At 32.8% G+C, this 57,671-nt stretch carries 53 protein-coding genes (2 of these 53 running past the window's edge); 43 read left to right on the top strand and 10 right to left on the bottom strand.

Going from position 1 to position 57,671, the window contains the following annotated elements:
- Positions 1–1,978, bottom strand: the 5' portion of a protein-coding gene (locus DWZ69_RS04435) for a YfhO family protein (RefSeq protein WP_158561041.1). It extends 749 nt beyond the left edge of the window; the window shows 1,978 of its 2,727 coding nt (coding positions 1–1,978); it begins with the start codon at positions 1,976–1,978; its stop codon lies off the left edge, out of view.
- Positions 1,956–2,456 (bottom strand): GtrA family protein, encoded by a 501-nt coding sequence (locus DWZ69_RS04430; RefSeq protein ID WP_022164792.1) that lies wholly within the window; start codon positions 2,454–2,456, stop codon positions 1,956–1,958. The genes DWZ69_RS04435 and DWZ69_RS04430 overlap by 23 nt, the downstream gene beginning before the upstream one ends.
- Positions 2,457–2,755: 299 nt before the next feature.
- Between DWZ69_RS04430 and DWZ69_RS04425 the strand changes: the two genes are divergently transcribed.
- The 4 genes from DWZ69_RS04425 to DWZ69_RS04410 all read left to right on the top strand — a co-directional run bounded on the left by DWZ69_RS04425 (position 2,756) and on the right by DWZ69_RS04410 (position 7,281).
- On the top strand, positions 2,756–4,420 hold the full coding sequence (locus DWZ69_RS04425) for an alpha-glucosidase (RefSeq protein WP_117998859.1): 1,665 nt from the start codon (positions 2,756–2,758) through the stop codon (positions 4,418–4,420).
- Between the two features lie 422 nt (positions 4,421–4,842).
- Positions 4,843–6,123, top strand: coding sequence for a hypothetical protein (locus DWZ69_RS04420; protein ID WP_118436235.1), 1,281 nt, complete (start codon positions 4,843–4,845; stop codon positions 6,121–6,123).
- A 10-nt stretch (positions 6,124–6,133) separates the two neighbouring features.
- The gene (locus tag DWZ69_RS04415) at positions 6,134–6,328 is read left to right on the top strand and encodes a hypothetical protein (RefSeq protein WP_117998861.1); all 195 of its coding nucleotides are present in this window, start codon (positions 6,134–6,136) and stop codon (positions 6,326–6,328) included.
- 359 nt (positions 6,329–6,687) lie between these two features.
- Positions 6,688–7,281: a hypothetical protein gene (locus DWZ69_RS04410; protein WP_117998862.1), complete on the top strand. Its 594-nt coding sequence runs from the start codon at positions 6,688–6,690 to the stop codon at positions 7,279–7,281.
- A gap of 77 nt (positions 7,282–7,358) precedes the next feature.
- Here the strand turns inward: DWZ69_RS04410 and DWZ69_RS04405 are convergent, their stop codons facing one another.
- A complete protein-coding gene (locus DWZ69_RS04405) occupies positions 7,359–8,582 on the bottom strand; it encodes an argininosuccinate synthase (RefSeq protein WP_022164794.1) in 1,224 nt (407 codons plus the stop codon).
- Between the two features lie 360 nt (positions 8,583–8,942).
- Between DWZ69_RS04405 and argC the strand changes: the two genes are divergently transcribed.
- From argC to holA, 14 genes are all read left to right on the top strand, one after another.
- Positions 8,943–9,983 (top strand): N-acetyl-gamma-glutamyl-phosphate reductase, encoded by a 1,041-nt coding sequence (gene argC, locus DWZ69_RS04400; protein WP_117998863.1) that lies wholly within the window; start codon positions 8,943–8,945, stop codon positions 9,981–9,983.
- Between the two features lie 255 nt (positions 9,984–10,238).
- On the top strand, positions 10,239–11,468 hold the full coding sequence (argJ, locus tag DWZ69_RS04395; RefSeq protein WP_117998864.1) for a bifunctional glutamate N-acetyltransferase/amino-acid acetyltransferase ArgJ: 1,230 nt from the start codon (positions 10,239–10,241) through the stop codon (positions 11,466–11,468).
- A gap of 132 nt (positions 11,469–11,600) precedes the next feature.
- The gene (gene argB / locus DWZ69_RS04390) at positions 11,601–12,515 is read left to right on the top strand and encodes an acetylglutamate kinase (protein WP_117998865.1); all 915 of its coding nucleotides are present in this window, start codon (positions 11,601–11,603) and stop codon (positions 12,513–12,515) included.
- A gap of 32 nt (positions 12,516–12,547) precedes the next feature.
- On the top strand, positions 12,548–13,729 hold the full coding sequence (locus DWZ69_RS04385; RefSeq protein ID WP_118436233.1) for an aspartate aminotransferase family protein: 1,182 nt from the start codon (positions 12,548–12,550) through the stop codon (positions 13,727–13,729).
- Positions 13,730–13,977: 248 nt separating this feature from the next.
- On the top strand, positions 13,978–15,633 hold the full coding sequence (locus DWZ69_RS04380; RefSeq protein WP_117998867.1) for a Na/Pi cotransporter family protein: 1,656 nt from the start codon (positions 13,978–13,980) through the stop codon (positions 15,631–15,633).
- A gap of 62 nt (positions 15,634–15,695) precedes the next feature.
- The gene (locus DWZ69_RS04375; RefSeq protein WP_117998868.1) at positions 15,696–16,379 is read left to right on the top strand and encodes a response regulator transcription factor; all 684 of its coding nucleotides are present in this window, start codon (positions 15,696–15,698) and stop codon (positions 16,377–16,379) included.
- Between the two features lie 109 nt (positions 16,380–16,488).
- The gene (locus DWZ69_RS04370; RefSeq protein ID WP_243002558.1) at positions 16,489–17,808 is read left to right on the top strand and encodes an ATP-binding protein; all 1,320 of its coding nucleotides are present in this window, start codon (positions 16,489–16,491) and stop codon (positions 17,806–17,808) included.
- A 138-nt stretch (positions 17,809–17,946) separates the two neighbouring features.
- On the top strand, positions 17,947–18,375 hold the full coding sequence (locus tag DWZ69_RS04365; RefSeq protein ID WP_117998869.1) for a DMT family transporter: 429 nt from the start codon (positions 17,947–17,949) through the stop codon (positions 18,373–18,375).
- 97 nt (positions 18,376–18,472) lie between these two features.
- Positions 18,473–19,084 carry a helix-hairpin-helix domain-containing protein gene (locus tag DWZ69_RS04360; RefSeq protein ID WP_117998870.1) on the top strand — a complete coding sequence of 204 codons (612 nt, stop codon included), beginning with the start codon at positions 18,473–18,475 and terminating at the stop codon, positions 19,082–19,084.
- 26 nt (positions 19,085–19,110) lie between these two features.
- Positions 19,111–19,797 carry a response regulator transcription factor gene (locus tag DWZ69_RS04355; protein ID WP_117998871.1) on the top strand — a complete coding sequence of 229 codons (687 nt, stop codon included), beginning with the start codon at positions 19,111–19,113 and terminating at the stop codon, positions 19,795–19,797.
- Between the two features lie 4 nt (positions 19,798–19,801).
- On the top strand, positions 19,802–21,265 hold the full coding sequence (locus DWZ69_RS04350) for a HAMP domain-containing sensor histidine kinase (RefSeq protein WP_158561042.1): 1,464 nt from the start codon (positions 19,802–19,804) through the stop codon (positions 21,263–21,265).
- Between the two features lie 10 nt (positions 21,266–21,275).
- Positions 21,276–22,190, top strand: a complete 915-nt coding sequence (locus tag DWZ69_RS04345; RefSeq protein WP_118436231.1) for a GerMN domain-containing protein — start codon at positions 21,276–21,278, stop codon at positions 22,188–22,190.
- Between the two features lie 3 nt (positions 22,191–22,193).
- The gene (locus tag DWZ69_RS04340) at positions 22,194–24,758 is read left to right on the top strand and encodes a DNA internalization-related competence protein ComEC/Rec2 (protein ID WP_117998874.1); all 2,565 of its coding nucleotides are present in this window, start codon (positions 22,194–22,196) and stop codon (positions 24,756–24,758) included.
- Between the two features lie 85 nt (positions 24,759–24,843).
- Positions 24,844–25,824, top strand: coding sequence for a DNA polymerase III subunit delta (gene holA, locus DWZ69_RS04335; RefSeq protein WP_022164807.1), 981 nt, complete (start codon positions 24,844–24,846; stop codon positions 25,822–25,824).
- A gap of 147 nt (positions 25,825–25,971) precedes the next feature.
- Here the strand turns inward: holA and rpsT are convergent, their stop codons facing one another.
- Positions 25,972–26,235 carry a 30S ribosomal protein S20 gene (rpsT, locus tag DWZ69_RS04330; protein WP_117998875.1) on the bottom strand — a complete coding sequence of 88 codons (264 nt, stop codon included), beginning with the start codon at positions 26,233–26,235 and terminating at the stop codon, positions 25,972–25,974.
- A 231-nt stretch (positions 26,236–26,466) separates the two neighbouring features.
- Between rpsT and gpr the strand changes: the two genes are divergently transcribed.
- Both gpr and spoIIP read left to right on the top strand, forming a co-directional pair.
- Entirely contained in the window at positions 26,467–27,363 is an 897-nt protein-coding gene (gpr, locus tag DWZ69_RS04325; RefSeq protein WP_117998876.1) for a GPR endopeptidase, read from the top strand.
- A 138-nt stretch (positions 27,364–27,501) separates the two neighbouring features.
- A complete protein-coding gene (gene spoIIP, locus DWZ69_RS04320; RefSeq protein ID WP_158561044.1) occupies positions 27,502–28,683 on the top strand; it encodes a stage II sporulation protein P in 1,182 nt (393 codons plus the stop codon).
- 132 nt (positions 28,684–28,815) lie between these two features.
- On the opposite strand, the gene dut is transcribed toward spoIIP, so the two are convergent.
- The 3 genes from dut to DWZ69_RS04305 are packed head-to-tail and all read right to left on the bottom strand — an operon-like array spanning position 28,816 to position 30,987.
- Positions 28,816–29,247: a dUTP diphosphatase gene (gene dut, locus DWZ69_RS04315; RefSeq protein WP_117998878.1), complete on the bottom strand. Its 432-nt coding sequence runs from the start codon at positions 29,245–29,247 to the stop codon at positions 28,816–28,818.
- A gap of 52 nt (positions 29,248–29,299) precedes the next feature.
- Positions 29,300–29,827 carry an anaerobic ribonucleoside-triphosphate reductase activating protein gene (gene nrdG / locus DWZ69_RS04310; protein ID WP_117998879.1) on the bottom strand — a complete coding sequence of 176 codons (528 nt, stop codon included), beginning with the start codon at positions 29,825–29,827 and terminating at the stop codon, positions 29,300–29,302.
- An 11-nt stretch (positions 29,828–29,838) separates the two neighbouring features.
- Positions 29,839–30,987, bottom strand: coding sequence for an NADP-dependent malic enzyme (locus DWZ69_RS04305; RefSeq protein WP_117998880.1), 1,149 nt, complete (start codon positions 30,985–30,987; stop codon positions 29,839–29,841).
- Positions 30,988–31,258: 271 nt separating this feature from the next.
- On the opposite strand from DWZ69_RS04305, the gene rho reads away from it, so the two are divergent.
- The 5 genes from rho (at position 31,259) to prfA (ending at position 36,294) form a co-directional block, all read left to right on the top strand.
- Complete coding sequence (gene rho, locus DWZ69_RS04300; RefSeq protein ID WP_117998881.1) at positions 31,259–32,761, top strand: transcription termination factor Rho; 1,503 nt, start codon at positions 31,259–31,261, stop codon at positions 32,759–32,761.
- A 140-nt stretch (positions 32,762–32,901) separates the two neighbouring features.
- Entirely contained in the window at positions 32,902–33,102 is a 201-nt protein-coding gene (gene rpmE, locus DWZ69_RS04295) for a 50S ribosomal protein L31 (RefSeq protein WP_022165814.1), read from the top strand.
- Positions 33,103–33,185: 83 nt separating this feature from the next.
- Positions 33,186–34,391, top strand: a complete 1,206-nt coding sequence (locus DWZ69_RS04290; protein WP_117998882.1) for a DUF1385 domain-containing protein — start codon at positions 33,186–33,188, stop codon at positions 34,389–34,391.
- The gene (prmC, locus tag DWZ69_RS04285) at positions 34,379–35,218 is read left to right on the top strand and encodes a peptide chain release factor N(5)-glutamine methyltransferase (RefSeq protein ID WP_243002559.1); all 840 of its coding nucleotides are present in this window, start codon (positions 34,379–34,381) and stop codon (positions 35,216–35,218) included. The genes DWZ69_RS04290 and prmC overlap by 13 nt, the downstream gene beginning before the upstream one ends.
- Before the next feature lie 2 nt (positions 35,219–35,220).
- A complete protein-coding gene (prfA, locus tag DWZ69_RS04280) occupies positions 35,221–36,294 on the top strand; it encodes a peptide chain release factor 1 (protein ID WP_117998883.1) in 1,074 nt (357 codons plus the stop codon).
- 107 nt (positions 36,295–36,401) lie between these two features.
- Here the strand turns inward: prfA and DWZ69_RS04275 are convergent, their stop codons facing one another.
- Positions 36,402–36,869 carry an HD domain-containing protein gene (locus DWZ69_RS04275; RefSeq protein ID WP_117998884.1) on the bottom strand — a complete coding sequence of 156 codons (468 nt, stop codon included), beginning with the start codon at positions 36,867–36,869 and terminating at the stop codon, positions 36,402–36,404.
- Between the two features lie 248 nt (positions 36,870–37,117).
- Between DWZ69_RS04275 and DWZ69_RS04270 the strand changes: the two genes are divergently transcribed.
- Genes DWZ69_RS04270 through DWZ69_RS04250 form a run of 4 tightly spaced genes read left to right on the top strand, consistent with a single transcriptional unit; the run spans position 37,118 to position 41,171 of the window.
- Positions 37,118–37,933 carry an RNA methyltransferase gene (locus DWZ69_RS04270; protein ID WP_117998885.1) on the top strand — a complete coding sequence of 272 codons (816 nt, stop codon included), beginning with the start codon at positions 37,118–37,120 and terminating at the stop codon, positions 37,931–37,933.
- Between the two features lie 17 nt (positions 37,934–37,950).
- Complete coding sequence (locus tag DWZ69_RS12235; RefSeq protein ID WP_243002560.1) at positions 37,951–38,973, top strand: PqqD family peptide modification chaperone; 1,023 nt, start codon at positions 37,951–37,953, stop codon at positions 38,971–38,973.
- Positions 38,966–39,439 carry a S24/S26 family peptidase gene (locus DWZ69_RS04255; RefSeq protein ID WP_117998886.1) on the top strand — a complete coding sequence of 158 codons (474 nt, stop codon included), beginning with the start codon at positions 38,966–38,968 and terminating at the stop codon, positions 39,437–39,439. Before DWZ69_RS12235 ends, DWZ69_RS04255 begins: the two co-directional genes overlap by 8 nt.
- Before the next feature lie 31 nt (positions 39,440–39,470).
- Positions 39,471–41,171, top strand: coding sequence for an ABC transporter ATP-binding protein (locus tag DWZ69_RS04250; protein WP_158561045.1), 1,701 nt, complete (start codon positions 39,471–39,473; stop codon positions 41,169–41,171).
- Positions 41,172–41,217: 46 nt separating this feature from the next.
- On the opposite strand, the gene DWZ69_RS04245 is transcribed toward DWZ69_RS04250, so the two are convergent.
- The gene (locus DWZ69_RS04245; RefSeq protein ID WP_117998888.1) at positions 41,218–41,409 is read right to left on the bottom strand and encodes a hypothetical protein; all 192 of its coding nucleotides are present in this window, start codon (positions 41,407–41,409) and stop codon (positions 41,218–41,220) included.
- 207 nt (positions 41,410–41,616) lie between these two features.
- On the opposite strand from DWZ69_RS04245, the gene glmM reads away from it, so the two are divergent.
- The 12 genes from glmM (at position 41,617) to DWZ69_RS04185 (ending at position 53,063) form a co-directional block, all read left to right on the top strand.
- Positions 41,617–42,960 carry a phosphoglucosamine mutase gene (gene glmM / locus DWZ69_RS04240; protein WP_117998889.1) on the top strand — a complete coding sequence of 448 codons (1,344 nt, stop codon included), beginning with the start codon at positions 41,617–41,619 and terminating at the stop codon, positions 42,958–42,960.
- Positions 42,961–43,482 (top strand): VanZ family protein, encoded by a 522-nt coding sequence (locus DWZ69_RS04235; protein ID WP_117998890.1) that lies wholly within the window; start codon positions 42,961–42,963, stop codon positions 43,480–43,482. It begins immediately after the preceding gene.
- Entirely contained in the window at positions 43,457–44,512 is a 1,056-nt protein-coding gene (gene hisC / locus DWZ69_RS04230) for a histidinol-phosphate transaminase (RefSeq protein ID WP_117998891.1), read from the top strand. The genes DWZ69_RS04235 and hisC overlap by 26 nt, the downstream gene beginning before the upstream one ends.
- A gap of 21 nt (positions 44,513–44,533) precedes the next feature.
- Positions 44,534–45,106, top strand: a complete 573-nt coding sequence (locus tag DWZ69_RS04225) for a manganese efflux pump MntP family protein (protein WP_117998892.1) — start codon at positions 44,534–44,536, stop codon at positions 45,104–45,106.
- Between the two features lie 20 nt (positions 45,107–45,126).
- Positions 45,127–45,327: a hypothetical protein gene (locus tag DWZ69_RS04220; RefSeq protein ID WP_117998893.1), complete on the top strand. Its 201-nt coding sequence runs from the start codon at positions 45,127–45,129 to the stop codon at positions 45,325–45,327.
- A gap of 213 nt (positions 45,328–45,540) precedes the next feature.
- The gene (clpB, locus tag DWZ69_RS04215) at positions 45,541–48,117 is read left to right on the top strand and encodes an ATP-dependent chaperone ClpB (RefSeq protein ID WP_117998894.1); all 2,577 of its coding nucleotides are present in this window, start codon (positions 45,541–45,543) and stop codon (positions 48,115–48,117) included.
- A 310-nt stretch (positions 48,118–48,427) separates the two neighbouring features.
- Entirely contained in the window at positions 48,428–48,811 is a 384-nt protein-coding gene (locus DWZ69_RS04210; RefSeq protein WP_117998895.1) for a metalloregulator ArsR/SmtB family transcription factor, read from the top strand.
- A gap of 153 nt (positions 48,812–48,964) precedes the next feature.
- A complete protein-coding gene (locus DWZ69_RS04205) occupies positions 48,965–51,040 on the top strand; it encodes a heavy metal translocating P-type ATPase (protein WP_243002561.1) in 2,076 nt (691 codons plus the stop codon).
- A 61-nt stretch (positions 51,041–51,101) separates the two neighbouring features.
- Positions 51,102–51,866, top strand: coding sequence for a polysaccharide deacetylase family protein (locus tag DWZ69_RS04200; protein WP_158561046.1), 765 nt, complete (start codon positions 51,102–51,104; stop codon positions 51,864–51,866).
- Positions 51,867–51,935: 69 nt separating this feature from the next.
- Entirely contained in the window at positions 51,936–52,409 is a 474-nt protein-coding gene (locus tag DWZ69_RS04195) for a small multi-drug export protein (protein ID WP_117998897.1), read from the top strand.
- 60 nt (positions 52,410–52,469) lie between these two features.
- A complete protein-coding gene (locus DWZ69_RS04190; protein WP_117998898.1) occupies positions 52,470–52,865 on the top strand; it encodes a hypothetical protein in 396 nt (131 codons plus the stop codon).
- Positions 52,866–52,883: 18 nt separating this feature from the next.
- Entirely contained in the window at positions 52,884–53,063 is a 180-nt protein-coding gene (locus DWZ69_RS04185) for a DUF4250 domain-containing protein (RefSeq protein WP_117998899.1), read from the top strand.
- An 81-nt stretch (positions 53,064–53,144) separates the two neighbouring features.
- On the opposite strand, the gene DWZ69_RS04180 is transcribed toward DWZ69_RS04185, so the two are convergent.
- The gene (locus DWZ69_RS04180) at positions 53,145–54,530 is read right to left on the bottom strand and encodes a citrate/2-methylcitrate synthase (protein ID WP_117998900.1); all 1,386 of its coding nucleotides are present in this window, start codon (positions 54,528–54,530) and stop codon (positions 53,145–53,147) included.
- Positions 54,531–54,883: 353 nt separating this feature from the next.
- Between DWZ69_RS04180 and DWZ69_RS04175 the strand changes: the two genes are divergently transcribed.
- Together DWZ69_RS04175 and DWZ69_RS04170 are read left to right on the top strand one after the other, a co-directional pair.
- Positions 54,884–56,200: a replication-associated recombination protein A gene (locus DWZ69_RS04175; RefSeq protein WP_117998901.1), complete on the top strand. Its 1,317-nt coding sequence runs from the start codon at positions 54,884–54,886 to the stop codon at positions 56,198–56,200.
- Positions 56,201–56,217: 17 nt separating this feature from the next.
- On the top strand, positions 56,218–57,671 hold the 5' portion of the coding sequence (locus DWZ69_RS04170) for a DUF5717 family protein (RefSeq protein ID WP_147337630.1). Its footprint extends 2,083 nt past the window's final position; 1,454 of the gene's 3,537 nt are visible here — the first part of the coding sequence; its start codon is at positions 56,218–56,220; its stop codon lies off the right edge, out of view.

Raw genomic sequence — 57,671 nt, 5'->3', positions numbered from 1 at the left:
TATTCTTACCATCATTTACAGCAGACTTAATGAAATTATTCTGTGTAGCAAATGGATTGCCTGTATTCTTTTTCCAACTAGCTTCTGTATTTAGATTCATCATAAATCCAAGTGGAAGAGTCTGATTATATTTGTATAATTTAAGTGAACTCTGTCCGTTAACAGTTTTATATGACTGCTGACTTAGTAAAGTCATATAATTTGGCAAAGTAGGATTTCCTGTTGTATATTCATATTTCACTGCAGATAAAGCAGCAGTAAGAGGAGTATGACCATAATATGAATATGCGTTAAATGATGTCTGTAATCCAATCTCATCATAATAATCCTGCATAGCTGCTGATGCTACAGAAGAGAATGTTGAAATACTGTTGTACCCAAATCTTGCACCATCATTTCTTGTTGCATGGTATTCGCCTTCTGTTCTAAAGAAGTTGTAATTATCTTTCTTTGCATCGCTTTTGGCTACTTCGTTAAGTTTATCATAAGCTTCTGTTGCTTCATAGTAGCCGCTTCTAGAAGAAGTACTTGGAATACTTGTAACAGTCATGTTAAGAGTCAATTCACAGAATACAAGTAGAATAAGTAAATATGTGAAAAACGCTTTCATGTCACGATATTTTCTGAAACAGAAGAAGATTACAAGGTATGCACCAATAAACAAAATGCTTAAGTAAGCAATTTGTGTCATGTTTGTACTAATATCTAAATCTGTAAATAATTCTGAACTTTTGAAAATTTCTTCAAAAAGTAAAATTAAACCAACAGATACTCCTGCCGAACCGATAATGTGTGCCGGCTTAAATTCCCTAATATGAGTAAATGCTTCATATCCCATAGTTACAATTAAGAAAATATATAAGAATGATTCTCTACAAGGTAAACTATTTGGAAAATGTAAACCATGCCAAATATAGTTTGGAATATTGAAACTAAAACTTAATAACATAATAACAGCAATAACTGTTTTTCCGATACGTTCTTTTTTACTAATTTTTTTGCATAACCAAAATAGTGGTATTAAAATAAACATTGCAACACCACAATAGATGTTAGGATCATGTGGGTATTTCAAATCAGCTATTGGAACACAAATAAGTGATCTAAATAGCATATACATCATTGAAAAATATTCTTCCAAAGCTTCAGGGAATGATGTGTCTGCTGACTTAGTAATAAGCATGTTAAAATACTCAGGAAGAATAATGCAAGCAGCAAGCCCACCACCTAAAACTGAATATATTGCAAAATCCTTAAAAGCTAAAAGTCTTGCTTTTAAAGCACCGATTTCACTGTCAAAATCAGATACACAAAGAAGATATACAAAATATATTACACTGTAAAGACAAAGCATAATACCAATGTAGTAGTTAGAAAAAATACCAAAGGCGAGAGCTAAACAGTACATCTTGTATCTTTTTTGTGTTACTAATCTTTCAAGACCTAATATAATAAATGGAAGAATCCACATACAGTCAAGCCACATAATATTCCAGCTAAATGCTGCAAAATATGCTGACAATGCGTAAAACATACCAAAGATTACAGTGTTAATGTTTTTTGACTTAAATCTTTTTGAAAGATAATAAGTTGTAGCAAAGCCTGCAAGTCCCATTTTCAAAATAATTGAAAAGTTTACAAAATCAGCCATGTTTGTAGGCCAGAGAATTGTAAGTAAGTTAAATGGGCTGGATAAATAGTAGGCTGCAATTGCCACAAAGTTCATACCGGCACCAATTTCCCATGTGTAGAATAGGCTGCCACCACTTTGAAGTTTCTTTTGAAGTATTTCCAAATAAGGTGTGTACTGATGATAGCAGTCGCTTCGTAAGTACATTTCATCACCAAATGGGAAAACTCCCTTCACTGCGTAAACGACAAGCATTGATACTACCGGAATAAGAAATGCCAGTAAGTATAATCGGTTGTTGTCAAACCATGTTTTTAATGAAAAATTATGCTGTTTTTTGGATTTCATTATGAGTCCCCTTTCTGTTGTTAAAAATAAATAATATACTAAACACATAATTTAATATTATCGTAATAATCATTGCGATTAGTTTTGCTAAATATTTGTTACCGTTAATTAGCTTTTCGTTAATCAGCAGAATAATTTCAGTCATAATTAAAGTAGCAAATCTAACATAAGCAAATCGCATAAATTCTGCAAATACTTCAGTAAATCCGTGAGTTTTACTTTTAAAAACCCAGAGTTTGTTAGTAGTATAAGCAAAAACAATGGCACAAATGGTAGAGATTATATTTGAAATCAGTGCAGTACATCCATAGGAAGTTATTAATGAAAAAATACCTATATCAATAATGAAAGTACCAGCACCAAAAAAAATATAGTATACCATTTCGTAGCTTAACAAGCCTATAATTAAAGACTGTAATTTTTTGTTACTAACATGTGCCAACAAAAATTCCCTTAACCTAATTATAGTTTCTTTCATTTGTCTGTTGTCCTTTTAAATTATAAATGGTTTTCAATAGTTTAATTTGTTTATATTTTTAGACTTTTATGGGCTAGGGTAAATTAGTCCATAATCCTATATATTTTACTATAAATTGCCATTAGTGTAAATAAAAACAAAGATAATAGACAAAAATGCAAAATGTATGGATATAAAAATAATATAATTGACCCAGTTTTAAAAATATTTTATAATATATAGTAATTATGGAAACGTTTCCAAGGAAGAAATAATATTACTATACAAATTAAAATTATAAATGTACGGAGGTTAATATAATGGAAAGAAAGTGGTGGCACAACAAAGTTGCATATCAGATTTATCCTAAGAGTTTTAATGACACAAATGGTGATGGAATTGGTGATATTAAAGGCATAATTGACAAGCTGGATTATTTAAAGGAATTAGGCATTGATATTATATGGATTTCTCCAATATATCAGTCTCCTTTTGTAGATCAGGGCTATGATATTTCGGATTATTACAGAATAGATGAAAAGTTTGGCACAATGGAAGATTTTGACACATTGCTTGAAGAAGCAAAAAGCAGGGATATGCACATTGTTATGGACTTGGTTATTAATCATTGTTCAGATAAACATGAATGGTTTAAGAAGGCATTAGAGAATCCAGCAGGAAAATATGGAGATTATTTTTATTTTAGAAAAGGAAAAGACGGTAATCCGCCAAGCAACTATCGCTCATACTTTGGTGGAAGTGCCTGGGAAAAGGTTGAAGGTACGGATTTATATTATTTACATATGTTTGCAAAAGAACAGCCGGACTTAAACTGGTACAACAAAGAAGTTTTAGATGAACTTTATAAAATGATAAACTGGTGGCTTGATAAGGGTGTTTCAGGCTTTAGAATTGATGCCATTATTAACATTGCAAAAGATTTGAATTTTGAAAATCTTGAGCCTGACGGTGAAGACGGACTGGTACATGCCGGCAAGGTGGCAGAGCACGCAACAGGCATTGGTAGCATGCTTGAAAATTTAAAGAAAAATACTTTTGAAAAACATGATGCGTTTACAGTAGGTGAAGTGTTTAACATGAAAAAAGATGAACTGGGAGAATTTATCGGAGAAAACGGTCACTTCTCATCTATGTTTGATTTTTCAGCTCAGTGTTTGTCTTTTGGTGAACATGGCTGGTATGATGCACCTGATTTTACATTTAAACAATATAGAAATGCTATTTTTAATGCTCAAAAAGAAAGTGAAAATGTTGGCTTTTTGTCAAACATAATTGAAAACCATGACGAGCCAAGAGGGGCAAGCAGATATCTTCCTGAACATGCAAGAAATGCCCAAGGCACCAAAATGCTTGGGACAATTATTGTTTTGTTACGTGGAATTCCTTTCATATATCAGGGACAGGAAATAGGCATGACTAATACAAGATTTGAAGACATATCTGAATATGATGATATTAACACAATAAATGAATATAATTTGGCAATTGAAGCAGGCAAAACAAAAGAAGAGGCAATGGATATTTGTTACAAACACAGTAGGGATAATGGAAGAACTCCTATGCAGTGGTCAGATGAAAAAAATGCAGGATTTACAACAGGTACACCATGGCTTAAAGTTAATCCGCTGTATAAACATTGCAATGTAGCTGCTCAGTTAGAAGATGAAAATTCTGTTCTGAGTTATTATAAAAAATTGATTGCTCTAAGAAAACATTCTGAATATTCAGATTTGTTTGTGTATGGTAAAACAGTACCTGTTTTTACAGACAAAGATTATGTGTTTGCCTACAAACGAATTCTTAAAGATAAGGTAATATTAGTAATTGCTAATTTTGGCAAAGAGGAAATAACACTAAATATGGAAAAGGAAAAATGGAAAGTATTACTTAATAATATGAAAGAATATGAGATACTAGGAAAACAGCTTGTAATAAAAAGCTGTCAGGCATTGGTGATGGAATAGAAATGTTTACAAAAAATATTGTGCTAAATGTTGTTTTGCTAAAATGGAACATTTATGAAATATAATAGTTATAGCTATATAGTATAAGGCTGTCAGAAAATGTTTTTGATAGAAATTTTTTTAGAAAAAATTAAAACATTATTTTGACAGCCTTATTTTGCATATAAAAAGAAGTTTCTGTATTTTATTACAAAAATGTATGTGATATAATTTTAATTTGTTGAGACATATTCATAGAATAATTAAAAAGTTGAAAAGCTAATTATAGTCTATATTTGTTCCAACTCATAAAAGAAATACTTATAAAATATTACTTTTGTTTGACAACAGTAAAACAATAAAAGACATGTGTTGTTTACAAACAAAGGTTTTAAATAAATAAACTAACTAATTTTTATTAAAAGAAAGAGAGGAAAAATATTATGAAGAGAATTTTAAGTTTTGTATTGGCAATGATAATTGCTATTTGTGGTATTAGTTTTGGTGACTATAAAGAAGTAAAAGCAACAGAGTTAAAAAATATTTATGAAATAGGGACTTATGATAATAGTAACATTTATCTAGGTGGAAATCTAGAAGTTAAAATGATATTTTTAGATGAAAATATGGAATTAATCAAAAATCCTGATTTATCTAATTATACAATATTATGGGAAAAATATAATAAAAATAAAAAAAGTTGGGAATATTATTCAAATAATAAAAATTTAATAATTAAAAATGCTAAAAAAGATGATTTTACAAATTATAAAATAACATTAACAAATAAAAATACAGATGGATATAGTCCTTCATTAACATTAGAAATAAAAGAAATATCAAAAAATCAGTATGAAAAAGAAAATCCAACTGAAGAACCAACTACAGAACACAAATCAGAATTAAAAGATTTTAATTATAATTGTAGAATTTCTGGATTAAAAAATAACTATAATTATATAGGAAAAGAAATTAAGCCTTCAATACATGTTTATTCAGAAAATTTAAATGGAACAAAAGCAGAAACTAAACTTGATCCTAAATATTATACAGTAACTTATAAAAATAACATTAAATCTGGTAAAGCAAGTATAACAATTAAAGGAAAAACTCCATATTATGGATCAAAAACTATTACATTTAAAATTAAGGCTATAAGTCCTAAATTATCAAAAGTTAAAGTTAAAAATAAGAAAATTAAAGTTACTTGCAAAAAAGTTAAATGTGATGGATATGAATTTAGATACAAAAAATCAACTCTTAAATGGGGTAAATCAGCATCTAAAAAAGGATGGAAAACAAAAACTCAAAAAAGTAATAAATTTACATCAAAGAAACTTAAAAGTGGTAATTATTTTGTTCAAGTAAGAAGTTATGTAAAGAATGGTAATAGTAAAAAATATTCTTCTTGGACATCAAGAGATCAGATGACAGTTGTTGGTAAATCAACAAAAATTGAAAAAGGCAGATTTAAAGAAAAATTTGAATGGGATGGTCAGAAATGTAAATTTTATGCTCCAAAATATGTATCAAAACGTTGGGGAAAATCAAGAGATTGGAGTTGCACTTGGGGTGATAGATCATTATATGGAGTTAAAGAATATAATTATGTTCCTGTAGTAAAATGGATTATATCATATAAAAGAAATACTGGATACATTTGTATGGCTGACAAAAATGGGGTTATAGTTGAAGAAGGTCGTATTGAAAAGATTTATAAATAAGGAGAACTATATGAAATTTTATACTGATGGATCAAGGATCAATGGTAAAGAAGATTTCATTATAGGATGGAGTGCTGTTTGTGAATTAGGAGTTCTTGCTTCTAGTTCACAAATTGGTGGTTCCAATATTAATGCTGAAATTTTTGCCATTAGAGATCTATTAAAATATTTAACAAATAAAAGAGTTAAAATATTTAACAAATAAAAGAGTTAAAATTTTAGATAACGAAATAGAAGTTGAAATAGTAACTGATAGTTTAACATCTATTCAGATTATTAATGGTTATTTAAAAGATCCTCTAAGTTTTAATCTATCTGAAAGTATCAATTATGTAACAGCTGATAAAATTTCTGATTATATAAAAGAATTAAATGAAAGAAATATAGAAGTTAAATTTAAACATGTTAGAGGTCATGGAAAAGATAGTTCTATGGAAAAAGAAGATGTTTGGGGAAATTTATTCGCTGATTATGTAGCTACTTATGAATCTCAGAAATTAAGAGATTCTTTATCTTAAATTTTGTTTAATATTATGGATATAATATTAATAAGGAGGAGTGCAAATGAACACTAAAGAAAACAGTTATATGGAGGTATTAGATAAGCAAATAGATTTATTAAACGAAGCCCGAAAAAAAATAGTTGATAAACTAAAAGGTTACAATTCAAGGTACATGAGTGTAGAAAAGAAAGGGGGGAGAGGATGTGGCTTGAACTCAAGGAGCGATAATGACAGAAGAATGTATATGTGGATACAGACCAATTACAATGGAAAAGAGTACATAATTAATTTGTTCAAGAGTGAAATTGATTATAAAAGTGGTAATTGTCATTCACAAATTGGAAGAATATCGTTTACAAAAGGATATGTTACAAATAATAGCAAAACAACATCTCCAAATGTTATACTTAAAGATATTAAGGGAAGATGTCAAACAAATGCTGATAGAACTGCGTTGATTTTTAATTCACGTAATTGGTTTGATCCTATTGAGTATTTTGAAAATAAAGATAAAAATAAAATTAAAGAACAATTGGCAAATAAGCATTGGATATCAATAGATGATATTTTAAATAATGAAGAAATATCAGAAAAATTAGTAGTGGCTTTCGAGAAATTTATAAAGGAAGATCAAACTGCTGAAGAAAATGAATAAATATAATAAATGGTCTCTTATGAAATTTCATAGGAGACCATTTATTATGTTAAATATTTTAATCAAATAAAATTCAATTATTTCTGAAGTCCGTTTTCTTTCTTCATCATAGCTCTAACCTTTAGTGGTAAGCCAAATAATGTGATGAATCCTTCAGCATCATGGTGGTCATATAAATCACCTGTTGTAAATGATGCAAGGCTTTCACTGTATAATGAATATGGAGAAGTAGTTCCGGCTTTGATGATGTTTCCTTTGTAAAGTTTGAATTTAACTTCACCTGTAACGTATTCCTGTGTTGATTCAACAAATGCCTGTATAGCTTCACGAAGTGGTGTAAACCATTTACCCTCGTAAACAATCTGAGCTAATTTGTTGCCCATATCTTTCTTTGTTTCCATTGTGGCACGATCAAGAACTAATTCTTCAAGCTGTCTGTGAGCTTCCATAAGAATTGTTCCACCTGGAGTTTCATAAACACCACGAGACTTCATACCAACAACACGGTTTTCAACAATATCAATAATACCAATACCATGTTTTCCACCAAGTCTGTTTAATTCACGAACAATGTCAGATACTTTCATTTTTTTACCATTAACAGATGTTGGAACACCCTTTTCAAATGTCATTGTTACATATTCACCTTCGTCAGGAGCCTTTTCTGGAGAAACACCTAACATTAAAAGATGTTCATAGTTTGGTTCGTTTGCAGGATTTTCTAATTCTAATCCTTCATGACTAATGTGCCATAAGTTTCTGTCACGGCTGTAGCTCTGGTCTGTACCAAATGGAAGATCAATTCCATGAGCCTTACAATATTCAATTTCAGCTTCTCTTGAATCCATGTTCCATTTGTCATCTCTCCAAGGAGCGATAATCTTAATGTCAGGAGCAAGAGCCTTAATTCCAAGTTCGAAACGAATCTGGTCATTACCTTTTCCTGTAGCACCATGACAAATTGCAACAGCATCTTCTTTTCTTGCAATTTCAACTAATTTCTTAGCAATACCAGGTCTAGCCATAGCAGTACCAAGTAAATATTTATTTTCATAAACTGCATCTGCCTGTACACAAGGTACAATGTAGTCATCACAAAACTCATCTGTAATGTCTTCAATGTATAATTTTGCAGCACCTGAATATTTAGCTCTTTCTTCAAGACCATCTAATTCTTCGCCCTGTCCACAGTTGATGCAACAGCAAACAACATCATAATTATAATTTTCTTTTAGCCAAGGGATGATAGCAGTTGTATCAAGACCACCTGAATAAGCTAAAATAACTTTTTCCTTTGCCATAATATTAATCCTCCATATAATATATATTCTTTCCACGAGTTACTATACATCAATAATGCATAAAATGCAAGAAAAAATATAAATTTATGTATAATTATGCATAAAACTTAAAGAAAACTTGCATATTATACATAATAGGTGTATAATTTCTACATTGCAGTAAAATCCCTTGTATTTTATGTAATATGATTATAAAATTAAACAGGTCCATAAATACCATATTTTATGGCTGAAAAACACTATTAACACATAATGAAATGAAGAGCTTCATTATTATAAAATGAATAGGTTCAATATTATATTTCATTATTATAATAGGTTAGATTAATAGATTTGACTGCTTATATATAGGAGGAAATTATGATCAAGGTTGGAATTATTGGCGCTACAGGATATGCAGGAGTAGAAATTGTAAGATTAATTATGCAGCATAAAGAAGCTGAAGTTGTATGGTTTGGCTCAAGAAGTTATGTTGATCAGGATTACGCATCAGTATTTAGAAATATGTTTCAGATTGTTGATGCAAAATGTTTAGAAGATAATATGGAAGAATTAGCAGAAGCTGTAGATGTTATTTTTACAGCAACACCACAGGGCTTATGTGGTTCATTAGTTAATGAAGAAATATTAAATAAGGTAAAAATTATAGATTTAAGTGCAGACTTTAGAATTAAAGATGTTGCAACTTACGAAAAATGGTATGGCATCAAACACCAAAGCCCACAGTTTATAGAAGAAGCTGTATATGGACTTTGCGAAATTAATAGAGACAAAGTAAAAGGTGCAAGAATTATTGCAAATCCGGGTTGCTATACAACATGCAGTATCCTTTCAATTTACCCAATGGTAAAAGAAGGCTTAATTGATCCTAAGTCAATTATTGTTGATGCAAAGTCAGGAACTTCAGGAGCAGGCCGTGGAGCAAAAGTTCCAAACTTATTCTGCGAAGTAAATGAAAACATCAAAGCATACGGTGTAACAACACACAGACACACACCTGAAATTGAAGAACAGTTAAGCTATGCAGCAGGTGAGGAAGTAATGATTAACTTTACTCCACATTTAGTACCAATGCAAAGAGGAATATTAGTAACTGCATATGCTAATTTAAAGAAGCCTGTTTCTTATGAAGAAGTAAAGGCAGCCTACGACAAATACTACGGAGACGAATTCTTCATCAGAGTATTAAATAAAGACGAAACACCTGAAACACGTTGGGTTGAAGGCAGTAACTTCGTTGATGTAGGCTTCAAGATTGATGAAAGAACAAACAGAATTGTAATGATGGGAGCTCTTGATAACTTAATCAAAGGAGCAGCCGGTCAGGCAGTTCAAAACATGAACATACTATTTGGATTACCGGAAAGCGAAGGCTTACAACAAGTACCAATGTTCCCATAGAACATAATTCTACCAGGCATAAGAAAAAAGGTGTTGCAAGCTCGCTTGCAAACAACTGAAAGGAAACTTAATAACATTAAAAAGAAAGCGCTGGTAGCCCGTCGGTTCATCAAGGCAGCAAAGTCGGCTTGATAGAACCGCTACGAGGCGGACGCAGCGGGAGCGGGCTTTCGATAATGTTATTAAGTTCCCTTTCAGATGGATAACATCTTGTTGTAGAAGGAATTGAAGTTGAAAATTTTTAGGAGGAAAACAATGAAAGTAATAGATGGCGGCGTTACAGCTGCAAAAGGCTTTAGTGCATATGGTCTTAGAGTCGGCATTAAAGAAGGTAATACAGAAAAGAAAGACATGGCTATGATTTATAGTAAAGAACCATGCGTTGCAGCAGGTACTTTTACAACAAATCAGGTTAAAGCTGCCCCTGTAAAATGGGACAATAATATAGTAGAAAACAGTGATTTTGTACATGCCGTAGTTTGCAACAGCGGAGTGGCAAATGCATGCACAGGGGCTGAGGGAATGAAATATTGCGAAGACATGGCAGAAGCTACAGCTACAGCTTTAAATGTAGGTAAAGATGAAGTATTAGTTGCGTCAACAGGTGTAATTGGTGCCCAGCTTCCTATGGAGAAAATCACAAAAGGCATTGAAATGCTTGTGCCTGAATTAAATGACACAGTTGACGGAGGTCATAATGCAGCATTAGCCATTATGACAACAGATACAGTTCCAAAGGAAATTGCCTACGAAGTAGAAATCGGTGGTAAGAAATGTACTATTGGTGGCATGTGCAAAGGTTCAGGAATGATTCATCCTAATATGTGTACAATGTTAGGTTTTATTACTACAGATATTAATATTTCAAAGGAACTTTTAACAGAGGCTTTGAAAGAAGACATTAAGGATACATTTAACATGATTTCTGTTGATGGAGATACTTCAACAAACGACACTGTTTTATTGTTAGCAAACGGTTTATCAGGTAATGACAAAATTACAGAAAAAAATGACGATTACTATAAATTTGTAGAAGCATTACATAATGTTAATGTATTTTTGTCAAAGAAAATTGCTGGTGATGGCGAAGGGGCAACAGCTTTATTTGAAGTGAAAATCGTTAACGGAAGTTCTAAAGAACAGGCAGTTACACTTGCAAAATCAGTTATTACATCAAGTTTAACAAAGGCTGCTATTTACGGACATGATGCTAACTGGGGAAGAATTTTATGTGCTCTTGGTTATTCAAGTGCAAAAATTAATCCTGACACAGTAGATATTTATTTTGAAAGTAAAGCAGGTAAGTTAAAGATAGTTGAAAATGGAATGGCAACAGATTACAGCGAAGAAAAAGCTACAGAAATTTTGTCAGAAAACTATGTTACAGCTATATGTGACATGAAAATGGGAGAGGCAGAAGCTACAGCCTGGGGCTGTGATTTAACACATGAATATGTAAGCATTAACGCTGACTACAGAAGTTAAAAATAATAAATATAATTATAGTGTCAAAATGTTTTATCAACTTGTGCTTATACAATATTGAAAAAAGACATTGAGCCACAACAGGACTGATAATAAATATGCAGATTAGGTAAAGAAAAGGAGAGAGAAGCTATGATAATGAAGGGACAGCAGCAACTTGATATGGATAAATGGATTGAAAAAGGAGATGTTCTTATTGAAGCATTACCTTATATTCAAAGATTTAACAGAAAAATTATTGTTGTAAAATATGGCGGTAGTGCAATGTTTGATGAAAACTTTATGAAGAGTGTTATTCAGGATATTACACTTCTTAAATTAGTAGGTTTTAAACCTATTATTGTTCATGGAGGCGGTAAGGCAATCAGCCGTCATATTGACAGACTTGGAATGGACACTAAGTTTATTAACGGACTTAGAGTAACAGATGAGGACACATTAGAAGCTGCTGAAATGGTTCTTAACAGTGTAAATAAGAAATTAGTTCAGATAGTAGAACAGTTAGGCGTTCGTGCCATTGGTATTAGTGGTAAAGACGGTAGACTTCTCACTGTAAAGAAAAAATTATCAGAGGGCGAAGATATTGGATATGTAGGTGAAGTTACACACGTTAATGAAGATATACTTCTTGAATTACTTGAAGATGATTTCTTACCAATTGTATGTCCTATTGGTTTAGATGAAGATTTCCATGGCTATAACATTAACGCTGATGATGCTGCAAGTGCTATTGCAGAGGCAGTAAAGGCTGAAAAACTTGCGTTTTTAACAGACACTGAAGGTGTTTATATGGATAAAGATGACAGCAGTACGGTAATTTCTGAAATGACAGTTTCAGAAGCAGAAAAGTTAATTGAAGACGGTATAATCGTAGGTGGTATGTTACCAAAGATTAGAAACTGTATGGATGCAATAAAAAATGGTGTCTCAAGAGTTCATATCCTTGACGGAAGAATCCCTCATAGTATTCTTTTGGAAATCTTTACAAACAAGGGTGTTGGAACAGCAATTTTAGGCGATGAACAGACAAAATTCTTTAATAAATAATTTAGATTAAAAGAAAGGTTTTGGGTGAAAATATGAAAGATACAGAGTATATGGACAAGGCAGAACAATATTTTGTACATACTTATAATAGATTTAAAGTAGTTATTGATAAAGCAGAAGGGGCTTATATTTATGATGTAAATGGAAAGAAATATTTAGATTTTGCATCAGGAATTGGCGTATGTAGTTTAGGCTATGGCAATGAAGTTTACAAAGAAGCCTTAAAGAATCAGATTGACAAAATAACTCATACATCTAATTTATTTTACAATATACCATCTATAGAAGCTGCTGAAAAAATTGTTAAGGCAGCAGGGCTTGAAAAAGTGTTCTTTACAAACAGTGGTGCAGAAGCTATTGAAGGTGCTTTAAAAATGGCAAAACGATATGCTTATGACAGAGACGGTCATGCAAATCATGAAGTGATTGCAATGAATCATTCTTTCCATGGTAGAACAATGGGTTCATTGGCACTTACAGGAAATGAACATTATCAGAAACCTTTTGGGCCTATGATTGGTGGCATTAAATTTGCAGAATATAATAATTTAGACAGTGTAAAAGAATTAGTAAATGATAAAACCTGTGCAATTATTTTGGAACCACTACAGGGTGAAGGTGGAATTTATCCTGCAACAAAAGAATTTATTGAAGGCATAAGAGAGTTATGTACAGAAAAAGACATAATTATGATTTGTGACGAAGTGCAGTGTGGTATGGGTAGAACCGGAAAAATGTTTGCTTTCCAAAATTATGATGTAGTACCGGATATTATTGCTTCAGCAAAAGGACTTGGCTGTGGTGTACCTGTAGGTGCATTTATTGCCGGCAAGAAATGCTGTAACTCTTTAGTTCCGGGCGACCATGGAACAACGTATGGTGGCAATCCATTAGCAACACAGGCTGTATCAACAGTCCTTGATATTTATGAAAAAGAAAATGTTTTAGATAACGTAAAAGTTGTTGGTGCATATTTAGAAGAGCAGTTAGACAAAATTGTAGAAGATTTCGACAACGTAAAAGGAAGACGTGGAAAAGGCATGATGCAGGGACTTGTTCTTGAGACACCTGTAGGCGATACAATTGCAAAAGCAATTGAAAACGGACTTTTTGTTATATCAGCAGGGGGAAATGTTCTTAGAATGTTGCCACCGCTTATTATAACAAAAGAGCAGGTTGACGAAATGATTACTATTTTACGTAAATGTTTATAAAATTATAATTTGACTGATTTAGCAATTTGGTGGCAGGTTTGTGTCATCGGATTGCTTTTTCTTTGTTAAATTGAATTGTTTTTACAAAAATTGCAATATTGTAAAAAAAGTTTTGTTTTTTGTAAAAACTGTGATAAAATTTTACATAGACTTTACATTAGATTGTTAAGGTGGTTTACGGAAAACTTATAAATTTATATGATTAAAATGAACTATGTTCAGATAATAAAATTTATGGGAGAAAGAAAATGTATGTATTAATTACACAATTGCTTAGTGGATTGGCACTATTCCTTTTTGGAATGAAGTATATGAGCGACAGCTTACAGCAGGCGGCAGGTGGTAGGTTAAGAACCATTTTGGACCGTTGTACAAGAAATAAATATATAGCTGTTGTATGTGGTGCTTTATTCACAGCGTTTATCCAGTCATCCGGTGCAACAACCGTTATGGAAGTTGGTTTTGTTAATGCCGGTATCATGACTTTGGAACAATCTGTAGGAATTACATTTGGTGCGAATATTGGTACAACAATTACATCACAGCTTGTTTCATTGAAACTTACAGCAGTGGCACCATTTATTATTTTCATTGGTGCGGCAATATTATCATTTTGTAAGAAACCAATGTTAAAGAAAATCGCAGCCGTTATTTTTGGTTTCGGTTCATTATTTTTAGGAATTAATTTTATGACAGAAGCACTTCATGGAATTAAGGAAATACCTGAATTAATGAATGTGTTTGGATATTTAACTAACCCAATAATATCAGTGCTTGTAGGATTGATTTTTACATCAATTCTTCAGAGTTCATCAGTAACAGTCAGTGTGCTTGTATTGTTGGCAGGTTCAAATATTATTATTGATCCGGTAACAGGTGGAACAGATTATCTTGCATGTTTATATTTTATTTTAGGTGCAAATATTGGTTCATGTATGCCAGCGGTTATGGCAGCAATGAATGCAAACCGAAAAGCAAAAAGAACAGCTTTTATCCATGTAATGTTTAATGTTGTAGGATTAGTTGTAATTGGTGCTATTTTAATCTTTGCTTCAGAACCAATTGTTAATTTGATTAATTCAATTAGTGGAACAGATAAGCGTTTTGTAGCAAATGCAGATACAATATTTAAGGTATTCCAGTGTATTATTTTATTACCATGTTCTAACTTACTTGTTAAGTTATCCAAGAAGGTTATTCATTCTAGATCTGGTGAAGAGCAGGATGAAGACGAGATGGTATTAAAGTATATTGGAAAATCAGGTCTTACAAACCCAACTACTGTTGTGGTTGAAGTTGTTCAGGAAATTCAGCGTATGGCTGACATGGTTAAGATTAACTTAGAAGAATCATCAAAAGCCTTAATTGACAAGGAATTTTCAACATATAAGGAAGTATATGCCAGAGAAAAATATATAGACTTTTTAAGTCATGGTATTACTGAATACATGGTTGATGCTAACAGATACGGTTTACCACTTAAGGATAAAGAAAGATTAGGTGGACTTTTCCATGTAGTAATTGACGTTGAAAGAATCGGCGACCATGCAGTTAATATTATGGATGATGCCTTGAAAGAGAAGAATCAGAAAATCGAGTTCTCTAAAGAAGGCAGAGACGAAATGCTTACTATGTATGAGAAAGTTATGGAAATATACGAGAAGGCAGTTGAAATCTTTGTAAATGAAGATAAATCAAAATTTGATGAAGTTGACCGTTTAGAAGATGTTATAGATCAGATGAAAATTGATTGTCAGGAAGGTCATGTTAAGAGAATGGCAGGCGGAAAATGCTCAATTGAATCAGGACTTGTGTTTACTGATTTAGTAATTGGTTACGAAAGAATTGCAGATCATGCTGTAAATATTGCATTTTCTATTTTATCTGAAAAGAAAATAAACTAGAAAAGATACTAACGAAAATGGGCATGGAAACGTGCCCATTTTTTTCGATAAGGAGAAAATACATGCAGAAAATATATATAGTTGAAGATGACAAGAATATAGCTGAAATCGAAGAGTTTGCATTGAAAAATTCAGGCTTTGAAGTTTATACATTTTCAAATGCCAAGGATTTCGATAAAAAAATGGAAAATAAATATCCGGATTTAATTATTATGGATATTATGCTTCCTGACAGAGATGGCTTATCCCTTGTAAAAGATTTAAGGGAACATCCTGAAACAGCTTCCATACCGGTTATTATGGTTACTGCCAAATCATCTGAAATGGACAAAGTAAAAGGTCTTGACCAGGGAGCGGATGACTACATGACAAAGCCTTTTGGTGTAATGGAGCTTATTTCAAGAGTAAAGGCAATGCTTAGAAGAGCTAATCTTTCTGTTGAAACATCACTGGAATTTGAGGGGATTGTTCTTAATGATGCAAAACATAAGGTAACTGTAGATGGTAAGCAGTGTGATTTAACATATAAGGAGTTTGAATTATTAAAATACCTTATGCAAAATTGGGGTATTGTCCTTCAAAGAGGCAGAATCCTTGACAGAGTATGGGGAATTGATTACGAAGGAGAATCAAGAACTTTAGACATGCACATTAAGACTTTAAGAAAGAAATTAGGTGACAAGGGTGCATTAGTTCAAACTGTTAGAAATGTTGGTTACACTTTAAATTATAAAAAGGAAAAGTAGATATACCTGTAATAATTAAAGTGGTAGAATGTGAACAGGTGAAAAATTAGTTCTATCCGGAATCATAAACAATATTTAATTACAACAGTGTATAGAAAAAGAGGATAAGATGAAAAGAAAAATCTATATTAGAATGACGTTAGTATCAGTAATAATGATGCTTTTTACAATGAGTGTTACAGTGTTTACCTTTTATAATTTGTTTAGTGAACAGGTTATGGAAGATTTGAAAACACACGTCCATATTCTTAATACAACAGAAGCTGTTTTGCAGTATGTTGAAAAAGATTTTGATCCCAGGATTGATAATTTAAGAATAACGGTTATTGATACAAAGGGCGACGTTTTATACGACAGTAATGCAGATATTGGAACTATGGATAACCATGTAAACCGACCTGAAATTAAAGAGGCATTAGAGCATGGACATGGTGAGGCAACAAGAAAGTCTGATACCTTAGACAAGACAACCTACTACTATGCCGAGAAGCTGGAGAATGGTCAGATTCTTCGTGTGGCAAAAGAAGTAGTAAGTGTCTGGCAGTTTATTTTTAAGATTTTACCAATATTAATAATGGAACTTTTATTGGTAGCAATAATCTGTTTTATCGTATCAAAGCTTCTTGCAAAGAGATTGGTAGAACCCATAGAACAGCTTGCTCAAAATATGGATGAGGAAGAAGTAACAGAAACTTACGAGGAAATTAAGCCGTTTTTAAATAAGATACACAGTCAGCATAAAGCCTTGAAAAAGAGTGCTAATATGAGACAGGATTTTACGGCAAACGTTTCTCATGAATTAAAAACACCTTTGGCATCAATTTCGGGCTACGCAGAGTTGATTGAAACAGGTATGGCAAAGGAAGAGGATATATGTAGATTTGCCGGTGAAATTCATAAGAGCTCATTAAGACTGTTGTCTTTGATTAATGATATTATTGAACTTTCAGAACTTGATGTTATGAATGGTCAAATGTCAAAAACTAAAGTAAGTCTTACAGATGAAGTGGTTAATTGTGTGGAAATACTTCAAATGAATGCAGAAAAGCATAATGTTAATATTTCATTGGATAAGTGTGAAGATGGCTGTGTAATTGATGCAAATCAGGATATGATACAGGAAATTATTTATAATCTTTGTGATAATGCTATTAGATACAACAAGCCGGAAGGAAATGTTTGGGTATCAGTATTTAGAGAGAAAGACAACATTATTCTTCAGGTTAGGGATAACGGTATTGGTATACCTGAAAAAGAGCAACAGCACATATTTGAAAGATTTTATCGTGTTGACAAGGCAAGGTCAAAGAAAACAGGTGGTACAGGTCTTGGACTTGCAATAGTAAAACATATAGCAGAACAACACAACGCAGAAATAAAAATAGAAAGTTATATAAATGAAGGAACTACAATTTCTGTGATTTTTTAACTGAAAAGAAAAAGTGATGTCGCCCCATTCCTGCATTGCGTTAAGAATAGGTCCCATGGTCTTTGAAGAAGATTTTTTAAATTGCATAAAAGTTACATATTTGGAAATCCTAAAGAAAAAGTTTTTTAGGAGGAAGTTATGTGGGGATTTATTATTGCATTAATATCAGGTGCGTTAATGAGTATACAAGGGGTTTTTAATACGGGAATAACAAAAAGCAGTAGTATGTGGGCAGCAAATTCGTGGGTTCAGCTAACTGCTTTTTTAGTTTGCGTAATTGCATGGTTTGTTACAGGAAAACAAAATGTAATGGGGATGTTTCATGTTGAAAATAAGTACATGCTTTTAGGAGGCGTTATAGGTGCTTTTATAACAATGACAGTTATAAAAGGTATGAACAGTTTAGGTCCGGCAAAAGCTGTGCTTATTATTGTTATATCTCAGATAATTGTTGCATATTTAATTGAGCTGTTCGGTCTGTTTGGCGTAGACAAAGTACCTTTCCAGTGGAGCAAATTGGTTGGTGCCTTAGTTGCAATTGTGGGAATTTTTATTTTTCACAGGTAATTCAATTTTAAAATTGTTAAAAAAGTCAGTTGATAAGTATTGTTTATTTTTGTACAATTAGAGTAGCGTTCGTAGGGAAGCTCCGAAAGGAGAATGAATGGCAAATAAAATAATTATTATGATAACAGTTGTACTTGCAACATGTTCTTTTTTTGTTGGCTGTGGAAAGGATAATTCGGTGCAATTATCCGGTGAAAGTTCTAACGAAAGTGTGTTAGAATCAGGTAGCAAAAAACAGGAAACAAAAAATGATAATATATACGTATATGTTAACGGACAGGTTAAGTATCCGGGTGTGTATAAATTGAAGAATGGTGACAGAGCTTATAAGGCAATTAAGAAAGCCGGCGGTTTAACGAAGAATGCTAAGAAAAACAACATTAATTTAGCAGAAACAGTTGTAGATGCTCAAAATATTTATGTAATGTCTAAGAAAGAATACAAAAAGAGTCTTTCAAAGAAAAGCATATCTGGTGAAACTAATGATAGTTTAAGCGAAAATCAGGATATAAATAGCAGTCTGATTAACATAAATACGGCAAGGGAAAGTGAATTAACCAAGTTGCCTGGAATTGGAAACTCAAAGGCGGCAGCAATTATAAAATATAGAGAAGAGAATGGTAGTTTTTCTTCAAAAGAAGACATTAAAAATGTATCAGGTATAGGCGACTCAACCTATTCCAATATTGAAGATTTAATTACCGTATAGGATATAGATAGTAGGAGAGAAATAAAATGAAGGCTTTAGTGGTAGATGATGAAAAGTTAATTGTTAAAGGACTGAAATTTAGTCTTGAGCAGGACGGATATGAAGTGGATTGTGCCTATGACGGACAGGAAGCCATAGATAAGGCAAGAGATAAAGAATATGACATTATGCTTTTAGATCTAATGTTACCTGTATTTGACGGATATCAGGTTTGTCAGCAGGTTAGGGAATTTTCAGATGTTCCAATAATTATGCTTACAGCAAAAGGCGAGGATATGGATAAGATTTTAGGACTTGAATATGGAGCAGATGATTATATCACTAAGCCTTTTAACATTCTTGAAGTGAAAGCAAGAATTAAAGCGATTATAAGACGTAATCGCAGAAAAACTCCTACAGTACAGGAAGAACCAAAAGTAATTGTGTCAGGTAGCATGAAATTAGATATAGATGCAAAACGTCTGTACATAGATGAAAAGGAAATAAGACTTACTGTAAAAGAGTTTGATATTTTAAAACTTTTAGCTGAAAATCCCGGCAAGATTTATTCAAGAGAACAGTTGCTTACTTTAATTTGGGGTACAAAGTATCCGGGAGATGCGAGAACTGTAGATGTTAATGTAAGAAGATTAAGAGAAAAAATAGAAGAAAACCCTGCAAAACCAGAGTATGTTCATACAAAGTGGGGCATGGGTTATTACTTCCAGGGATAGAACAATGGAAAAAAAGTGGTTAAAAAAAATAATTAATTTATTAAGAAGCTTAAGATTTAAGATATTTATATCGGTGTCTTTACTAATAATGATACCAACAATAATTGTTAGTATTGTATTGGTAAATTTATCGGTAGACTCTTATAGTGATAAGAAGATAGAACGATTTAAAATAAACAACTCCATGCTAAAAAATAGCATAGTAAGTGAGGGTTATTTAGAAAAAAATAACCAGTCTAAGGTTATAGAAACTCAAATAGCACAGCTTGCAGGGGAACATAACTGTAGAGTACAGATTATTAACAGCCAGTATGTTATTGTTGAAGATACAGACAACAGTGCAGTTGGAAAAACAAGTGTTGCTGAGAATGTAATCAAGGCAATGGAGGGAAAAAGCATATTTATTAACAGCAAAAAAGGTAAATATGTTGAATTTGCCCAGCCTTTGATTATAAGCGTTAATGTTTCAAATAATATAGTTAATAACAAGTCAAGCATTATAGGTGTTTTGTATATCAGATATTCTATGGAGGATGTACAAAGCTATAGAAAAACAGTTGACAGATTTGCAGCAATTGCAGATTCGTTAGTTGCTGTTTTTGCACTTATTATGGCATGGATTTGTTCGGTAGCGTTTAACAGACCGATTAAGGAAATGTACGGTTCAATTAAGAGAATTACACATGGTCATACACATGATGAAAATAAGAGTAAATATCCTGAAATAACGAAAATAACAGAAGATTTCTCTCATTATGTAGATAGAATGAAAGCACAAAATAAAACAAGACAGGAATTTGTTTCAAATGTTTCCCATGAGTTAAAGACACCGATTACATCAATGAAGGTGTTGGCAGAATCCTTAATTGGAAATCAGGGGATGCCTGAAGAATTATATCAGGAATTTTTAGGTGATATTTGTAAGGAAATTGACAGGGAAAATGACATTATAACCGATTTGTTAAGTTTGGTTAAAATGGAAAAGCCGGATGTAGAACTTAATATTTCAACTGTAAATATCAATGAAATATTAGAGACTGTATTAAAACGACTAAAACCTATTGCTGAAAATAAAAACATCGAGCTTGTATTTGAAAGTTTCAGACCAGTTATTGCCGATGTAGATGAGATAAAATTTGCAAGCGTTGCAACTAACTTAGTTGAAAATGCAATAAAATATAACAATACGGATGGGACGGTTACAGTTTCACTTAATTCAGACCATCAGTATTTTTACCTAAAGGTAATTGATACAGGTATTGGTATTGCAGAGGAAGATCAGGAAAGAGTTTTTGAAAGATTCTTTAGAGTGGATAAGGCAAGAGCCAGAGAGACCGGTGGAACAGGTTTAGGTTTGGCTATTACAAAAGATATTGTTCTCAAGCATCATGGATCAATTAAGATTCATAGTAAAGAAGGAGAGGGAACAACATTTATTGTAAGAATTCCGCTTAAATATATTGTATAAGGGTGTAAAAATGAAAACTACAAGAATTTTAATTATTACCGTAATGTTAAGTATGGTTGCATCTTTGTTTGTTGCCTGTGGCAATAATGAAGAAAAGAAAAAATCAGGTTTGTCGGTTTACTACGTTTCAAAAAGTGAAAATACAGTTGCAACTGAACAACATAACCTGAAAAATAAAAGTACAATTCAAAGTATTGGTGAAATACTTGATTGCTTAACTACTCAGGGAAAAGAGCAGAATTATAAAAGTGCAATACCAAAAAGTGTAAAGGTAAACGGCTATGACTTTTTAGACGGAGTAGTGAAAATAGATTTTAGTAAGAAATATTATGACTTAAGTTCTAAAAGAGAACTGCTGCTTAGGTCTTCAGTTGTTTTAAGTCTTATACAGTTAAAGTCAGTTGAGTACGTTGCATTTACTGTAGAAGGAAAACCATGTACAGGAAAAGACGGAAAGTATTTAAATGCAATGAATGCTTCTGATTTTGTATCAGATTTAGGAAACAATAAGCAGGATAAACAGGATTTTATTTTATATTTTTCTAATGAAAAAGGGACAGCATTAAAAGAATATAAATTAAAAAATGTTAAATATGGAAATAAAACAAAGGAAAGATACATTGTTGAACAGCTGATTAAAGGTCCTTCCAGAAAAGGATTTGTAGGAACTTTGTCTTCCCAAATTAAGATATTAAGCGTTGTTACAGCGAACAGTATCTGTTATGTAGACTTTGACAGTAATTTCTTAACAGAACGAAATCAGGTGGCACCTAAAGTTGTTATTTATTCTATTGTTAATTCACTATCGGAACTTGATAAAGTTCATAAGGTTCAGATAAGTGTTAGAGGTGAAACTTCAATTAAGTACAATGAGGAAATTTCTTTAGAGCAGCCATTTATAAGAAATTTAGATTTAATTAAATAGAAGGTGAAAAGCATTAAACGACCAATTTTTATATCATTTTTGGCTTTTGTATTTGGAGAGTTTATTGCTGAAACTAATTTATATAGTGGAATAAGGATTGGGATTATAATTACTTCCATTGTATTTATAGTAGGTTATACAATCATCACTAAACAACAGGTAAGTTTTTTAGTGGTGATTTTTTTGTTTTTGGTTATGGGTTTAGTTATTACGAAATCAGAACAGGCTACCAGAGATGAGATATATTCCATTGAAGACGGTAATGTTAAAGTAAGTGGGATAGTTGCAAAAATAACAGAAACGAAAATGGGGTACGGAATTTATTTAAGGAAATCCAAATTTGACGCTGGAAAAAATGAAAATATAATTGTATATGCAGAGGATGTTTCTAAAATAAAAATAGGCAATGTAATAGAAGTGCGGGGAGATTTTGAACAATTTGAAAATACACGTAATCAGGGCAATTTTGACAGCAGGAAATATTACGAAAGTCTTGGTATATACGGGACGCTTAGTGCTAATAAGATTGTTGTAATCGATAAAAGAGTCAACATTTTTAAAGAAAATATACGCCAGTTAAAAAGCTTTATTGAAAAAAGACTTGATGATATATGCAATAAAAATAAATGGAATTTGGAAATATTAAAAAATAAAGATTCCATGTATGAGGCAATACTGTTAGGTGATAAAAATAATCTGGATACTGAAATAAAAGACTTGTACGCTTTTTCGGGAATTGCTCATGTGCTTGCTATTAGTGGGTTGCATATAAGCATCATTGGCATATTTATTTACAATAGCCTTAGAAGGAAATTTAAGTTTTTTGTATCAGCATTTTTTTCAATAATAGTGGTGTTTTTATTTGGCTTTCTGTCAGGCATGGCTGTGGCAACAATTAGGGCAATGGTTATGTTTGCATTAAGATTAATAGGTGATGCCATAGGAAGAAATTATGATGGTCTTACGTCTATGTCCCTTGCAGGAATACTGTTACTTATCAACAATCCTTTTATTATTTACAATTCGGGCTTTCAGATGTCCTTTGCAGCAATTTTTTCCATAATAATAGTATGGAAAAAAATAGAGTATGTTTTTCAGTTTAAAGAAAAAATTAGAAATTTAGACAAAAACAAAGAGAACGATAACGTTATATCTAAAAAAGATAGAAGAATAAATAAATTAAAAAAAGCAAAGTACAAATGTGAAAGCTCCTTAATGTTTAGTGCAGTAGTGTCAATATTTATGAGCCCTATAGTAGCATATAATTATTATTCATTGCCAACCTACGGGTTCTTACTTAATCTTATAATTATTCCGCTAATGAATATTGTTGTTATATCAGGAATTGTTGGAATTATGTTGTCTTTAATAACAACAACGTTAGGAGTAGTAGGCATAATGCCGGGAGCGTTGGTTTTAGAATTTTATGAGAAATTATGTGATTTAATGGCTGATGTACCCTTATCAAATATAACTGTGGGAAAGCCTGAAGTATGGCTGATAGTGTGTATTTATATATTATTTCTAATAGGAGTGTGTTGGTTAGAAAAAAGAAGAAAACAATTTGAAAGGGAAGAAAAAGTATTACGGAAAACTGTTCCTTTAGGCGGGATAACAATGATTGAAAAATTAAATATAGAAAGAAATAGAAGAGTAAAGGAGTTACAATTATACAGCGTTTTCCTTTTGCAAATTGTTTTATTCCAAGTTGTGATTTATGGTTATTATCCTGTAAAAAATAACATTGTGAATAGTAGAAAACTAAATATATCAATGCTTGATGTGGGACAGGGTGATGGGATATTTTTAAGAATGCCTAACAACACAACAATGCTAATAGACGGTGGAAGCACCACAGTAAAAAATGTGGCAAAGAACAGAATTGTACCAACTATTCAGTCAAGGGGACATGGAACAATAGATTATGTGGTAGTTACACATTGTGATGAAGACCATGTTAACGGTATAAACGAGCTTTTAAACAGTAGTATCAAAAAACTAAAGATTAAAAATATCATATTGCCTGACATATATTTAAAGGATGAAAAATACATGTCAGTTGTAAACAGTGCAGAAAACAATAAAATAAATGTACTTTACATTACAAAAGGGAATAGCCTGAAAATAGGTAATGTGAAATTTACCTGTTTAAGTCCCGGAACGGAATACATAAATGATGACCGAAATGATTATTCAACGGTTTTGAGATTGGAGTACCATCAGTTTTCAATGGTTTTCACAGGGGACATATCCGGTGAAATCGAAGAAAAAATACTGGAGGACAAGTTAGTTGTTAATAATATAAGGGCATGTGTTGCCTTAAAGGTAGCTCACCATGGTTCAAAATATTCTACAACAGACAGGTGGCTTGAGAAAATAAAGCCAACTTATTCATTTATTTCCGTAGGAAAAAACAATATGTACGGGCATCCCACACAGGAAACTTTAGATAGATTGGAGCAGGTGACTTCCAAAATATTTAGAACAGACTATTCAGGAGAAGTGGATATAATAAGTGATGGCAAGGAGATTAATATAATAGAAAACATAAAAAATACAGATAAGTAATAGTGGTTACTTGTTCATAAATTTAATGTATGTTAAAATTATGAACAATGTAAGAAAAAAGATACAATTATGGAAAGGCAGAAAAGTGAAAACATTATCAGAAGATATAAAATCAGGAAATTTTAAAAATGCATATTTAATTTGTGGTGAAGAGGAATACCTAAAGCTTAATTATAAGAATCAGATGATTAAGGCAATTGCAGGTGACGATACCATGAATCTGGCTTTATATGAAGGAAAAAACTTCGATGTTAATGAAGTAATAGATAATGCTGAAACATTTCCTTTTTTTGCAGAACACAGATTAATAGTTATGGAGTCAACAGGGCTTTTTAAAAGCGGTGGTGAACAATTAGCGGAGTATATGTCAAAAATACCTGAAAGTACGGTTTTTTTGTTTGTAGAACAGGATGTGGACAAAAGAAGCAAGATGTACAAGGCTGTTAAGGCTAATGGTTATATTTGCGAGATTAACAGACAGACGGAAAAAGACTTAAGTATGTGGGCTGCAAGAATATTTGCACATGACGGTAAGAAAATAACTAATGCTAACATGTCGTATTTAATAGGTAATGTTGGAACGGACATGGAAGTCCTTTCCAGAGAAATCGAGAAGCTTATTAGTTATGATCTAGACAAGGACGTTATATCCAAAGAAGATATAGATGCGGTGTGTATTAAACAGTTGAACGTTAGAATATTTGACATGGTGGATGCAATTTCCGTAAAGAATCAAAAGAAAACTTTGGACTGTTATTATGAGTTAGTAGCAGAAAAAGAACCACCAATGAGAATATTGTTTATGGTTTCAAGACAGTTTAACTTAATCCTTCAGGCAAAAGATTTATCAGCAAGAGGCATGGATAGAAATGCAATAGCATCTGTAATGGGTGTGCAGGGATTTATTGCAAACAAAAGCATTAATCAAAGCAGAAACTTTTCTGTAAATGAATTAAAGCTGGCATTAGCAGATTGCGTTGCAACAGAAGAGAATATAAAAAAAGGCATAATGGATGAAAACATAGGAGTAGAAATGCTCTTAGTTAAATACAGTAGAAAGAATTAAAATAAGAAAAAATAAATAAAAAAATAGAAAGAATAAAACAAAAAGAATAAAATAGAAGAACTAAAAACAAAAGAGATAAACAAAAGATAAAAATAAGCAAAATAAAACGCCGGTTAAAAACCGACGTTTTATTTTGTTTGCTTAAAATTAAGCAATTGTGTTTACTAATTTTGTTAATCTAGAAACTTTTCTAGCTACGTTGTTCTTGTGGTAGATACCCTTTGAACCAGCCATTGTAATAGCCTTTGTAGCTGCCTTTAAAGCTGCTTCAGCTGCTACCTTGTCGTTAGCTGCTACTGCTGCTTCAACCTTCTTGATTGAAGTCTTAACTGCTGACTTAACGCCTTTGTTTCTTTCGTATTTTGTCTGATTAACTAAAATTCTTTTCTTTGCTGACTTAATGTTAGCCATTTTTCTTACCTCCGCGATAAATAAAAATTATAAAATTTGATTTCCGTTGAGAGAGATTGGAAATCAGTTTCATAGTCTGTATCCTTTGGAATATGCGGACTAGATACAGACATCAAGATTTATTCTAGTAAAAAAGCACAATGTTGTCAATACTATTTGTAGATAAAAACAGAATAAAAATAAAATAACAAATGACAGAACAAAAAAGGTAAAGCAAAAAGGAGATTAACCATGAAAAATATTTATACAGATTTAGCGCTGGAAGAAAGAGAAAAGTTTAACAGGGATATTCAAATAGAAGGAGTTGAAAGTTATCAGAAAAAAGAAAATAGCGTAAACATGCTGACCACAGTTGTAAAAATTGTTAATGAAAAAGGAAAAGAAACCATGGGCAAACCAATTGGAAGCTATATTACAATGGAATCTCCCAAAATCAGATATTCTAAAGAAGCCCATAGAAGAGAGCTGGGAAAGTTTTTATGCAATTATTTAAAAGAGATTACATCAAAAGAAAATATCAAATCAATCCTTATAGTAGGTCTTGGAAATTCAATGGCGACCCCTGATGCATTAGGTCCCAAAACTGTAAGGGATATAATATGCACTAAGAACATATATTGTATGGCACCGGGGGTTTTATCACAAACAGGCATGGAAACTTACGACATTATAAAAGGTGTGGTGTCCCAAATTGATCCAGATTTAATTATTGCAATAGATTCTTTAGCAGCAAGAAACGTTAGAAGAATTACAACAACAATTCAAATAACAAACACAGGCATTACCCCAGGCTCAGGAATCGGAAATCACAGAAAAGGTCTAAACGAAGAAAGTCTTGGAAAAAAAGTAATAGCCATAGGCGTGCCAATGGTTGTAAGTGGTGCAACAATTGTAAATGACACAATGGAAAATTTAATAAGAATACTTTCAAAAATAGAAAACAATCCGATTGGAAATGCTTTTAAAGACTACACACCACAGGAAAAATATCAATTGTTTGAGGAACTATTGTCAGAAGAAACAGAGGACTTGTTTGTGACACCAAAAGATGTAGATGAAATTGTTGACAACTTAAGTAAAATAATTGCACATGGCATTAATGATTTTTGCAGGGAAGTGTTGTCATAAACTAAAGCTTTTCCACATATATTATATAAGTGGGACAAAGGTGGGGGAAATATGTGTAAAGGTACTTTTTTTCAAAATCTCATGAAAATAATAATCGTAATATTATGTGTATATATTGGAGTAAGGTGCGTAAGCATAATGACTAAAGAGGAGATAAAAGACCAGACAGGCAATGTTATAAACGATGCATCGGACATAATTGTCAAGGAACTTGTGGAAAATGGTGATGTAATGAAACAATATATGTTATATATTGAAAATCACAAATCTTTATCGACAGCAGCAAAGAAAAAAGTCCTTAACGAAATAGTTTCTGAGTATATTGCAAAAAGTGAATACACTTATAATATTGATGATCCGGGTTACAAACAAGTAATTAATCTGGTGTATGAAAATGCGAAAAGCACGGAAACAAAAGAAAATCCCACAACAAAGAAAAATATAGATAAGACAAACAAAACAACAAAGAAAATCAAAAAAGATAAAGCTGTTAAAACAGCCACAAAAACAATTGTACCAAAGCCAAAAATTAATGGAAAAGTTTATACGGAAAGCAATATTGGAAGTTTCAACAACATTCTTAGCAAGTATTATATTGTAACGTCTGCCACAACATTTAAAGAAGCGGATATGCCTTTAAAATCAGCCATTAATGAAAAATTCAAAATAAAGGGAAATAATAAAAAGCCCCAGATTCTAATATATCATACTCATTCAAGGGAGGAGTTTGTAAATAGCAACGGAAATGATGACACCACAATAATCGGAGTAGGTGACAGACTTTGCAAAATCCTAAAGGAGCAGTTTGGTTATAATGTAATCCACGACAAAACTTATTATGACATTGTAAATGGAAGACTGGACAGAAATGAAGCTTATGACCAGTCAAGAGTAGGCGTAAGAAAAATTATAAAAAAATATCCGTCTATAAGTTTGATTTTAGATGTTCATAGAGATGGTGTAAATACAGGGACAAAACTTGTAACTGAAATAAATGGTAAGTCTACAGCACAGGTTATGTTTTTTAATGGGATGTCAAGATTTAAGACAACTGGAGATATAGGATATTTATACAATCCTTATTTATATGAAAATCTAGCTTTGGCATTTCAAATGAAACTTAACGCGGAATGTTATTATCCGGGTTTTGCAAGGCATAATTATGTAAATGCATATAAATACAATTTAGATTTGTGTAAACAATCTATGCTTATAGAAGTGGGTGCACAAACTAATACATATCAGGAGGCAAAGAACGCAGCAGAACCGTTAGCCTGGTTAATAAATATCGTAATGGGAAAAAATAAGGATAATAACTAAAAAAGTTACTATCCTTAAAAACATTATAAAATCCATATTATATATTGATTTATAAGTTATTTATTATTATTAATTAATAAATAGTTGATTTGATTATAAATAGTTAATAATCAAATAATCATTAATCAACTGTTATTTGTTTCCTGTAGAACCAAATCCGCCAACTCCACGAACTGTTTTTGAGAGTTTCCCAACTTCTGTAAAGTCAACTTTTAAAAATGGAGCAATTACCATCTGGGCAATTCTGTCACCAGGTTCAACAGTTTTAGCCTCGTTAGAGTGATTGTATAGTGCAACAGTGATTTCACCTCTGTAGTCAGCATCAACAACTCCGACTTTATTTGCAGGGGCAAGTCCTTCTTTACATGAAAGACCGCTTCTGGCATATACGAAACCTGCATAGCCCATAGGAATTTCCATTGCGAGTCCTGTGCCGATAAATTCAGTTGCTCCGGGAGCAATTGTAACAGGATTATCAATTGCAGCATATAAATCTGCACCTGCTGCGTATTCAGAACCGTATGTTGGTATTACAGCATTTTCCTTTAATTTTTTTATGTTCATAAAATACCTCGTCTATTAAATGTAAAATAATTTTTTTGACAATATTGCAAAACTACAGTTGCTTTTCCCACAAGACAATTTTCTTCTCTTTTAGAGTTTCAGGAATTTTAATTAATCTCTGATTCTCTGAGCCTCTAAATGTAAGAGAAATGTTTCGTAAGGCTTCAATGTAAGGCCCGTCAACTAAAACATCTATATAAGATAACAACTCTCTTGTCTCAGGATACTTAACATACATGTTTTCCATAATATCCTTTTCAAAAACATAACCTGTAAAACACCAGATGGTTTTGTCGGGATAGACTTCTTTTATTTTGCGTGCCAATGGTAAAAGACCACGTTGGTTTTCAATTTCCAATGGTTCGCCACCAAGAAAAGTAACGCCGGCATAAGCACCAAAACTTAAAGTGTCAATAATATAATCAATAGTTTCCTGTGTAAACTCTTTCCCGTAATTAAAATCCCAAGCCTGTTCATTAAAGCAACCGGGACATCTATGATTGCATCCGCTGACAAAAAGGGAAAGTCTGATTCCCGGTCCATTTGCAATATCATATGTTTTTAATTCAGCGTAATTCAAAAAATCACTCCTTAAATATTGTTTCTGACAGCTTTACTTACAACATCTGCAACATCAGGATTAAATGCTTCAGGTAAAATATTTTCATCATTTAATTCATCATCAGGAACAAGTGATGCAATTGCAAGAGCAGCAGCTAATTTCATTTCTTCTGTAATCTGCTTTGCACGACCTTCTAAAGCACCCTTGAAAATTCCAGGGAATGCTACAACATTGTTTACCTGGTTAGGGAAGTCAGAACGACCAGTTCCAACAACTCTTGCACCTGCAGCCTTTGCTACATCAGGCATAATTTCAGGAACAGGGTTAGCCATTGCAAAAATAATAGCGTCCTTATTCATTGTTTTAACCATTTCTGCTGAAACCATGTTTGGAGCAGAAACACCAATGAAAATATCTGCACCAACTAAAGCGTTTGCAAGTTTTCCCTTTTGACCTGAAAGGTTAGTAACTTCTGCCATTTCTTTCTGAGCCCAGTTTAAATCTTCAATATCTTTTGAAAGAATGCCGTATAATCCACAGATAGTAACATCCTTAAAACCGTAAGTTAAAAGAAGTTTGCAAATTGCAATTCCTGCAGAACCGTCGCCATTAATTACAACCTTGCAGTTTTCCTTTTCTTTTCCAACAACCTTAAGAGCATTAATAATTCCTGCTAAAACAACGATAGCAGTACCATGCTGATCATCGTGGAAAACAGGTATATCAAGTTTTTCCTTAAGTTTGCTTTCTATTTCAAAACATCTTGGAGCTGAAATGTCTTCTAAGTTAATGCCACCAAAGCCGGGAGCAATTCTTGCGACGGTGTCGACAATTTCATCAGGATCCTGTGTGTCAAGGCAAATAGGAACGGCATTTACACCACCAAATTCCTTAAATAAAACAGCTTTTCCTTCCATAACAGGCATTGCTGCTTCAGGACCAATATTTCCAAGACCAAGAACTGCGCTGCCGTCAGATACAACAGCTACAGTGTTTGCTTTCCATGTATATTTGTAAACATCATCAGGGTTTGCAGCGATTTTTCTGCAAGGTTCTGCAACACCCGGTGTATAAGCTAAAGATAAATCTTCGCGGGTTTTTACGTGACATTTAGCTTCTGTGCTTAATTTCCCATTTAATTCTTCATGCAATTTTAATGCTTTTTCATTAGTTGTCATGATAAACCTCCATATATATTTAATTTTACGTGTTATGAAACTACACAACTCAGATAAGTATACCATAATTTAAAAATTAACACTATGATTTTTTGGTGGTGTGTGTTAGAATATGTATCTAATGAATTTAAAAAGTCTTTAGGGAAGTCCCCTAGTGAATCCCATGTGAATTATAAATCAATATTACTTTTTATATTTACAATATGAAAATCAATTTATTTACTACGGACAGAAAATTTGGCTCTGTTTGTGAAAGGAGATTATTAGTAAAATGAGAGAAAAATTGCAATCATTACCAGTGGGAGAGTTAAGAAAAATTGCAAAAGAAAATGGCATAAAATCTGTTACAACATTAAGAAAACAACAGTTAGTTGACATGATTTTAGAAGTTACACAGAGAAAAGAAAAAGAAGCTTCAAGCAGTGAACCGGAAACAGTTGAAAAAAGTGAAGCAGAAACAGCCACAAACAGTGAAGCAATACAGAGTGACGATAATAATGAAAAGAATATAGAAAAAGAAAGTGGAAAATCTCATCCTACAGCAGAATATGGTACGGGAGAACATAGAGTTAGAAGAAGAGTTGTTCATAAGTCAAAGGAGGAACAGATAGAACATAAAGATGAAATTCCAAATGAACAAGGCAAAATGAGAACAGGTATTTTGGAAGTTATGCCTGATGGATTCGGCTTTATAAGATGTGATAACTTTCTACCGGGAGATAATGACGTTTACGTTGCACCATCTCAGATTAAAAGATTCAGACTTAAAACAGGAGATTATGTAACAGGTAGAGTTAGAGAAAAAAGAGAAAATGAAAAATTCGGTGCTTTATATTATTTAGAAAAGGTTAATGACGAACCACTAGATAAAGTAATGAACCGCCCTAATTTTGAAGATCTTACACCGATTTTTCCAAATGAAAGATTACACTTAGAAACAGATGGTCACAGTACAGCAATGAGAGTTGTGGATTTGGTAAGCCCTATTGGAAAAGGACAAAGAGGAATGATAGTTGCCCCACCAAAGGCAGGTAAAACAACATTACTTAAAGAAACAGCAAAAGCTGTATTAAAAAATAATCCCGAAATGGAAATCATAATTCTTTTAATAGATGAACGTCCGGAAGAAGTGACAGATATTAAGGAAGCAATCAGAGGTGACAATGTTGATGTTATTTATTCAACATTCGATGAATTACCGGAACACCACAAGAGAGTTTCAGAAATGGTAATAGAGAGAGCTAAAAGATTAGTAGAACATGGGAAAGATGTAATTATCCTTTTAGACAGTATTACAAGACTTGCAAGAGCCTATAACATGACTGTTCCACCAAGTGGAAGAACTTTATCAGGTGGTTTGGATCCGGCAGCACTTCACATGCCAAAAAGATTTTTCGGTGCAGCCAGAAATATGAGAGAAGGTGGCAGTCTTACAATTCTTGCAACTGCGTTAGTTAATACAGGAAGTAAAATGGATGACGTAGTATATGAAGAATTTAAGGGAACAGGTAACATGGAACTTGTACTTGACAGAAAATTATCAGAGAAGAGAATATTCCCTGCAATTGATATTGCACAGTCAGGAACAAGACGTGAAGATTTATTGTTAAGCAATGACGAATTAGGTGCTTCATATATAATAAGAAAAGAAATGAACGGCATGAGAAAAGAAGATGCAGTAGAGCAGATTCTAAATTTATTTGCCAGAACCAAAAATAATGATGACTTTATTAAGCAAATCGCCAAAATTCGAGTAAGCCATAGCAGAAGATAAGTTTTTTTATAAAAAAATGAAATCTTTTTGATAAAAGGGTTGTAAACTATGAAATGCTATGTTATAATGGCTAGGCTATTGAGTAAAAACGGATTGGCGTTGCCAATATGCATAAAAAATAATTCAAAGAGGTGAATGTAATGAGAGAAGGAATCCATCCAGATTACCAGGAAGCAACCGTTACATGTAACTGTGGTAACACATTCGTAACAGGTTCAACAAAACCAGAGCTTCATGTTGAAATTTGTTCAGCATGTCATCCATTCTACACAGGACAGCAGAAAGCTATTTCAGCTCGTGGTAGAATTGATAAGTTCAACAAGAAATATGGTATCAAATAATTTTTAAGGATAACAGGTTGAGAAGCAATTCTCAACCTATTTTCGTAATTAGATAAATTTTTGTTACAAAAGGTGAATTATATATGAGAAATAACAAACTAGGCTCTTCCGGCATTGGCGGTCAGGCTGTCATGGAAGGGATTATGATGAGAAATAAGGAACACTATGCTGTGGCAGTAAGACAGTCAGACGGTTCCATAATTGTAGATACACAGGAATATAAAGGCGTAACAGGAAAGAGTAAGAAATTTCAATTACCATTCATCAGAGGAATTTTTAGTTTTGTGGATTCTTTAGTATTGGGAATCAAGACACTAACATATTCCGCACAGTTTTTTGATGATGATGAAAACTTTGACGAGGAACCGGGACAAATTGAAAAATGGCTTTTAGGAAAAGTTGGTGATAAAGCTGAAAAAGTTATAATGGGACTTACAGTGGCGTTTTCCGTTATAATTGCAGTAGCTTTATTTATGGTTTTGCCATTATTTATTGCTGACTTAATGGAGAAATGTATTCCATGGGTTAAAACTTCTTACGTGCCGGCTATTGAAGGCGTGGTAAAGATTCTTATTTTCATAGGATATTTATTATTAATTTCTTTAATGAAGGATATTAAGAGAACGTTTATGTATCATGGAGCAGAGCATAAATGTATTAACTGTATTGAGAACGGTCATATACTAACAGTCAATAATGTAAGAAAAAGTTCACGTTTTCACAAAAGATGTGGTACAAGTTTTCTTTTAATTGTTTTGGTTATTAGTATTATGTTTTTTATGATTATAAGAACAGATGTTGTTTGGTTAAGATATTTTCTTAGAATTCTGATGGTGCCTGTAATAGCAGGCGTGTCTTATGAGTTCATTAGAAAAGCAGGTACATCTGATAACAAAATCATCAATGCTTTAAGCATGCCGGGCCTTTGGATGCAGAAAATAACAACAAAAGAGCCTACTGACGACATGATAGAAGTTGCCATTGAGGCTGTTGAAGCTGTATTTGATTGGGAACAGTATTTAATTGATAATGGAATTGCTGCAAGAAGACCAAGAAAAGTTAGAAAGCAGGTTTCAAAAGAAAATATAGCGGATATTAATCCGGATGTTGATAGAGTGTTAAATATGTCAATAGATAATGCATTAAAGAGAACATATGTTGATAATTCTGTGAATCCTGAAAGGGATAACATTGGAGATAATGACTTTGAAACATACAATCAGGGAGTTAATAATCAGCAGGAAGAAAAGAAAGTTAAAACAGGTTCAGGATATAATTGGAAGTTTTAGTTATTGAACTGATAAAAGATGCCATACAACAGTTAGAGAAAGCAAACATAGCAGATGCAACGGTTGACAGTTGGCTTTTATCAGAGGACATATTAAATGTAAAAAAACAAAATTATTATATGAATATGGGTATTACTGTTAATGAAGAATTAGCAGCAAAATACAAAGAAGCTGTTAATAAAAGAGCAGAGCATATACCTTTACAGCATATTATTGGGTATCAGCAGTTTTTGGATTATAAGATTTTGGTTAATGAGAATGTTTTAATCCCAAGACCTGAAACAGAACTTTTGGTTGAAAAAATTACTGGTTTTATAGGTAATAATGAAATGAAAGTTCTTGATATGTGTACAGGCTCAGGTTGTATAGCAATAGCTGTTGATAAAATGTGTGACAAGGCATCAGTTGTTGGAGCAGATATTTCAAAAGATGCCTTAGAGGTTGCTGTAAAAAACAACGCCTTAAATCATGCAAATGTTGAATTCACAAAGAGTGATATGTTTTCAAACATAGAAGGAAAATATGACGTAATTGTTTCCAATCCACCGTACATTCCAACTAAAGATGTTGTGGAATTAGAACAGGAAGTAAAGGAGCATGATCCACTTCTTGCGTTAGATGGAAGTGATGACGGATTAAAATTTTATAGAATTATTAGCGAAAATGCTGTAGAATACTTAAGGGAAAAAGGAATGCTTTTTCTGGAGATTGGATATGACCAGGGAAAAACAGTTCCTGATTTGCTAAAAAACAATGGATTTACAAATATAAAAGTTTTTAAAGATTTATCGGGGCTTGACCGTATGGTTGTTGCCGGAAAGGAATAAAAATGTTTGATAAATTAGATGGTATACTTGAAAGATATGACGAAATATTAGAACAGTTAAATGATCCTAACGTTGTTAGTGATCAGTCAAATTTTAGAAAACTTATGAAAGAACAAAGCGACTTGGCTCCTATTGTTGAATTGTACAAGAAATATAAAGAAGCTAAGCAAACTATTGAAGACAGCCTTGCAATTCTTGATGAAGAATCAGATGAAGATATGAGAGAACTTGCAAAGGAAGAATTAAACGGAGCAAAGGCATCTATTCCGGAAATGGAAGACCAGTTGAAAATTCTTCTTTTACCTAAAGATGAAAATGATGACAAAAACGTTATTGTTGAAATCAGAGGTGGTGCAGGTGGTGATGAAGCTGCTTTATTTGCCGCTGAATTATACAGAATGTATTGCATGTACGCTGAAAGCCAGAAGTGGAAAACAGAAATGATTTCTGTAAATGAAAATGGTCTTGGAGGTTTCAAGGAAGTTGTATTTATGATTAACGGTCAGGGAGCTTACTCAAGATTAAAATATGAAAGTGGTGTACATCGTGTACAGCGTATACCTGTTACTGAGTCAGGTGGTCGTATTCATACATCAACTGCAACAGTTGCAATTATGCCTGAAGCAGAAGAAGTTGACGTAGAAATAGATATGAACGATTGCCGTTTTGATGTATTTAGAGCATCAGGTAACGGTGGACAGTGTGTAAATACAACAGACTCTGCTGTAAGACTTACACATATACCAACAGGAATTGTAATTTCATGTCAGGATGAAAAATCACAGTTAAAGAACAAGGATAAAGCTTTAAAGGTACTTCGTGCCAGACTTTACGAATTAGAATGTCAGAAGAAACAGGACGCAGAGTCTGAAGCAAGAAGAAGCCAAATTGGTACAGGAGACCGTTCTGAAAAAATCAGAACATACAATTTCCCACAGGGACGTGTAACAGATCACAGAATTAAATTTACTACACATAGACTTGAAAACATTATGAATGGTGACTTAGATGAAATCATCGATAATTGCGTAGCAGCAGATCAGGCTGCAAAATTAGCACAAGTAGAAGATGAATAAAGTGGATCGAATAATTTATCTTTCCCAGTAAAAATAGCTACAGTTAGAAATACACCTTGTTCTAACTGTAGCTATTTTTTATTGTGAAAAGCAAATAACATAATTTTCTATACTGAATAGCATGGTGTGCCTAATATTGTTTCGTAGGATGAACAAATCTTGTCTGCCAGACTTACAATGTAGCTTTCTCTGTATTTTGGTGGCTTAATGTTTAATGGAAACATATGCTTGGCAATAATGTCCATTTCAATGTTTGTTAATTCAAAATCTTTACTTGCATTATTTAAGGCTGTTTGCGCGTGACTAAAACCATGCCATTTGTGGGAATCGTCTGCCACGTGCCAATCATAAAGAAAATAATCGTGTAGCAGTGCACCACGAATTAAACTGTTATAGTCGCATCTTAAATGCATTTTCTTTGCAATGTAAAAACTAACGTAGGCAACAGCTACACAATGTTCTAAAGTTGAAGTGTCGCCATGTTGAATGTATTTATCCATTCTTTTTACTTTTTCATTTTCAATTATAGGTTTTGCAATTCCTGCAAACTCAATTCTAATAATTTCCTTATTCATAGTAACCTCATTGTAAAAAACTCTAACTATTTAATTATATGGTAAAAAAACTGGATTTGCAATTGTTTACTTATTATTCTTAGGTTATAATTTAAATATGTAAAATTTGTGAAAATACTAAAGTGAATTATTTTTAAACGAAAGAGATTAGAAGGTTATTTGCCTGCTTATATGCAGACAAAGGTAAAATAAAAATTTTTGACTCTGTAGTTTAAAAAGCTTTTTTAGTATTTCAGAAAAGGAAGAATATGCCAAATATTATTGAAATACAGGATTTAAACAGTGAAGAATTAGATATATACGGAAGATTTTCAGAGAGCAGATTATTAAATTTATATGCACCTAATGGCGGGATTTTTATTGCTGAAAGCCCAAAAGTTATTGAGAGAGCATTGGATAGTGGTTACAAGCCTGTGTCTGCTTTAATTGAAAAGAAACATATTGAAACACAAAGTCAGGAAATCATAAAGAGATTAGGGGATGTACCAATTTATACAGGAGAGTTTGATTTGCTTACTAACCTAACAGGCTTCAAGCTGACCAGAGGAATGCTTTGTGCAATGAAGAGAAAAGAACTTCCTACGGTAAGTGAGGTTTGCTATAATGCAAAAAGAATAGCTGTGCTTGAAGACGTGGTAAATCCAACAAATGTGGGGGCAATTTTTCGGTCGGCGGCAGCTTTAAATATTGATGGAGTAATACTTACATCAACTTGTAGCAATCCTCTGTACAGAAGAGCAATAAGAGTAAGCATGGGGACGGTTTTTCAGATAAAATGGACAATTGCCCACACTAAGAAGAAAAACATTAACGAAATTTTACACGAATTAGGCTTTAAGACGGCAGCAATGGCTTTAAAGGAAGAAAGTGTAAATATTGATAATGATGCTTTAATGAATGAAGATAGGCTTGCAATAATTCTTGGCACTGAAGGGGAAGGTCTTACAGAAGAAACAATAAATGGAAGTGACTATACAGTGTGCATACCAATGTCTAACGGCGTGGATTCGTTAAATGTTGCGGCGGCAAGTGCAGTTGCGTTTTGGCAGTTGGGAAATAAATAAAAGGTATTGATTTTATAATGAAAGAACAAAACAACAGAATAGTTCGAAAAGAAAAATATAATATAGCCGGGTTGAAAGTTTTAATGACAACTTATTACGAAGAAACATACAAAAGAGCAGAAAAATATATTGCTAAAGATGAAAACTGGGATGAAAAGGAGGCTGACATTGTCATAGACTTGGGTAATGAGACCTATGAAAAAATCTATGACGAATATATGCCTTATTTAAACTGTGAAGCCATAGAGTATATATATACAGGAAGTTATTTTCATCATCTATTGTTAAAATACAATGGGTGTATGCTTCATTCATCAGGTGTGGTTGTGGATGGATATGCATATTTGTTTTCGGCAAATAGCGGCACCGGGAAATCAACTCATACAGGGCTGTGGTTGGAACATTTTAAAGATAAAGCTTATATAATTAATGATGACAAACCGGTGTTGAAAAAAGAAAATGACAGTTGGTACGTTTATGGAACACCATGGAGTGGTAAATATGACATTAATGCAAATAAAAAAGAACTTCTTGGTGGGATAGTTTTTTTGGAGAGGTCCAAGACAAATTATATAGAACCATTGCAGGTAAAAGATGCAATTCCGTTATTCTATAATCAGACAGTAAAAAGTTTCAAAAAAGTTGAAAACATCGAGTTAGTGTTAAAAACTTTAGAACAGGTATTAACGGAAAATCCCATATACAAAATGGGCTGTGACATATCAGATAGTGCAGTGGAAATGGCTTATAATACAATCAAAATTACGGAGGCTAGGATGAAAATAAAACAGGGATTTATTTTAAGAAATGTTGCCGGGAACAATGTTGTTGTGCCTGTAGGTGAGGCAACAATAGATTTTAATGGCATGATGAGTTTAAATGAAACAGGCGCGTTTTTGTTTGAGAAAATGATAGAGGGAACAACGAAGGAGCAGTTAATTGAGCAATTAATGAGCCAGTACGAAATTGATGCAGATACTGCAAAAAATGACGTTGAAGAATTTATTGAGAAGGTAAAGAAGGAGAATTTGTTTGAATAAAATAGTTCAAATAGAAGATATAGTTCCCATTATTGAAGAACAGCTTAAATCAGGCGGCAAGGTTAGTTTTACGCCAAGAGGAACAAGTATGTTACCTTTGTTTCGGGACAATGTGGATACGGTTATTTTGGCAACACCGGAATTTACATTGAAAAAGTACAATATTGTATTTTATAGAAGAAATAACGGTCAGTATATTTTACATAGAATTGTTAAAGTACAAAAAGACAGCTATAAAATACGGGGAGATAATCAGGTAGTTAATGAGTATGGTATATCAAAAGATAACATAATTGCTGTGGTTGTGGGATTTAAAAGAAATGGAAAAGAATATACAACAGCTAATATTTTATACAAAATTTACAGCATTATATGGGTTAAAACGGTTCTGCTTAGAAAATGTTATAGGAAGGGTAGAAGAATTCTGTCCGGAATAAAAAGAAAAACATTAAGAAAAGACGATTAAAACGATAAATGAAATGAGTAACAGAGACAATATGAATAAAAATTCAGGGTTAAAATGGACAATAAAAAATAGTAAAAAGCAAATGCCATGGATTATTGCACTAAGTGTTTCTAATATAGTGTTGGCTTTGATTGGCACTATATTAGCATTGGCAAGTAAGTTTGCAATAGATGCCGCTCAAAAAGCAGCTACGTCAAAGACGAATGTAGAATTTGTGCATTACAGAAATTTAATTATTATTTATGGCATTATAATTTTCGGTATAATAGCCGGAAGAATGATATTAAGAATTTTTGCACAAAGTCTGTCTGTGAAAATTCAGGCAAAATTGGAAATGAGTATGAGAGAAAGCCTATTCGCAAACATTATCAGCAAGGAATATGACAAAATAAATGTTTATCATAGTGGTGAACTAATGAACAGATTAACAGGTGATGTGGCAATTGTGGCTGGGGGAATAGCAAATATTGTCCCACAGTTTTTATATTTTGCAGCACAGTTTATGGGCGCTTTTGTTATTTTAATTATTTTTGATTGGAAATTTACACTGGTATTTTTAATAGCAGGCATAATAATCTTTGTGGTTACTTTATTTTTTAGAGGAAAATTAAAAAATCTTCACAAGAGAGTTCAGGAAACAGATGGCACTGTAAGGTCTTTTTTTCAGGAGACAATTGAGAGTATATTAGTTGTTAAAACTTTTGGCGTAGAAGAACAGTTTGAAGCAAATGGTAGAATTTTACAGCAGGAAAATTACAATACAAAAATGAAAAGACGTACCATAAGCATACTGGCAAACACAGGCTTTTCCTTTGTATTTAACGGTGGTTATTTATTAGGCTTAATATGGTGTGCCATGAAAGTTAGCATGGGGTTGATGACCTATGGAACTCTTGCGGCGGTGCTACAGTTGATTTCACAGGTGCAGACACCTTTTGTAAATATTACGAAAGTCGTACCACAGTATTACTCAATGATAGCCTCAGCTGAAAGAATACAGGAAATTGAAAAAATTCCAAGTGAAGATGTGGAAGAAACAAAGATAGACACGCAGGAAATTTATAAAAAATTAAAAGAAATAAACATTAATAATATTTCATTTAGTTACGGTAGGTCTGCTATTATAGAAAGTGGTAATGGTAGGATTGCAAAAGGAGATTTCGTTGCCATCAGGGGCATATCAGGAATTGGAAAAAGTACATTAATGCAAATACTTCTAGGTGTTTTTAAGCCAACAGAAGGTTTCGTTGTTTTAGAATTTGATGATAATAGTGTAATGGAAATAAGTCCTAAAACAAGACCGTTGTTCTCTTATGTACCACAGGGAAACTACCTGTTTAGTGGAACTTTGCGTGAGAATATAATGTTAGCAAACAACAAGGCTACACAAGATGAAGTGGAAGACGCTTTAAAAATTAGCTATGTAAAGGATTTTGTGGACAAACTTCCTAAGGGCTTGGATACAGTTATCGGTGAAAAGGGATTAGGCATTTCAGAAGGGCAGGCACAAAGATTTGCAATAGCAAGAGCGTTAATCAGCGACGCACCGATACTTTTGTTAGATGAAGCAACATCAGCATTAGACATTGAAACAGAAAAAGAAGTTCTAAAAGAAATAAAGAAATTAACTGAGAAAACAGTTATAATAATAACACATAAAGAGGCTGCACTGGAAGTGTGCAATAAAGAGATAATAATAAAAGATAAGATATTACATGTGAAAAATATTTAGACAAAAAAAGTCCGACATAAAAAGTGTCGGACTTTTTTGGAGCTGTCTATGTATATTTCGTTGTTACTTTAGCTGTAGTTGTAAGTTGCTCCCATAGGGCATCGTGGAATAACATTGCAAGCTCCTCCCAATGTTTGTGTTGTTGCTTTTCGAAAAAAAGTTCTTTTTTCAAATTATCAACTTCCTGTTGCAACTTCATTGTTTCTTGTAATAAAGACGTATCTTCGGCAAAATTCACACTATCACCTTCCCCCAAAAGTTATATGTAATTACCCTCTACAAGATTATAGCATTTAAAGTGAAATTTGTGGAAAATTTTCTTCGACTTTTAGCGACATAAAAATACAAAATAATATATATGGTCATAAAAACTATTCAAAACATTGTAAATAAATAGTTAATATTATATAATTGAAAGGATAAAATTCTGATGGAGGAATTACAAATGGGAAAATATTTTGGAACAGATGGATTTAGAGGGGAAGCAAATGTGAACCTCACAGCAATGCATGCATTTAAAGTAGGAAGATTTATTGGATGGTACTATGGAAGATTTCATAAATGTTCTGTAGCCATTGGAAAAGATACAAGAAGAAGCAGTTACATGTTTGAAGATGCTTTATCAGCAGGTTTAACATCAACAGGAGCCGACGTATACCTTTTACACGTAACAACAACACCTAGTGTTTCATACGTTGTTAAGACAGAAAACTTCGACTGTGGAATTATGATTTCTGCAAGTCACAATCCTTTCTATGATAACGGAATCAAACTTATTAATGGTAAGGGCGAAAAAATGGAACAGGAAGTTATTGATGAGGTAGAAAAATATCTTGATGATGATTTCGATTCTATACCATATGCAACAGGTGATAAGATTGGTAGAACAGTTGACTACTTTGCGGGAAGAAACAGATATATGGGGTATTTAATGACTCTTGCAAAACATTCATACAGAAACATAAAGGTTGGACTTGACTGTTCTAACGGTAGTGCATCATCAATTGCCAAAGGTGTTTTTGATGCATTAGGCGCAGAAACTCATGTAATTAACAATGAGCCAAATGGAACAAACATTAATATGGATTGTGGTTCAACACATATTGAAGTTTTACAGAAATATGTAAAGGAAAATCATTTAGACGTAGGTTTTGCATATGATGGTGATGCAGACAGATGTTTGTGTGTAGATGAGAATGGTAATTTAGTTGACGGGGACTTGATTTTATATGTTGCCGGAGTTTATTTAAAACAAAACGGAGAACTTGATAATAACACAGTTGTTACAACAATTATGTCTAACATTGGTTTATATAAGGCATTTGATGCAGTGGGAATTAATTATGAAAAGACAGATGTTGGTGACAAGTATGTATATGAATGTATGAGAAATAATGACTACAGACTTGGCGGAGAACAGTCAGGCCACATTATTTTTAGTAAACATGCTACAACAGGTGATGGTATTTTAACTTCAATTAAGTTAATGGAAGTTATGATTTCATCTAAGAAGAAAATGTCAGAACTTACAAGTCCTGTTACAATTTACCCACAGTGCTTAAAGAATATTAAGGTTATTAGCAAACCTGAAGCAAGAGCAGATGAGGATGTACAGGCAGAAGTAAACAAGGTTGCAGAGGCACTTGGTAACGATGGAAGAATTCTTTTAAGAGAAAGTGGTACAGAACCTGTTATCAGAGTAATGGTTGAAGCAAAATCAGACTTACTTGCAGAAAAGTATGTAGACCAGATTATTGATGTGATTAAGAAAAAAGGTCATGCAGTATAAATGAATAAGAAAAGAACACTATGGGCAGTAAGAATTATTCTTATTGCTCTTATAGTTTGCTGGATGATGATTATATTTGATTTTTCAGCTGCAAATGGTCAACAGTCCCAGTCTTATAGTGATGGGATTACAATTAAGATAATAAGACTTATAAAAAAAGACTGCAATATGTTATCTAAGGACAGGCAGCAGGAGTATTTTAATAAGGTTAGTTTTTTTGTGAGAAAGACAGGGCATTTTGGTGAATATGGAATATTATCACTTTTATGGTCAGGTTTTTTACTTACATTTAAATCCATAAGAAAAATAAAAAAGAAAATATTTATATTAATACCAACAGCAATTTCATTGGTATATGCGGCTACTGATGAGTTTCATCAGGGATTTGTTGATGGAAGAAGTCCTGGAGTAAGGGATGTATTTATTGACACTTTAGGAGGATTTACAGCTACAGTTTTTATAACGGTAATTGCATGGCTGGTATTTAGGAGGAAAGATGAACGCTTGGGAAAAAAATGTTAGAAAGGTAACACCGTACACACCGGGAGAACAGCCAAAGGTTGATGACGTAATTAAGTTGAACACAAATGAGTGTCCTTATCCACCATCACCTAAAGTTGTGGAAGCATTGGAAAACATGAACAAGGATAAATTAAGATTATATCCTGATCCTGATGCTACAGAGTTAGCAGATGCAATTGCAGAATACTACAATGTAAACAGCAATCAGGTTTTCGTTGGAGTAGGTTCAGATGATGTAATAGGAATGGCTTTCCTTACATTTTTTAATTCTGATAAACCCATATTATTTCCAGATATTACATATTCTTTTTATGATGTGTGGGCTGATTTGTTTAAGATTAAATATGAAACAAAGAAGTTGGATGATAACTTTAATATAAAAGTTGAGGATTATTTCGAACCAAATGGTGGAGTGATTTTCCCAAATCCAAATGCACCAACATCAATTGAAATCTCTTTAGATTCCATAGAAGAAATAATAAAAAATAATCAGGATGTTGTTGTAATTGTTGATGAAGCTTATGCTGATTTCGGCAAAGTTACAGCCCTTGATTTAGTAAACAAATATAATAATCTTCTTGTAGTTAGAACATATTCAAAATCAAGAGCAATGGCAGGAATGAGAATAGGCTATGCAATTGGAAATGAAGCTTTAATAAGTGCAATGAAAGCTGTTAAATTCTCTTACAATTCATATACAATGAACATGCCAAGCATTGTTGCCGGTGTGGCTGCAATTAAGGATGATAAATATTTTAAGGAAATTGTAGGTAAGATTATAAAAACAAGAGAAAATGCCAAGGAAAAATTAGCAGATTTGGGCTTTGAATTTGCTGACTCTCAGGCGAATTTTATATTTGCAAAGCATAAAAATGTTAGTGCAAAAACAATTTTTGAAAAATTAAAAGAAAAGAAAATATATGTGAGATATTTTAATAAACCACGTATAGATAATTATCTTAGAATAACTATTGGAACTGATGACGAGATGGACAGGCTTTTTAAGGCGTTAGAAGAAATAGTTAAATAAAAAATATATTCAGGAGAAGTTATGGGAGTTATTGATATCTTATTTATTGGAATAGGACTTTCCATGGATGCCTTTGCAGTGTCTATATGTAAAGGACTTAAAATGAAAGTTGTAGACCTAAAACAGTGCCTGATGATTGCTTGGTTTTTTGGAATATTTCAGGCTATTATGCCCACCATTGGTTATGTGTTAAGTTCAAAGTTTGTTGAATACATTAATGCGTATAGTCATTGGGTAACATTTGTACTTTTAACAATTATCGGTGCAAACATGATAAGAGAATCAGTGGGAAATGAAGAAGAGGAAACTGATGGAAAACAGGTTGTAGGAATTAAGGAACTTTTTGGACTGGCTATTGCAACAAGCATTGATGCGTTGGCAGTTGGAATAACATTTGGTACAATGGGAAGTCAACTTCACTTATCCATTTGGCTGTCAGTTACATTAATAGGAATTACAACTTTTATTATTTCAATAATAGGAGTTTTTATTGGAAACATATTTGGTTCCAAATACAAAACCAAAGCTGAAATAGTAGGTGGTATAATTTTGATTCTTATAGGAGTTAAGGTTGTATTAGAACATTATTTATAAAACACAATTAAGGAGGAAATATGCCGTACACAGAAGCAAGTAAAAGAGCAACTCTTAAATACATGAAGAAATTAAAGAGAATACCTCTTGATATGCAAATACCCCAGTATAGTCGACTTAAGGCATATTGCGACCATAAAGGTAAGCCGGTAAATACTGTAATTAAGGAAATTATTTTTGAAAAAATAGATTCTGAAATGGGTGAAGACTGGAAAAATTAAATAAATAGCATAAGTTAAGAATGTCTGAATACTAAGTGTGTTCAGACATTTTTGCATAACAAAAAAGTAACAAAATATTAAATTTATGAATAATGATTTATAAAAAATAAGTTGTATATTAATAAATAGTTCAAGAAATGGACTATAATAAGTATGGAATGCCACTGACCAAAGGGAGGAGACATTTTATAATTATATGAGGAGGTAGGTTGTATGAACATAAGTAAGTTTACACAAAAATCAATTGAGGCCATACAGAATACTGAAAAGATAGCAAACCAGTATGGCAATCAGGAAATTGATCAGGAACATTTAATATATGCGTTGATTAATTTAGAAGACAGTTTAATACTTAAACTTATTGAAAAAATGGAAATTCAGCCTGAACACTTTAAAAATAGAATTGAGCAGGCGATTGAAAAACGTACAAAAGTTCAAGGTGGAAACATGTACATGAGTCAGGCTTTAAATGATGTATTGATTAATGCAGAAGATGAAGCAAAAAGAATGGGTGATGAATATGTTTCAGTTGAACATTTATTCTTAATGCTTATTAAGAAACCAAACAAAGAAGTTAAGGAAATTTTTAGAGAATATGGAATTACAAGAGAGAGATTCTTAGGTGTTTTGGAACAGATAAGAGGTAATGTAAGAGTTACATCGGATAATCCTGAAGGCACATACGATGCTTTATCAAAGTATGGCGAGGATTTAGTTGAAAAAGCAAGAAATCAGAAACTTGATCCTGTAATTGGACGTGATTCTGAAATAAGAAATGTAATCAGAATTCTTTCAAGAAAAACAAAGAACAATCCTGTACTTATTGGTGAACCCGGTGTTGGTAAAACAGCAGCAGTTGAAGGTTTGGCACAGCGAATTGTTAAAGGTGATGTTCCTGACGGCTTAAAGGACAAAAAGATTTTTGCTCTTGATTTGGGTGCCTTAGTTGCAGGTGCAAAGTATAGAGGTGAGTTTGAGGAAAGATTAAAAGCTGTACTTGAAGATGTAAAAAATAGTGAAGGAGAAATCATTTTATTTATTGATGAACTTCACACAATAGTAGGAGCAGGAAAAACTGATGGTGCAATGGACGCAGGCAATATGTTAAAACCTATGCTTGCAAGAGGTGAGTTGCATTGTATTGGAGCAACAACGTTAGATGAATATCGTCAGTATATTGAAAAAGATAAAGCTTTGGAAAGACGTTTCCAACCTGTTATGGTTAATGAACCAACAGTTGAAGACACAATTTCAATTCTTCGTGGATTAAAAGAAAGATATGAAGTTTTCCATGGTGTAAAAATTACTGATGGTGCCTTAGTTAGTGCAGCAACTTTATCTGACAGATACATTACGGATAGATTTTTACCTGATAAGGCAATTGACTTAGTAGACGAGGCGTGTGCCCTTATTAAAACTGAGATGGATTCAATGCCAACAGAAGTTGATGAATTGCGACGCAAAGTAATGCAGTTAGAAATTGAGGAAGCTGCTCTTAAAAAAGAAACTGATAATCTAAGCAAAGAAAGATTAGAAGAACTTCAAAAAGAACTTGCAGAGTTAAGAGATGACTTTAATAACAAAAAGGCAAAATGGGAAAATGAGAAAAACTCTGTAAACAGATTGCAGGAGTTAAGAGAAAAAGTCGAATCAGTTAAAAAAGAGATTGAGATGGCTCAAAACGAATATAATTTGGATAAGGCAGCTCAGTTACAATACGGTACTTTACCTGAACTTCAGAAGCAGTTAGAAGAAGAGGAAGCAAATGTTAAAAATAAAGATTTGTCACTTGTAAGGGAAAGTGTAACTGATGAAGAGATTTCAAGAATTATTTCCCGTTGGACAGGCATACCTGTTGCAAAATTAACAGAGACAGAACGAAATAAAACATTACATCTTGACGAACAGCTTCACAAGAGAGTTATAGGTCAGGACGAGGCTGTAACAAAAATTACAGAGGCAATTATACGTTCTAAGGCAGGAATTAAAGATCCAACAAAACCAATTGGTTCATTTTTATTCCTTGGACCTACTGGTGTTGGTAAAACAGAGCTTGCAAAAGCATTGGCTGAGAACATGTTTGATGATGAAAGTAATATTGTCAGAATAGATATGAGTGAATATATGGAGAAATACAGTGTGTCAAGATTAATAGGAGCGCCTCCGGGATATGTTGGATACGATGAAGGTGGTCAGTTGACAGAAGCTGTTAGAAGAAAACCATATTCAGTTGTATTGTTTGATGAGGTTGAAAAAGCACATCCTGATGTATTTAATGTACTTTTGCAGGTTTTAGACGATGGTCGTATTACAGACTCACAGGGTAGAACTGTAGATTTCAAAAATACAATTTTAATAATGACTTCTAACATTGGTTCGCCATATTTGCTTGATGGTATTGATGATCAGGGGAATATCAAAGAAGAAAATCAGGAACTTGTAATGAATGATTTGAGAGGTCATTTCAGACCTGAATTCTTAAATAGACTAGATGAAATAGTGATGTTTAAACCGCTTACAAGGGAGAATATTGGTGGAATTGTTGATTTGATTATTAATAATTTAAATGAACGTTTAGCTGATAAAGAATTAAAGATTAGCCTGACACCGGAAGCTAAAAAGTACGTTGCTGATAACGGATATGATCCGGTATACGGAGCAAGACCTTTAAAGAGATATTTACAGAAGAATGTTGAAACATTAGCAGCAAAAGTAATCCTTGAAGGAAAAGTAAGCCTTGGAGATACAATTGTATTTGACGTGGAAGGTGATAAATTAGTAGTTAAATAAAACAATTGAGAATCAGATTAAAGAGAAACATTTCTAATATTGCTGAAATAATGCAATAGGAGTGTTTCTCTTTTTTTATATAATAAGAAATTACTTTGGAATTTCTTATTATATAAAAAATGTTCCACTAGGGAGGCACCCTGATGCAAAAAGAAAATAGTTGTATGACAACAAGCACTCGGTTCGTAGAATTTCGTAAGCGATATTCTTTCTTGCGTAATAAGAAAATATGTATTGACAGATAGAATACAAATATGTATTATAAACATATGAACAATCATTCATATGTTTATAGAAGGAAGGAGGATATATGAAAAAAGAAGACAAATTAGATGCCGAAGTAAAAGATGAAATAGAACATTGTTGTAATAAGAAACATGCAGAAGATATAGAACATTTAGATCACAATATGCCTGACGAAGGAACTTTATGTGACTTGGCGGAATTTTTCAAGGTGTTTGCAGATTCAACAAGAATTAAAATCCTATACGCATTATCTAACAAGGAATTATGTGTGTGTGATTTGTGGCAGGGATTGGGACTTACTCAATCGGCTGTATCTCATCAGCTAAGAATTTTAAAGCAGATGAGATTGGTTAAGTACAGAAAAGAAGGAAAGACTATATATTACTCATTAGATGACGACCATATCCAATCAATTTTAAATGGTGGATTAGAGCATGTAATGGAATAGTTATTCTTAAAAAATACCACTGCCCAAATGGAGGGCAATATGTATTATTTTAGGAGGAAACAAAATGAACGAAGTTTATTTTTAGAATGTTTTCGAGGAAATGCCTATAATCAAAGGAAAGGAACAATACATATAATAGTAGGAGGAAAAGAGATGAGATTGCAGGAAAATATAAAAAACAGAAAAATGATGCATCATGACGATACTGCAGGACATGGACATAATCATGAACATCATCACGACCACGATGACTGCTGTTGCGGACATGAACATGGACACAGTCATGGACATGGATGTGATTGCTGTGAAGATGGTGTAGAAATTGAAAAAAATAAAACAATAGCGGGAGTTGCAGTATTCCTTGTGGCTTTTGTGGTTTTCCATATACCGGGACTATTTAAGTCATTTAGTGATACAACAATGGAAAATATTGAATTAATAGTATTTTTACTTATTTATTTGGTTACAGCAAAGGACATTGTTCTAAACGCCATTAAGAACTTATTTAAGGGCAAGGCATTAGATGAACAGTTCCTTATGTCAGTTGCAAGTTTAGGTGCATTTATTGTTGGCGAATATCCTGAAGCCTGTGCCGTTATGTTATTTTACATGGTTGGTGAATTGTTCCAGGATTATGCAGTAGATAAGTCAAGAGATTCTATTACAGAATTAATGGATATCAGACCTGATTATGCAAACATCTTAAAGAAAGATGGAACTATTGAAAAGGTTGATCCTAACAAGGTAAAAGTAGGAGATACAATTATTGTAAAACCTGGTGAAAAGGTTCCTCTTGATGGTGTAATTATTGAAGGTCAGGGAACACTTGATACATCAAGTCTTACAGGAGAAAGCCTACCAAGAGAAGTAGGATTACAGGAAGATGTTATTAGTGGTTCAATAAGCGTAAGCGGTGTTCTTACAATCAAGGTTACTAAGGCATTTGGAGAATCAACAGTTTCAAAGATTCTTGAATTAGTAGAAAATGCAAGTAGCAAAAAGGCAAAAACAGAAAGATTTATAACAAGATTTGCAAAGATTTATACACCAATCGTTGTTGGTTTAGCAGTTGTGTTGGCAATTGCACCACCACTTATAATGGCAACAACAGGTTCAAACATTACTGATTTCTACGGTGTATGGAGCCCATGGATTTACAGAGCACTTACATTCTTAGTAGTTTCATGTCCTTGTGCGTTGGTTATTTCAGTTCCACTTAGTTTCTTTGCAGGAATTGGAGCCGCTTCAACAAAAGGTGTTTTAGTTAAGGGAAGCAACTATTTAGAGTTAATCTCAAAATGTGACACTGTAGTATTTGATAAGACAGGTACATTAACAAAGGGTGTTTTCAAAGTAAGTAAGATTAATGCCAATGTAGATGAAAAGAAATTTCTTGAAATGGCAGTTGTTGCTGAAATGTATTCTAATCATCCAATTGCAAAATCATTAAAGGATGAATTAATTAAGAAAGACAAGAGTGTATTTGACGGCATTCAGGCAAGACAGAAAGACATTAAGATTGAAGAAATTCATGGTAGAGGAATTAAGGCAGAATTAGACGGTAGTGAAATTTTAGCCGGCAATGGCAAATTGTTGGATATGTTCAAGATTCCTTATGAAAAAACCGGAGAAATAGGAACTATTGTTTATGTTGCTGTTGATAACCAGTATTTAGGATATGCCGTAATAGAAGATATAGTAAAAGAAACATCATTAGAAACAATTAAGCAGTTAAAGTCATTAGGTGTGAAAAACACTGTTATGCTTACAGGTGACAGAAAAGAAATTGCTGAAAAAATAGCAAAGGAATTAAATCTCGACAGTGTTTATTCAGAATTACTTCCTGAAGATAAGGTAAGACATGTTGAGGAACTTCTTAAAACAAGTGGAGTTTTAGCGTTTGTTGGTGATGGTGTAAATGATGCTCCTGTACTTGCAAGAGCTGATATCGGTATTGCCATGGGCGCAATGGGAAGTGACGCGGCAATTGAAGCAGCAGACATTGTTTTGATGGATGATAATCCTAAAAATATTGGCAAAGCAATTAAGATTGGTCGTAAGACAATGGGCATTGCTAAACAGAACATTATATTTGCTTTAGCTGTTAAAGTTTTAGTATTAATACTTGCAGCAGTTGGTATTGCATCAATGTGGGCAGCTGTTTTCGCAGATGTTGGTGTATGCGTAGTTGCTATTTTAAATGCAATGAGAGCAGGAAAATTAAAATAGAAAAACATATTCTGTAAGAAATGTTCATAAGATAAATAATAATATGTACAGAAGGTTTTTTATGAAAAAAGTATATGTATTAGTAATTTTTGCATTAGTTGTGCTAAATGTTTTTCTTTGGGGCGTTTTGGTCATTAATAATCTAAATGAAAAAAACAACAGGCTTAATGAAACTACAACTTATAAAAAACAACCAAAAGTTAAAAACAATGGTATCAAAAAAACAGATTCAAAAATATCGAAACCAAAAGTAGCAATTACTTTTGATGATGGACCAAGCACAGTTTACACAAAAATACTTTTAGATGGTTTAAAAGAACGTGGCGTTAAAGCTACGTTCTTTTTGACTGGTCAGGAAATACAATACAGCAAAGCAGTTGTTAAAAGAATGGCAAAAGAAGGGCATATAATTGGTAATCACACCTATTCCCATATTGATTTGAAAAAGGTAAACTATGCTCAGGGAAAAGATGAAATAGAAAAAACAAATGACATTATTAAGGATTTAACAGGAAAAAAGCCGGAATATATAAGACCACCTTACGGAGACTGGGACAAAAGGCTAATGAATGAAACAGATATGTCAATTGTGTTATGGAGTGTGGATCCTGAAGACTGGAAAGACCAAAATGCCAATATAGTTGCCAACAGAGTGATTAAAAACACCTCCGATGGTGACGTGATTTTGCTACATGATATTTTTAAAACTTCAGTGGATGCAGCGTTTATTATAATTGATGATCTACGGGAAAAGGGCTATGAATTTGTTACAATAGATAAAATAGACAGTGTAAAAGTAATAAAAAATAAGAACATTAACAAATAAAATATTGTTAAAAACATACACGGATGTTATACTGTCATAGATGTAAAAAAAATAAGAAAAGAGGATAGTATGATCAAGTATTTAACAATTTTTTTAATATCAATGGTACCTATTGTTGAGTTGAGAGGGGCACTACCATACGCAGCAGTATTCGGTTTGCCAATGCTTCCATCTTACATAATCTGTGTAATAGGGAACATGCTTCCGGTACCATTTATTTTCTTTTTTGCAAGAAAGGTATTAATATGGGGGGCTGATAAGAAGTTTATAGGAAAGTTTTTCACATGGTGTCTTGATAAAGGAGAACGTGGTGGAGAGAAATTAAAGTCAAAAGCAGGAAAAGGTTTATATGTGGCATTACTTCTTTTTGTAGGAATTCCACTTCCGGGAACAGGCGCCTGGACAGGAACATTAGCCGCAAGCTTTTTAGACATGGACTTTAAGAAAAGTGTTGTTGCATGCATGGGAGGCGTATTACTTGCAGGTGTAATAATGGGAACATTAAGTGCATTGGGAGTAACAGCTTTTTCAGTAGCATTTTAACGTAAGAATAGAGATTACAACAATGTTTGAAGTTTTCAAACGTGGAAATTGGAGTAAATAATGAGCAAAAAACAAATGAATTATGATTATATGTATAAGGGCAAAAAGAACGGTTCCCCAATGAGAACAGGTTATGAAAAATATACACCTGGAATTGTTGGGAAAATCGCTCTTGGAATTACAGTTCCTTCAGCATTAATTGCCTTAATATCTGTTTTAATAGCAGCTTTTGGAATGATACAGGCAATAGTAGTTACATTCTTTACTTTTATTATTGCTTTCGTAGGAAGTGTTGTTATTGCCATAGATATTGTCAGATTTAACAGACAGCAGAAGAAAGTAACAGACAAAAGGGAAGGCCCAAAGGAAATGGATATTATGAGAATAGTTCATTTGCTTATTGGTGTTGCCGCTGGTGTTATTATAGGTTATTTAATCTGGGGTGTTAAACATTAATTATATGGAGGAAATATAATGAGTCAGTTACCAAAGGATCCTGTAATGCTGCTTAGCGTAGTTAATACAAATCTTAGAGATTTTTATTTAAGTCTTGATGAATTTTGTAACGCAAAAGATGCAGATAAGAATGAAATAGTTAATGCATTATCAGCAATAGGATATGAATATAATGAGGAAAGTAATCAGTTTAAATAAAGATTACATAAAAAGTGGGTATTTATTACGAATGACTGTAATAAATACCCACTTTTTTATATCTTATAATATTAAGAAAAATTAGCTTTTTCTACGTTTGCTTAATGGAACATATTTTGTTGGTTCAGCAACATTCTTATATGCAGGACGAATAATTTTACCTGCATTAATGATTTCTTCAATTCTATGAGCACTCCAACCTGACATTCTTGCAGCTGCAAAAAGAGGTGTATATAATTCATCAGGCAGGCCTAACATTGAATATACAAATCCGCTGTAGAAGTCTACATTGGCACTTACAACTTTTTTACGTTTATGTGCTTTTGAAATTACATCAGGTGCAAGACGTTCAACATTCTTGTATAATGCTAATTCATCAGTACGACCTTTTTCAACAGCAAGCTTTTCTGTAAACTGTTTAAGAAGAATTGCTCTAGGATCAGATATGGCGTAAACTGCATGTCCAATACCGTAAATAAGACCTGACTTATCGTACAGTCTCTTATCAAGTATACCACGAAGATATTTCTTGATTTCTTCATCGTCATTCCAATCATTAACAGCTTCCTTCATGTTGTCAAACATACGCTTAACCTTTACGTTAGCACCACCATGTCTAGGACCTTTTAAAGAACCAAGAGAAGCAGCAATGGCTGAATATGTATCAGTACCTGATGAAGATACAACGTGAGTAGTGAAAGTAGAATTGTTACCACCACCATGCTCAGCGTGTAATACTAAAGCTAAATCTAATATTTTGGCTTCCAGTTTTGTGTATGTACTGTTTGGTCTAAGCAGTCTTAAAATATTTTCAGCTGTCGAAAGATTTGGATCTGGATTAATAATATGCAAGTCATCACCATAATGATAATGTCTCATTGCGTGATAACTGTAAACAGATATTAATGGAACTCTTGAAATAAGACTGATACACTGTCTTACAACATTTGGTATGGATGTGTCATCGGGATTGTCATCCCATGAATAAAGAGATAAAACACATCTTGCCAATTGGTTCATCATATCTGAACTTGGTGCTTTCATTATAATATCTCTAACAAAAGTAGCAGGCAATGTTCTGTATTCTGCAATTACTTTATTAAAATTTTCTAATCTGCGGGCTGTTGGTAATTCGCCAAATAAAAGAAGATATGTAACTTCCTCAAATCCAAAACGGTCTTCTTTAATAAAACCATTAACAATATCATTTATATCAATTCCACGATAAAACAATCTACCTTCACAAGGAACAGATTTACCATCGACAATATCAAATGAGTGAACATCACCGATTTCTGTTAGCCCTGTAAGAACACCCTGACCACCTTTTTCACGAAGACCACTTTTTACGTTGTATTTGTCATATAAAGCAGGGTCAATACATGAATTAGTTATGCATCGGTCAGCATATTTGTTTATTTGTGGCATTAATTTTTCTTCGTCTACATGTTTACGAATATTTGGCATAAAATGTGCCTCCTCTCTGTAACAATAAAATATGTAATTATGTAAAAATTAATAAAAGTAATTAATCTGCTAAATAAAATTAAATGGCAGGTTAATTAAATAAATAAACTGTAATGAGATTTGTACTTTCACAGTTTAACACTTTAATTAAGTATTTTACCATAAAATAGCATTTTTCTCAATGAGTGTTAAAAATATAGATTATTTCTTCATATTCTTATTTTTATGTGGTAGAATATGTAGGAATATGGGGTTATATACCCTAATATAAATGATTATGCAGAATCAAGAGACGAAATCTTTTGAAAATGTAATTATTTTAGTTAAAAAAATTAGAACAAAAGAGGCAAAATATGGATATTTTTGACTATGCAAGAAATATAAATAGCGAAAAAGAATCACCTTTGGCAAGTAGATTAAGACCGACTACTTTAGAAGAGGTTGTAGGTCAGGAACATATAATTGGCAAAGGCAAATTGTTATATAGAGCAATTAAAGCTGACAAGATAAGTTCAGTAATCTTTTACGGCCCTCCGGGAACGGGAAAAACTACATTGGCGAAAGTAATTGCAAATACTACAAGTGCAGAATTTACACAGCTTAATGCAACTGTAGCAGGGAAAAAAGATATGGAAGAAGTTGTTGAAAAAGCCAAAAACAACATGGCAATGAGTGGTAAGAAAACAATTCTTTTTGTAGATGAGATTCACAGATTTAATAAGGGACAGCAGGATTATCTGTTACCTTTTGTAGAAGATGGAACGGTAATCTTAATAGGTGCAACAACTGAAAATCCATATTTTGAAGTAAACACAGCTTTAATATCAAGATCAATTATTTTTGAACTACAACCACTTACGGCAGATAATATTAAAACGCTTATATATAGAGCTGTTAATGATGCAGAAAAAGGTATGGGTGTGTACAATGCGATTATTGACGATGAGGCAGTAGGCTTCTTAGCAGAACTTTCAAATGGTGATGCAAGAACTGCCCTTAATGCAGTGGAACTGGGAGTTTTAACAACTGATCCAAGTGAAGATGGAAAGATTCACATAACCCTGCAGGTAGCAGAACAGTGTATTCAAAAAAGAGCCCTTAGATATGACAAAGGTGGAGATAATCATTACGATACTATTTCTGCATTTATAAAAAGTATGCGAGGTTCTGATCCTGACGCAGCAGTGTATTATCTGGCAAAAATGCTTTATGCAGGAGAAAGTGTTGATTTTATAGCAAGAAGAATTATGATTTGTGCTGCAGAGGATGTGGGACTTGCCAATCCACAGGCGTTAGTTGTTGCAACATCTGCGGCTGATGCAGTTCACAGAGTGGGTATGCCTGAAGCGCAGATTATTTTATCAGAAGCTGTTATTTACGTGGCAACTTCTCCAAAAAGCAATGCGGCATGCAATGCAATTTTTAGTGCCATGTCTACTGTTAAGAATACAACAACAGAGAAGGTGCCAACTCATTTAATGGATGCACATTATAAGGGTTCAGCGAAACTTGGACATGGAATAGGTTATAAATATGCTCACGATTATCCAAATCATTATGTGGACCAGCAGTATTTACCTGATGGTTTGGTGGGAACCAGATTTTATGAACCCGGTGATTTAGGATATGAGCAGGAAGTAAAAGAGTATTTTAAGCTAATAGGAAAATAATTTTTGAGGTAATTTAATTGAAAGTATTAATGGAAAGACTTGCATCAGGTAATGTTTCATACGAAATTGCCGATGCTTTAATATCTGAAAATAAAATAACTGTTGAACTGGATGCTGATGAAACTATTGAAGGTGACATTGCAATTGTTGGAAAAAACTCAATGGACATAAAAGGGATTGCGTATTCTTCAGACAGCCATTTTGTGTTTAGATACAATCAGTTTAACGGTATAAAAAATAGATTACATTATATTATAAATGGGAAAAATCTTGTACCAAACAAAGTGTGTATAGGAAAAATAAATATAATAACAACAGCAGGTGAATTTGAGATACCTTTTGAAATAAAAGTAAAAGAAAGGGAAATTGTTACAGAAATAGGAGTGCTAAAAACACTTGAGGACTTTGTGGAATACGTTAGAACTAATTATGACGAAGCCTTGATTTTGTTTATTTCAAAGGAATTTTCTGAATATTTCTTAAAGGGTGATAATCATGGTATAGCTCTCTATAAGCAGTTAATGAGAAACGCAAATAGAGATGTTGCCTTAGAAGAATTCATGGTTGCAATGGGCTTAAAAGAACCTGTAAAAATATCATTAAAAAGTGAAACAAAAGAATATGAGAATTTAACAGACAATTATGGTGACACATTAATTATTACAAGAAACACATGGGGCTATGCCGAAATTGATGTGGAATTAGAGGGAGAGTTTTTCTATAACTGTAAGGAAAGAATTACAAGTGAACAGTTTAACGGAAAGACAATGGAATATTCTTATTATTTAAACACTGCAAAGCTTCATTGTGGCATGAATGAAGGAAAGATTATTTTTAAAACAGCAGGTGGAAAAGAAGAATACAAGGTTGTTGTAAAGAATCCCAAAAATGACAACAGTGATTATATAAAGCTAAGAACAACAGACGGTTTCTTAATAAAGAATTATTTGAAATTCAGAACAGGTAACATAACAGGCAGAAAGTGGATTGATGATGCGGCAGATATTGCTGAACAGAGATTAACTGTAGATAACAGTGATATTACAGGTAATCTGTTAAAGGCGCAGGTGGCTATTCTTAATAACAACAAAGAACTTGCCAAGTTAGCATTAGATGAGTCAGCTAAATATATTCAAGACAGCAATCCTAAAAATGTAATTGCCTACTGTTATTATTTATATCTGGCAGCTTTGTACAAGAACGAATATGACTTTACAAATGAAGCTAAGAAAAAAATAGAACAGTATTATGAGGGTGGTCACGATAACTGGCAGATACTTTGGATTTTATTTAATATGGACAGCAGATATGACGAAAATCCAAGTCTTAAATACACATTAATTAAAAGAATGTTTAATAAAGGCTGTACAAGTCCTGTTATGTATTATGAAGCTGCTAAAATCATTAATAAGCAGCCTGAACTTCTTCGTGTAATGAACAGATTTGAAATTCAGGTTTTAAACTTTGCAGG

Source organism: Eubacterium sp. AF34-35BH, from assembly GCF_003477765.1.
In the GTDB taxonomy this organism is placed as follows: Bacteria; Bacillota; Clostridia; order Lachnospirales; family Lachnospiraceae; genus Eubacterium_G.
Note: the sequence above shows the minus strand (reverse complement) of the source record. Positions and strands in the feature narration are given on the sequence as shown.

Coding starts and splice junctions, on each gene's coding strand:
- rpsT (WP_117998875.1), bottom strand. CDS start 26,235: ATGGCTAACATTAAGTCAGCAAAGAAAAGAATTTTAGTTAATCAGACA.
- DWZ69_RS04235 (WP_117998890.1), top strand. CDS start 42,961: ATGAATAAGAAAAGAACACTATGGGCAGTAAGAATTATTCTTATTGCT.
- DWZ69_RS04225 (WP_117998892.1), top strand. CDS start 44,534: ATGGGAGTTATTGATATCTTATTTATTGGAATAGGACTTTCCATGGAT.
- DWZ69_RS04370 (WP_243002558.1), top strand. CDS start 16,489: ATGAAAAGAAAAATCTATATTAGAATGACGTTAGTATCAGTAATAATG.
- prfA (WP_117998883.1), top strand. CDS start 35,221: ATGTTTGATAAATTAGATGGTATACTTGAAAGATATGACGAAATATTA.
- DWZ69_RS04270 (WP_117998885.1), top strand. CDS start 37,118: ATGCCAAATATTATTGAAATACAGGATTTAAACAGTGAAGAATTAGAT.
- DWZ69_RS04385 (WP_118436233.1), top strand. CDS start 12,548: ATGAAAGATACAGAGTATATGGACAAGGCAGAACAATATTTTGTACAT.
- DWZ69_RS04205 (WP_243002561.1), top strand. CDS start 48,965: ATGAGATTGCAGGAAAATATAAAAAACAGAAAAATGATGCATCATGAC.
- DWZ69_RS04290 (WP_117998882.1), top strand. CDS start 33,186: ATGAGAAATAACAAACTAGGCTCTTCCGGCATTGGCGGTCAGGCTGTC.
- DWZ69_RS04420 (WP_118436235.1), top strand. CDS start 4,843: ATGAAGAGAATTTTAAGTTTTGTATTGGCAATGATAATTGCTATTTGT.
- hisC (WP_117998891.1), top strand. CDS start 43,457: ATGAACGCTTGGGAAAAAAATGTTAGAAAGGTAACACCGTACACACCG.
- DWZ69_RS04425 (WP_117998859.1), top strand. CDS start 2,756: ATGGAAAGAAAGTGGTGGCACAACAAAGTTGCATATCAGATTTATCCT.
- clpB (WP_117998894.1), top strand. CDS start 45,541: ATGAACATAAGTAAGTTTACACAAAAATCAATTGAGGCCATACAGAAT.
- DWZ69_RS04180 (WP_117998900.1), bottom strand. CDS start 54,530: ATGCCAAATATTCGTAAACATGTAGACGAAGAAAAATTAATGCCACAA.
- spoIIP (WP_158561044.1), top strand. CDS start 27,502: ATGACTAAAGAGGAGATAAAAGACCAGACAGGCAATGTTATAAACGAT.
- rho (WP_117998881.1), top strand. CDS start 31,259: ATGAGAGAAAAATTGCAATCATTACCAGTGGGAGAGTTAAGAAAAATT.
- dut (WP_117998878.1), bottom strand. CDS start 29,247: ATGAACATAAAAAAATTAAAGGAAAATGCTGTAATACCAACATACGGT.
- DWZ69_RS04380 (WP_117998867.1), top strand. CDS start 13,978: ATGTATGTATTAATTACACAATTGCTTAGTGGATTGGCACTATTCCTT.
- rpmE (WP_022165814.1), top strand. CDS start 32,902: ATGAGAGAAGGAATCCATCCAGATTACCAGGAAGCAACCGTTACATGT.
- argC (WP_117998863.1), top strand. CDS start 8,943: ATGATCAAGGTTGGAATTATTGGCGCTACAGGATATGCAGGAGTAGAA.
- DWZ69_RS04305 (WP_117998880.1), bottom strand. CDS start 30,987: ATGACAACTAATGAAAAAGCATTAAAATTGCATGAAGAATTAAATGGG.
- DWZ69_RS04185 (WP_117998899.1), top strand. CDS start 52,884: ATGAGTCAGTTACCAAAGGATCCTGTAATGCTGCTTAGCGTAGTTAAT.
- DWZ69_RS04220 (WP_117998893.1), top strand. CDS start 45,127: ATGCCGTACACAGAAGCAAGTAAAAGAGCAACTCTTAAATACATGAAG.
- DWZ69_RS04365 (WP_117998869.1), top strand. CDS start 17,947: ATGTGGGGATTTATTATTGCATTAATATCAGGTGCGTTAATGAGTATA.
- DWZ69_RS04200 (WP_158561046.1), top strand. CDS start 51,102: ATGAAAAAAGTATATGTATTAGTAATTTTTGCATTAGTTGTGCTAAAT.
- DWZ69_RS04405 (WP_022164794.1), bottom strand. CDS start 8,582: ATGGCAAAGGAAAAAGTTATTTTAGCTTATTCAGGTGGTCTTGATACA.
- DWZ69_RS04275 (WP_117998884.1), bottom strand. CDS start 36,869: ATGAATAAGGAAATTATTAGAATTGAGTTTGCAGGAATTGCAAAACCT.
- argB (WP_117998865.1), top strand. CDS start 11,601: ATGATAATGAAGGGACAGCAGCAACTTGATATGGATAAATGGATTGAA.
- DWZ69_RS04430 (WP_022164792.1), bottom strand. CDS start 2,456: ATGAAAGAAACTATAATTAGGTTAAGGGAATTTTTGTTGGCACATGTT.
- DWZ69_RS04250 (WP_158561045.1), top strand. CDS start 39,471: ATGAATAAAAATTCAGGGTTAAAATGGACAATAAAAAATAGTAAAAAG.
- DWZ69_RS04360 (WP_117998870.1), top strand. CDS start 18,473: ATGGCAAATAAAATAATTATTATGATAACAGTTGTACTTGCAACATGT.
- DWZ69_RS12235 (WP_243002560.1), top strand. CDS start 37,951: ATGAAAGAACAAAACAACAGAATAGTTCGAAAAGAAAAATATAATATA.
- DWZ69_RS04190 (WP_117998898.1), top strand. CDS start 52,470: ATGAGCAAAAAACAAATGAATTATGATTATATGTATAAGGGCAAAAAG.
- DWZ69_RS04350 (WP_158561042.1), top strand. CDS start 19,802: ATGGAAAAAAAGTGGTTAAAAAAAATAATTAATTTATTAAGAAGCTTA.
- DWZ69_RS04410 (WP_117998862.1), top strand. CDS start 6,688: ATGAACACTAAAGAAAACAGTTATATGGAGGTATTAGATAAGCAAATA.
- gpr (WP_117998876.1), top strand. CDS start 26,467: ATGAAAAATATTTATACAGATTTAGCGCTGGAAGAAAGAGAAAAGTTT.
- DWZ69_RS04415 (WP_117998861.1), top strand. CDS start 6,134: ATGAAATTTTATACTGATGGATCAAGGATCAATGGTAAAGAAGATTTC.
- argJ (WP_117998864.1), top strand. CDS start 10,239: ATGAAAGTAATAGATGGCGGCGTTACAGCTGCAAAAGGCTTTAGTGCA.
- glmM (WP_117998889.1), top strand. CDS start 41,617: ATGGGAAAATATTTTGGAACAGATGGATTTAGAGGGGAAGCAAATGTG.
- DWZ69_RS04210 (WP_117998895.1), top strand. CDS start 48,428: ATGAAAAAAGAAGACAAATTAGATGCCGAAGTAAAAGATGAAATAGAA.
- DWZ69_RS04355 (WP_117998871.1), top strand. CDS start 19,111: ATGAAGGCTTTAGTGGTAGATGATGAAAAGTTAATTGTTAAAGGACTG.
- DWZ69_RS04375 (WP_117998868.1), top strand. CDS start 15,696: ATGCAGAAAATATATATAGTTGAAGATGACAAGAATATAGCTGAAATC.
- DWZ69_RS04195 (WP_117998897.1), top strand. CDS start 51,936: ATGATCAAGTATTTAACAATTTTTTTAATATCAATGGTACCTATTGTT.
- DWZ69_RS04345 (WP_118436231.1), top strand. CDS start 21,276: ATGAAAACTACAAGAATTTTAATTATTACCGTAATGTTAAGTATGGTT.
- DWZ69_RS04175 (WP_117998901.1), top strand. CDS start 54,884: ATGGATATTTTTGACTATGCAAGAAATATAAATAGCGAAAAAGAATCA.